The following is a 57,671-nucleotide window of genomic DNA, read 5'->3' as shown; positions in this document are numbered from 1 at the left end:
CGGATAAAGTGTCAGATAAACTTTACATTGTTATGCGCGTTTACTTTGAAAAACCGCGTACGACGGTCGGTTGGAAGGGATTGATTAACGACCCGAATTTAGACGGTTCTTTTGATGTGGTCAAAGGTTTACGTATTGCACGTAAACTTTTATTAGATCTTACCGAACTCGGTTTACCTTTGGCAACGGAAGCGTTGGATCCAATTAGTCCGCAATATTTGGCAGATATGTTCAGCTGGTCTGCAATCGGAGCAAGAACAACCGAATCACAAACTCACCGAGAAATGGCATCGGGCTTATCGATGGCTGTCGGGTTTAAAAACGGTACTGATGGTAATCTAGGCGTAGCGATTAATGCAATGCAGGCTTCAGCCCAAGGTCACAGTTTTATCGGTATTAACCAAGAAGGGCAGGTCACTGTATTAACCACTAAAGGTAATCCGGACGGGCATGTGATTTTACGTGGCGGTAAAGCCCCGAACTTTGAAGCACAGTATGTTGCAGAGTGCGAGCAAGTGCTACGTAAAGCGGGTTTGCCTGAAGCGATCATGATCGACTGTAGTCATGGCAATTCAAATAAAGATTATCGTCGCCAGCCACTGGTGGCCGAAAATGTATTGCAGCAATTGATCGCCGGTAATCAATCAATTATTGGTTTAATGATTGAAAGCCATTTGTTTGCCGGCAATCAATCTTCAGAGCAGCCTTTTGAACAAATGAAATACGGTGTATCGATTACCGACGCTTGTATTGACTGGGAAACCACCGAAACATTATTAACCCGTTTCGCTGAAACATTAAGAAAATAATTTTTATAAAAATAGATGGCGTATGTTTTAGTTTTAGCGCACGCCTATTGAGATGACAGTATGAATCCACTAAGTCCTATTCGAGATCAGATCGACCAAATCGATAAGCAACTGATTCAACTTTTTGCCAAACGTTTAGCCTTGGTTGCCGAAGTCGGCAAAATTAAACAACAACACGGTTTACCGATTTATGATCCGGCGCGCGAAACGGCAATGATCAACGCCCGTCGTCAGGAAGCGGAAAAACAGGGGATTCCTGCGGATTTGGTTGAAGACGTATTGCGTCGGGTTATGCGTGAATCTTACGCCAATGAAAATAAACACGGTTTTAAAGCGACAAATCCGGAGATTAAAAAAATCGTAGTCGTAGGCGGTCGAGGAAAATTAGGTGGGTTATTTGTACGTTATTTTGCTAAATCAGGCTATCAAGCGGTGCCGTTGGGTAGCCAAGACTGGGAAAATGCAGAACATATTCTGGGCGGTGCCGATGTCGTTATTGTCTGTGTACCGATTGATAAAACCCTTGAAACCATTGCGCGTTTACAGCCGTATTTAACTGAAAATATGATTTTGGCGGATCTCACCTCGGTAAAAGTTCAACCGTTGGCAAAAATGTTGGAAGTTCATGAAGGCGCGGTAGTCGGCTTGCACCCCATGTTCGGACCTGATATCGCCAGTATGGCTAAACAGGTAGTCGCTTGTTGTCACGGGCGATTTTCCGAGCGCTATCAATGGTTGTTAGAGCAAATCAGAATTTGGGGCGCAAAAGTGGAGCAAATTGATGCCCATGAACACGATCATTCTATGACCTACATTCAGGCTCTACGCCACTTTTCTACCTTTGCTTACGGGTTACATTTATCTCAACAACCGGTGAAATTGTCACAGCTGTTGGCATTGTCATCTCCGATTTACCGCTTAGAATTGGCGATGATCGGTCGTCTGTTTGCTCAAGACGGGGCGTTATATGCCGATATTATCGCCGATAAACCGGAAAATTTAGATGTGATTGAATCACTGCAACAAAGTTTTACGCAAAGCGTGGCATTTTTCAAAAATCACGATAAGCAGGGCTTTATTGATGCATTTGAAAAGGTTCATCATTGGTTTGGCGATTATTCGGAACAGTTTTTGAAAGAAAGCCGCAATTTATTGCAACAGGCGAATGATTTAAGAACCTAGTGGCAAAACAAAAGAGGCATTGAATGACGCCTCTTTGGGGTTTTGAACAAGCGGTCTGTTTGATGCAGAAATTTGCAAATTAATCGCTGTTTCCGAGCGCTTGTAATGCTTATTCTGCAGAATTCAGCGGTTTATCCAATTTGACTTCGCTCACTAAATTACGTTGGTCAAAGTAAACGAATAGGGTGTGCTGAACCGGCTCTTCATGGCCTTTACGATTGATGAAAACATAATCCCAGCGGTTTTCATTAAAAACATCTTTAAGCACCGGCGCGCCGAGTAAATATTGCACTTGCTCTTTATTCATACCCACTTGCACTTGATCGATTCTGTCTTGTTCCAAGTAGTTACCTTGCGGCACATCAATTCGATACACCACCTTTTCCACCGTGGAACAAGCACTCACGCCAACAGTGAGTAATAAAATTGCAACAAGAGATTTTATTTTCATAGTTATACCTTCAATGTTCGGGAATTACGGCAGATCATACCGAAACCGTTATAAAAATGCCATTATTTATTACGCATGAGTTGATCGCGTAAATTGGTGGGTAACCCTTTGATAGTCAATGTGTCATTTAGTTCATCCCAAATAATGCGTTGGTTTAATAATTCTGCATCAAAACTAAGAGTGACGCCTTTGCCGGAACCGGAATATTTGGTCAGTGTTTTTAGCGCATTACGCATCGGCGGGATGTTGTCCTCCAAACCGTATTCCTGCGCTTGGGCAAATTCAACGAATTGCTGTTCGTTTAAGGTCGGCAAATTATCGGACAAATCGCTTAACGTAATCTCTTCTCCGCTGTTGATTTGCCCTTTGCAATAATCGAACACCTGTTTTTTCACCGCTTGAGTCTGAGTATTGTCTAATTCGCCTTGTTGACAATAATCACTGACAGCTTGCAGGAGAACTTGGTTTTGAACTTGTGGATTTAAGCCTTCTTCTGCACTTAAAAAATCCATAAAAAAGTCAGCGACTTTCCTACCGACTCTCCCTTTGATAAAAGTTAAATAACGGTTAGATTGGGCGTTAATTTTGAGTTCGGTTAAGTTGATTCGACAAGCAATATCATATTGGGTTATGTCCAAATATTCGGTACGTTTTACCTCCAGCTGTTCGTCTACCAACATGGAAGATCGGCTATCGATCAAGGCGATAAACAGATATTCGGTTGTTAAAAAAGTGTAGCGACAGAGAATAAAGGTGCCGCCTGACGCAAAGGGATATTTCACCAATTCGCTCGCCAACATTTTGGCGCAACTGTGGCTGAAGGGCAGAAAATCGGTCTCATTTTCTAACAAACGATTAAGTTGTTGAGCAAATACCGACTCCGATAGAAATACTCCGTAGGCTTTTGCTTTTCCTTGATAAGCCTGATGAAGTTGTAGCATCATTTGCTCCGCTTCGGAGCTAATGGTCAGCAAGTTTTCTCTTAATACGGTTTGGAGTTCGGGGGATTCACTGTTTGTTTGGTGAAGTTGGTGTAGTACGATTTCGGTAACGTTGATACTCATAGATTCTCTTACAAGCGGTTAGATTTGATTAGAATTTTGCAATTATATGCTATTTACAAAAGGTAAAAAACCTTTCAAACTCTCACCACTTATTTCTCCTCCGTTTAAAAGGAAATATTATGACAAAAGTAATTCACACAGAGCATGCGCCAAAAGCGATAGGTCCTTATGTACAAGCCGTTGATTTGGGTAATTTGGTGTTAACTTCGGGTCAGATCCCGCTCGATCCCCAAACTGGTGAAATCCCAAGTGAAATCGAAGAGCAAACCCGTCGGGCGTTGGAAAATGTCAAAGCGATTATTGAACAAGCGGGTTTAACCGTTGCCGATATTGTGAAAACCACGGTATTTATGCAAGATCTGGAAGAATTTGCGGAAATGAACGTAGTATATGAAGCTTTTTTTAAAGAGAACAATCATCCTTCTTTCCCTGCTCGTTCTTGTGTTGAAGTGGCTCGTTTGCCGAAAGATGTCAGCATTGAAATTGAAGCTGTTGCGGTAAGAAAATAATGAAGTTCATCCTACCGACTTGGTCTGTGCCGGAAAATATCCGTGCTTTAACGACCACTCGTTCCGGCGGCGTAAGTGTTGCACCTTTTGATCGTTTGAATTTAGGCAGCCATGTGGGCGACAGTCTTGAAGATGTACAACAAAATCGCGAATTGTTAGCGAAAGAGGCTAAGTTACCGCAATCACCGGTTTATTTGACTCAAACACATAGTACTCGCGTTATTCGTTTGCCTTATCGCGGAACGGATTTGGAAGCGGATGCGGTGTATACCAATCAACCGAATCAAGTCTGTTTAGTGATGACGGCAGATTGCTTACCGATTATCTTTGCTGACCGCGACGGAAAAGAAGTTGCAGCGGCACATGCCGGTTGGCGTGGATTGTGTGACGGTGTGGTTGAAGCGACTGTCGCAGAATTTACCGCTGCGCCAAATGATATTTGTGTTTGGTTAGGGCCGGCAATCGGACCAACGGCATTTCAAGTCGGGCAAGATGTGATCGATCAATTTTGTGTATTTGACCCGCAAGCGGCTGAAGCTTTTGTACCGGACCCGACAACAAGCGGTAAGTTTTTAGGTAATCTTTACCAAATTGCTCGCCAGCGATTAAATAAGCTCGGTATTCAGACAATTACAGGCGGTGATTTTTGCACTTTCTGCGATAGAGAAAACTTTTTTTCTTATCGTCGGGATAAAGTGACAGGGCGAATGGCAACGCTAATTTGGCGCGATATATAAGCCTTTTCATACTAGTGCGTGACATTTTATCAAACTGTTTTTGCAAAATAATGGGCGTATCTCACCGCTTGCAGAGGGGCTGTGACTCCCTGTTTATTTATGCCTTGTACTCACAAAGAGATCTTTCGGCTTAAATAATAAACAAGAATAAACAGCCCTGAAGCAATCTCAATTTTTTCATTCTCTAAGTTGTGATACAATCCGCTCCTATTTTAATCTTAAAAAACCTATATTATGAGTCGCTCAAAAAAAACGCGTAGAATTACCGATATCATGCCTGCCAGAAAGGTAGAAAAGAAACCTTACGAGCAAGATAAAACCAAAATCAGTCCGTCTAAAAACCGTAAACCGACCCGTTATGAGTTGGATTTAGCCGCCCTTGAAGAAAAGAAAAAGCGTAAGCATAAGGGCTTGCCTTCCGGTTCACGCACCAATGATGCGGTAGCACAGAAAAAAGCAGCGGAAAAAACGCCAAAAGATCCGCGTATCGGTAGTCGTAAAAAAGTCCCATTAGTTGTGGAATTTGTGAATCGTCCGGATCAACCGATCAAACCGGTGATTCCAGCAACTGAAATTGCCAAACCACGCTTGGCTCCTGAAATCGAGCTTGAACAGTTAGAAAATAATGAAATTCTTAATGAGTTATTAGATGCGTTGGAAGCCGGCAAGACCTTATCGCCGAAAGATCAGCAATTTGTCGATGAATGTCTGGATCGCGTATACGAATTAATGGCGGAGCTTGGTATTGAAGACGAAGAGGAAGATGAAGACGCATTATTACGCCAGTTTGAAACCATGGATATTAATAAATTCCGTTAATGATGATACGATTTTTTTTAATTATTCTCGCCGTACTGATTATGCTTTCTTTGGCTGGTTATGCCATTACTCTATTGGTGAAGTTGAACAGACAAAAAAAGCAGTTACAGCAGGCAAAAAATGAACGTTATCAAAACATCATTGATAGTATTGATGTGATTGCCCGTGCAATGTTAGCAGACCAATGTGATTTTTCCGAAGGCGTATTACGGCTAAAACCATTGTTGGATATATTGGGCAAAAAACTATCCGTTTTCCCTGCAATGTGGGCGCTTTATCAAGTGGTCGAGTCTATGCCGATTTTGGCAGAACGTAAAAATTTGAAACGCAATGAGCGGATGAAGTTGGATTTGGAACGTGAAGCTAAAGAAGCGGAATTAGAACAACAAATTAAAACAGAACTTCGTCAATTGTTAAAAGACGTAGAACAATTCAAACAAGAGTTGAAGTAGGCAAGTCAATGTCAGAAATTATTTGGGATATCAATCTTATCCAAAAATATAATCAATCAGGACCGCGTTATACCTCTTATCCAACCGCATTAGAGTTTAACGAATCCTATAACGATGATGATTTTAAAGCAGCGGCGGCACGTTATCCGGACAAGCCGCTTTCTCTTTATATTCATATTCCGTTTTGCCACAAGCTATGTTATTTCTGTGCTTGTAATAAAATTATTACTCGTCACCAGCATAAAGTGGATATCTATTTGGATTACCTCGAAAAAGAAATCAAATACCGTGCGGAGTTATTCCGAAACCGTACGGTCACCCAAATACATTGGGGCGGCGGTACTCCGACTTATTTAAATGAAGAGCAGTCTTTACGCCTGATGGCGATGTTGAGAAAACATTTTAATGTCAGTTCGGATGCGGAAATCAGTATCGAAATGGATCCGCGGGAGATCGAATTGGATATGTTGGATCATTTGCGCTCAATCGGATTTAACCGAATCAGTATGGGGATTCAGGATTTCAACAAAGAGGTGCAAAAATTAGTGAATCGCGAACAAGACGAAGATTTTATTTTTGCCTTGATGAAGCGAGCGAAATCACTAGGGTTTGCCTCAACCAATATTGATCTGATCTACGGTTTGCCAAAACAGACGGTTGAAAGTTTTATGTTTACTTTGCAAAAAGTCATTGAATTGAATCCGGACAGAATGAGCGTGTTTAACTATGCGCATTTACCGAGCCGTTTTGCGGCACAGATTAAAATTCGCGATGATATGTTGCCGGCTCCGGAAATAAAATTAGAGATCCTGCAAAAAACTATTGAAACCTTGAATAATGCAGGCTACAAATTTATCGGTATGGATCATTTTGCTAAGCCGAACGATGAACTGGCGATTGCTCAGGAAAAAGGTGAGCTACATCGCAATTTCCAAGGCTATACGACTCAGGAAGATGCGGATTTAGTCGGATTAGGTGTTTCGGCAATCAGCCTGCTTGGCGACAGCTACGCTCAAAATCATAAAGAGCTGAAGCAGTATTATGCCGAAGTGGAAATGCGTGGTATTGCGTTACATAAAGGTTTAAGTATGACAAAAGACGATTGTTTGCGTCGTGATGTGATCAAATCTTTAATTTGTAACTTCAAGTTGGATTATGCACAGGTTGAACAAGCCTACCATATTGATTTTAAAAACTATTTTTCAGAAGATTTATCGTTGTTGGCACCACTTGCTAAAGACGGTTTGCTTGAGATCAATGAGACTGGCATAGTGATTTCACCTCGCGGTCGTTTGTTAGTACGCAATATCTGTATGTGTTTTGATATCTATTCAAGGCAGCAGGCAAAACGCCAACAATTCTCGAGAATTATTTAATTCTGGTTGTGTATCGGCGCAACCGATTTGCAAATTTTCGCGGATAACAGACCGCTTGTAAGAGTCCGTTATACTTAGAACGCAAATTCACACTTCTCCCTCAAATAGTTAAAGGGAAGGGGAAATTTAAAAATAGGACGAATCTATGAAACAACATCATTACAGCCTACTTTCTATTGCCGTGATGGCAGCTTGTTACAGTAATTATGCTGTTGCCGATTTGAAAAGCCAATGTTTGTTGGGTGTTCCGCAGTTTCAAGGGGAAGTGGTACAGGGCGATCAAACCCAATTACCCGTTTATATTGAGGCGGACAATGCAGTGATTAATCAACCGACAGATGCGACCTATAGCGGAGATGTCAGCATTAAGCAAGGCAATCGTTCGGTATATGCGGATCAAGTCCGTGTAGAACAACAAGGCGATGCTGTTCGTCATGCCTATTTAAACGGTAAATTTGATTATCGTGATAATCTGATCAATGCCACCGGGACGGAAGCCAAAATTAATCTGAGCGGTAATGAAGCCCAATTATCCAATGCCGATTATCAATTAGTCGGTCAGCAAGGACGAGGATCGGCCGAAGAAGTTTCAGCCAATTCGGATACTCGCATCATGAAAAATGCGACTTTTACGTCTTGTTTAAGTAATGATAATTCGTGGTCGATTGAAGCCAATGAGATGATCCAACACGTTAAAGAAGAGTATGCAGAGATGTGGCATGCTCGCTTTAAGATTAAAGATGTACCGGTTTTTTATTCTCCGTACTTACAATTTCCGATTGGTGATCGTCGCCGTTCAGGGTTGTTGATTCCGAGTGCCGGTCACTCTAGCCGCGACGGCTATACGTATTCACAACCTTTTTATTGGAATATTGCACCGAATATGGATGCAACCGTTACACCGACTTATTATTCCAAACGCGGTTGGCAAATCAGTCCGGAATTCCGTTATTTAACGGTATTGGGTGAAGGAAAATTCGCTACGGAATATTTAAATAAAGATCGCTTAGACGAATGGACTGAGAAAAACCGCTCGCGTTATCTGTTATTTTGGCAACATCAAGCCAGTTTCTTAAATAACTGGCGTTTTTCTGTCGATTATACTCGCGTAAGCGATAGACGTTACTTTTCTGACTTTGATTCGGAATATGGCAGCAGTACTGATGGTTATGCAACACAGAACTTTAAGTTAGGTTATTTCCAACCGAATTATAATTTCTCGATTGCGGCGAAAAAATTCCAAACATTTGATGAGTCGGGAAGTAAGCCTTATCGTGTTTTTCCACAACTTGAGTTTCATTATTATAAAAATCATCTAGTTAAAAACGGTGATTTCGCTTTCTTTGCTCAGATTTCGCATTTTGAAAATGATGATAATACGATGCCGACAGCGTGGCGTTTCCACGCCGAGCCGGCTATTAATTTTCCGTTTGCCAATCGTTTCGGAAGTATTAATTTAGAAAGTAAACTCTATACAACTTATTATATTCAAAAACAAGGTTCGGCAGAGGATGCAGAACCTGTAAAAAATCGAGTTTCTCGTACTATTCCGCAATTTAAGGTGGATATAAAAACGACATTGGAATCGGATAAACCAATTTTCAGTGGTTTTACCCAAGTGTTGGAGCCAAGGGCACAATATTTATACCGTCCATATCGAAATCAACGTTATATCGGTTCCCGGATGCAGGACAGCTTGGGGTTAGGCTATGATTCGGCATTATTACAACAAGATTATTACTCGTTATTTAATGATCGTCGTTACAGCGGTTTAGACCGTATTGCTTCTGCGAACCAAATTACATTAGGGGGAACCACGCGTTTCTTCAGCGATAAAACCGGTAATGAAGTGTTTAACTTCAGTGCAGGGCAGATTTACTATATTACCCAATCTAAAGTAGACAGTACCTCGGAAAATACCAGAGCGAAGCGTTCTTCATCTTGGTCGCTGGAATCTAACTGGAAATTCCATGAAAAATGGAATTGGCATGGTAGCTATCAATATGACACCCGTTTAAATGAAACGTCATTAGCCAATATGTCGTTGCAATATAAACCTAAAGAAAATCACGTGGTGCAGTTGAATTATCGATATGCAAGTAAAAGCTATATCGACCAAAACTTAAGTAGCAATAGATATGGTCAGGATATCAAGCAGATCGGCGCGGTAGTCGGTTGGGAGTTAACTGATAACGTGTCTATGATGGTAAGTCATTATCATGATTTAGCATTGAGTAAATCGGTAGAAAGTCAGCTTGGTTTGACTTACAACACCTGTTGTTGGAGTACGACTCTTTATACGGCACGTCGTTTAACCGCAACGCCGTCAGGTCAAAGCGATACTGTCAATGATTTCTACTATGACAACCGTTTCGGTATTAATTTTGAATTACGCTTCGGTAATAACTACAGCAGTGGCGTATCGAAGATGTTGAAACGAGGCATTATTCCTTATACGGAAGCATTCAATATCAACTAAGACGACAAAGGGCATCGAATGATGCCCTTTGTTATTTAACGCTATAGCTCATTAAAATATTGGTCACCCCAAGTGCTTTCTGCAAGGCGCAGAAGATTTGCAAAATCTTGGTAAGTTGGAACCGCTTGATCGGCAATTTTATGCCGTTCGTTAATCAGTTTTTGACGCAATTCTTCATACCATTTCAATAATGATAACGGCAACGGTGATTTTGCCCGTCTGCCAAGCCAAAATAACCCTTGAAAAGGAATACTCAACGCGAATAAAGATGTTAGGGTTGCGTTTGCCAATACTGCTTGTTCCGGATCATAAAAAAAGTATTGCCAAATGAGGGCAAAACAGGCGAATGCCGGCATAATGCGAGAGGCAAATTTCACCAATTGAATAAGGCGGTAATCGGGCATAAATAAACTCAATTTTTTTTGATTCGGAAACGTGTTCAAATAACGTTGTCCCGCTTGTAATGTGGTATACATAATAATGATTGATCCAATCTAAAGGAATTGCATTGTAACTGACTGATACAAATCTACAATAGCGAAGAGGACTAACTGTTGCTATACTTTGCAACATTTCTTTATTTTATACTCAATAACTTGAATTAAAGGATTTCGAATGCCGATTAAATTTCCTAATTTGTTACAAGATAGTTGGAATTTTATGCGTAATCAAGCGCAATTTTCCGTTTACGCTATTGTATTATTAATGGTATTACAGATTGTCAGTTTTCATGGGATGCCTAAAATCGACCCGACAAAAGTTAAAGATATTGAGTCTGTTTTACTGGCTCAATTGGTTCCATCCATGATTTCCGCATTGATAAGCATGTTTATTAACGCCATGATTATTCTTAATATTAAATCAATTAATCAAGGTACTTATCAACACTTCTTCCAAAATTTAGGTGAAACATTGAAAGTCTTTTTCCCTCTCATCGGTTTAACTATTTTTATGGTTCTACCGGTTTCAATCGGCGTGTCTTTTGCCGGGACTGTCGGACAAAGCGGAGAGCTATCGATTATGATTTTGCCTTTGATGTTAGCGGGTATCTATATTTTCGTAAAACTCAATCTTGCCGTTTATGCCTATTTAATTGAGGATCCAAGAAAAAGTGTAATAGAAACACTCAAATTCACTTGGGGGTTAAGTCGTGGGAAAATGGCTTTAATGTTCTTATTCTGCATTATTGCTTATATGGTACCTAGCTTGTTAGGTTCGGTTGTGGTGCGTTTTAATGATCCGACGGGTTTAACTCCTGCGATGTTTAGCGGTTTTATCGGTGTATTCGTTGCAGTATTCGGTTTCCGTTTTTACCAAGTTTTTCGCGCGCTTCCACGTTAATTGAGGATCCAATGAAACAATTATTAGAATTTATTCCACTAATTCTTTTTTTTATCGTATATAAAACCTACGGCGTGCAAGAGGCTGCATTAGTGTTGGTTGTCGCGACTGTTGTACAGCTAATCGTATTAAAAGCGTTATATAAAAAAATCGAAAAAAATCAATGGATTTTAGGCGGAGCAGTGGTCTTTTTCGGCTTGTTAACCGCTTATTTTAACGATCTCGATTTTCTAAAATGGAAAGTGACATTGGTTAATGCGCTGTTTGCCGTCGCATTATTAGTCAGCCAATTTGTCTTTAAAAAACCATTAATACAAATGCTGCTTGGTAAAGAACTACAATTACCACAAGCGGTTTGGAGTAAATTAAACTTGGGTTGGGCGGCATTTTTTATTCTCTGTATGATCATCAATATCATCATCAGCGAATTTTTCTCTAATGATGCTTGGGCGAATTTTAAAGTATTCGGTTTAACCGGATTAAGTTTTGCCGCAGTCATTGCCACCGGTTTTTATCTCTATCCTTATTTAAAAGATCAAGAACAAGCAGAGGATAACAATGCAAAATAAACAAGAACGTTTGCCAGACGGAACGCTTATTCTACGCACTCTCGCAATGCCGTCGGATACCAATGCCAACGGTGATATTTTCGGCGGTTGGATTATGTCGCAAATGGATATGGGCGGTGCGATTTTAGCCAAAGAATTAGCCAAAGGGCGTGTTGTTACCGTTTCCGTCGATAAAATGAGTTTTATTAGCCCGGTTTCCGTCGGTGATGTCGTTTGTTGCTACGGGCGTTGCGTTAAAGTCGGTAAAACATCCATGCAGGTAAAAGTGGAAGTTTGGATTAAAAAAGTCTCCGATGGCGCCGGTGACCGCCACTGCGTTACTGAAGCGTTATTTACCTTTGTTGCTATCGATAAAAACGGTAAACCACGGGCGATTCCGCGTGATCATAATCCGGATTTGGATTTTGTTTTAGCTGAAATCGCTCGGGCAGAACAGAATCAATAAACAACCAAAGAGGAAAACAGAATGTACTATGTTATTTTTGCTCAAGATATTCCCGGCACGTTGGCAAAACGTTTAGCAGTGCGTGAAAAGCATTTAGTGCGTTTGCAGCAACTTCAAGCGGAAGATCGTTTGTTAACCGCAGGTCCGAATCCGGCAATTGACGATGAAAATCCGGGCGAAGCGGGCTTTACCGGTTCAACGGTGATTGCCAAATTTGATTCCCTTGAAGCGGCAAAACAGTGGGCAAGTCAAGATCCGTACGTTGAAGCCGGTGTTTACGGTGATGTGATTGTTAAGCCGTTTAAGAAAGTATTTTAATTAAATTTGGTCTCATTCATGGATCTTAAATGAGAATTTGCAAATTTTGAGCTGAAACTGACCGCTTGTATTCTTCGGTTTCGTAAAGCATTGCCGCTTTATTTGTGTTTCGGGCATCGGCAAAGCTGATGCTCAAATAACCGGTATTCGCCTCCTTACGGGGCGGAATTATCCCTTAAAATTGACTATTCAAGTTTTGAATCACTATGGCGTTTATACCGTCGGAGATCCTGCCATGCTTAGCGAACTCTTCTTCCTTTCAATGCAAAAACTCAATGAGCTACTCGTTCAACATCGACTTGCTGCAGATTTGCAAAATTCAGCCCGAATCAGACCGCTTGTAACGGCGATGGCAATGTCCGATTTTGTTACGCAGCAGTTGCAGAAACAGCCGGAATTGTTAGCACAATGGATAGAAAAATATCCTACTATTGAAGATTGTCGTCACTATGCAGAACGCTTAGCTGCCGAGCTGGTTGAGGTTCAAGATGAAGAGCAGCTACAGCGTACTTTGCGCCGTTTCCGCCATCGTGAAATGGCAATATTGAGTTTTGTTCAATCGAATAATCCGCATCAGGTCCAAGTGATATTTGAGGCGTTGTCTGATCTTGCCGAGGCACTGATTTTGGGCGCGCGTGATTGGTTATTTGAACGGCTGTGTGCGGAGTACGGTACGCCGATGAATGAATTGGGAGAAAAGCAGGAATTATTCATTCTTGGCATGGGAAAATTGGGTGGACGAGAGCTGAATTTTTCCTCGGACATCGACTTAATCTTTACTTATCCTGATGTGGGAGAAACTGTCGGCGGTAATAAGTCGCTGGACAACAGTAAGTTTTTTACTCGGCTTGGACAGCGTTTGATCCGAGCATTAGATGAAATTACCCTAGACGGCTTTGTTTACCGTACCGATATGCGCTTGCGTCCGTTCGGCGATAGCGGGGCGTTAGTATTGAGTTTTGCGGCGATGGAAGACTATTACCAAGAACAAGGTCGGGATTGGGAACGTTATGCGATGATCAAAGCCAGAATTTTGGGTGAAGATCCGAATAACATTAACCATAAATATCTCAAACAGATGCTACGTCCCTTTGTCTATCGCCGTTATTTGGATTTCGGCGCAATTCAATCTTTGCGTGATATGAAATATAAAATCAGCCGTGAAGTTTTGCGTCGCGGTTTGGTCGATAATATTAAACTCGGTGCCGGTGGAATTCGTGAAATTGAGTTTATTGTTCAAACTTTCCAAATGATACGCGGCGGACGTGATAAGATTTTGCAACAGCGTAGTTTGCTTGCGGTATTGCCGCAATTGGCATCATTGAATTTATTGACGGAAATACAAGTCGCCCGGCTACAAGATGCTTATCTGTTTTTACGCCATGTAGAAAATGTGTTACAGGCGATTAATGATCAACAAACCCAAACATTACCGAGTAATGAAACGGATCGTTTGCGGATCGCCTATGCGCTTTCTTTACCCGATGAGCCTATTTCTTGGGATAACTTCCTTGCTAAGTTGAATTTCCATCAACAACACGTACGAGCCGTGTTTAACGAATTAATCGGTGAGGAAGATGAAGGGGAAGAATCCGACGATAATCAACAACTGGCGGTGTGGCGAGATATTCTCAACTATCCGATGACAGAAGAGGATTTGACAAGCGGTTTGAAAGATTACACGGTTGATCCGGCAGATTACGCTGAAATTTACCGTCATCTTTCCAATACTTTTCAAGATTGGGTGAAACGCCCGATTGGTGTGCGCGGACGTGAAGTGCTGCAAAAATTGATGCCGATTGTCGTGGACAGTATTTTCAAACAAAGTGATTACTTGATGTTGCTACCGCGTATTTTGAATATCATTGATAAAATTACTACTCGTACAACGTATTTGGAATTATTGTACGAAAAAGAGCAAATTTTGCCGCAACTGCTTACCCTGTGCGGTCAATCGAGTATGATTGCCGAACAGATCGCGCGCTACCCAATGTTATTGGACGAGCTGATTTTACAAAAAAGTTTAACCAATATTATTGAGTTAGACCAATATCCGATGGTGTTGCAGGAATATTTAATGCGTATTCCGGAAGATGATGAAGAAGCGCTATTCGATGCGTTACGCCAATTTAAGCAGAGCCACATTTTACGTATTGCCGCCGCAGATATTTTAGGCGTATTGCCCGTCATGAAAATCAGCGATCACCTGACGTACTTAGCGGAAGCAATTATTCGGGCTGTGGTCAATACGGCATGGCGACAGGTTTCGCAACGGTTCGGTACGCCGGAACATTTACCAAACGGTGAACAGGATTTTGTGGTCATCGGTTACGGTAAATTGGGCGGAATCGAGTTGGGCTATAATTCCGATTTAGATTTAGTTTTTTTACATGATGCGCCGGAAAACAGTGAAACCGTCGGTGGTAAGAAATCGATCTCCAGTCATCAGTTCTATTTAAAACTGGCACAAAAAATTAACGGAATTTTTAATCTGAATACCAGCGCCGGTGTGTTGTATGACGTTGATATGCGGTTACGACCATCTGGTGAAGCGGGGCTTTTAGTCAGTACTTTCAATGCTTATGATGCATATCAAAAGCAGGAAGCTTGGACGTGGGAAACACAAGCTTTAGTTCGTGCTAGAGCAGTTTACGGCACGCCGGCGTTACGCCAAAAATTTGAAGCGATTCGAAAAAGTACGCTGTCGATGGCTCGTACAAGCGGTCAGTTACGCGAAGAAATTTGCAAAATGCGTAAAAAAATGTATCAACATCTGAGTAAAAGTAGCGCGGATCAGTTCCATTTGAAAACGGACCAAGGCGGGATTACCGATATTGAATTTATTGCGCAATATTTGGTGCTTGAATATGCCCATCGCCATCCGCAAATGGCGGTATGGTCGGATAATGTCCGTATTTTTGACAGTGCAACGGAGTGCGGTATTTTGTCTATTGAGCAAGGGGAAAAACTGAAACATTGCTATACCACGCTACGTAATCAGATCCACCATTTGAATTTGTTGAATAAAGCAAGTATTGTCGGTGCAACGGAATTTTGTGAAGAGCGTGCTTTTGTGACAGAAATGTGGCAAAAACTATTTGGCTAGAATGGATAACTTGCTTATTATGATCGATATGGGCAAAACCAAATGGTAGCCAGCGATCTCCCCAAGATCGCAGATATTTTGCAAAAATTAACGAGGTGAAATGATGAACGTCTTAAAAGTCACTTGCCTGATTTCAGGTATTTTATTAACGGCTTGTGCATTAACGCCTGAACAAAAAGCAGAACGTGAGGCAAAGCGGATTCGCGCCGAGCAAGAGTTGCAAGTTCAATTAGCCAAACAGTGTGATCCTGAAACGGCAGAACTGATTCATGAACAGTATAATCCGCCGCTCAGCCGTACTGCTGAAGAAGAGCGGAGATTTAATCAACGCTATGCGGAAAAAGTCAATAATCCGGTATTTCAAGCTTGTTATCATTTAGCGTGGCAAAATCACAAGGCACAAGAAGAGCTTCAATCTATGCGCAATTATTACGATAACGATTTCAGATGGCGTTTCGGTTTCGGTACTTTCTGCTATAGCTGCTGGTAGCGTGAACAAGCGGTCGGTTTTCTGAAAAAATTTACAAATTCGGAACTGCTTGAATCGATTGAGGTTCAAGCAGTTTTTGTATTTTTTACAGCTCTGAAAGCGCTTTTTAGTAAGGAATGTAGTCGATTCTTGTAAAAATTTGTTACAATCGCACCGCTTGTATTAACAGAATGAAAATAATGAAGAAACTTCCATTTATCTACTTTTTCGTGATGATGTTTCTTTCGTTTTTTGCCCGGGCAGAACAATTACAAAATCCGTTGGCGTATCTTAATGAGATGACGAAAGCGCATCAAACACTGAATTACGAACAGTTTTATATTTTACAACATGGGGAAACCACGGAATCTCTACGTTATCGCCATGCTTATTGGAATGGCAAAAAATTCGCACAATTATTGGTGTTGGACGGTTCCCGTGAAGAGATCATTTTACGTGATGATATTGTGAGTTATTTTGGCGATTTTCAACCTTTTAGCTTACCAAGCCGCTATATTTTGGACAATTTGCCTTCGGTGTTGTATAGCAATTTTAATCAGTTAGAGGGCTATCATTTTATCGATGCCGGGCGTGAACGCATTGCGAATCGGATTGCGCGAGTAATTCGTATTGTGGCAGTAGACGATTTTCGCTATCAATATACACTTTGGATTGATGAAGAAAATTATTTGTTGCTGAAAAGCAATTTAACCGATCGGGACAACAATGTGTTGGAGCAGTTCCGAGTGATTCAAAGTACGGTTGACGAGCAACTCTTATATATTGTTGAGCCGATTAGTTCGTTAATTTTACCGGCATTGATCACACATAAAGAGAATGATATGTCAAATCAACTGGAATGGATGCCGACTTGGTTACCAAGAGGGTTTAAGGCATTAGCTTCGGGTAGGCAAAGTTTATCTGAGATGCTAATGAGTAATGAACATATTGAGAGTCAGTTGTATAGCGATGGTCTATTTACTTTCACGGTGTATGTGGTTGAAAACCGTGGAATCGTTTTTAACGAACAGTTTTGGCGGGAAGGAAAAATGAGTATTTATAGTCAAACCATTGATGATAAAGATATTGTTATTGTCGGTGAAATTCCGTTAGTGACTGCGCGTCATATCGTGCAAGAGCTTCGTCATTCTGTTTCTGCAGAGGAGCGCGAACAATGATGATTGAACGAGCGACGGTACTCCGTTATCGAAACGGTTGGGCAACAGTGCAATGTCAAGCTAAAGCAGGTTGCGGAGGTTGTTCCGGTCAAGCGACTTGCGGTACCAAATCATTATCAGCACTTGCCGGTGAAAAAGTGGCACCACAATTTGAATTAGCGGTAGAGCAACCTTTGAGTGAAGGGGATATCGTAGAGATTGGTTTGGCAGAGAAAAGCGTGCTAATCAGTGTATTTTGGCTCTATTGCCTGCCATTGATGGTTGTGATTGCCTCCGCACTTATTTTATCACAGTGGATTGAAAGTGAATTGTGGGTGGCGTTAGGCATTGTTGCCAGTACAGCCTCCGCATTTATGTTAATAAAAAGAAGAATGGATCGGAAAGAACAGACGGCATTCACCCCTGTTTTTTTACGTAAAGTTTAAGGGAGATTTCTATGGAAAAAATTTGGTTTGATAATTATCCTCAAGCTGCCGAGCGGGTTATTAATGTTGAGAAATACGAATCACTGGTTGAAATGTTTGAAAAAGCCGTTAATCACCATCCTGATATCCCCGCCTATATTAATATGGGACAGATTTTAACTTACCGTAAATTGGAAGAACGCAGCCGTGCTTTTGCCGCTTATTTACAAAATGAGTTGCGGATGGAAAAGGGCGAACGTATCGCATTGATGATGCCGAATTTATTACAATATCCGATCGCGTTATTTGGTGCGCTACGCGCCGGTTTGGTCGTGGTGAACGTTAATCCGCTTTATACTCCGCGTGAGCTGGAACATCAATTAAACGATAGCGGTGCAAAAGCGATTGTGGTAGTTTCAAATTTTGCCGCAACGTTAGAAAAAGTCGTGTTTAATACTTCCGTAAAGCACGTTATTTTGACCCGCATGGGGGATCAACTTTCTTTCGGCAAACGGACCTTAGTTAATTTCGTGGTGAAATACGTAAAAAAACTGGTGCCGAAATACAAGCTTCCGCACGCAGTGAGTTTTCGTGAGGCATTGAGTATCGGTAAACAACGCCAATACGTTAAACCGATGATTACCAAAGATGATCTCGCTTTTTTACAATATACCGGCGGTACAACCGGTGTGGCGAAGGGAGCAATGCTGGCACATCGCAATGTAGTAGCGAATATTTTACAGGCGAAATGGGTTGCGGAGCCGCTTGCTAAAGGCAGTGGTGAACGTATTGGCGTGATAGCATTGCCGCTTTATCATATTTTTGCATTAACCACAAACTGTCTGTTATTTATTGAGCTGGGACTAACTGCGTTATTGATCACCAATCCGCGTGATATTCCAAGCTTTATCAAAGAACTGAAAAAATATCCGGTAATGGCGATCACCGGTGTAAATACATTGTTCAATGCGTTACTGAATAATGAAATGCTCAAAGAAGTGGATTTTTCCAGTCTGAAATTATCCATTGGCGGAGGTGCGGCGATTCAGCGATCGGTAGCGGATCGTTGGCATAAAACGACCGGTAATCATATTATCGAAGGTTACGGCATGACCGAATGTTCTCCTCTAATCTCCGCAACTCGTAACGATTCAACCGAATATTCCGGTTCTATCGGCGTACCGGTACCGAATACGGATATTCGAATCGTTGATGATGCCGGTAACGAATTAGGCTTAGATAAACGCGGAGAACTTTGGGTAAAAGGTCCACAAGTCATGCAAGGTTATTGGCAACGTCCTAAAGATACTGCAGATGTGATTAAAGATGGCTGGATGGCGACAGGCGATATTGTGGAGATGGGGAAAGATTTCAATTTACGCATCGTCGATCGTAAAAAGGACATGATTATCGTCTCCGGTTTTAACGTTTATCCGAATGAAATTGAAGATGTTGTCGCCTTACATCCGAAAGTGAATGAAGTGGTGGTAGTCGGGCTTCCGAATGAGGTAACCGGTGAAAGTATTAAAGTGTACGTCACCAAAAAAGATGAAAGTTTGACGCGCGAAGAGCTGCGCAATCATTGTCGCCAGCATTTAACCGGCTATAAAATCCCGCGCGATATTGAATTCCGAGACGAGCTGCCGAAAAGCAATATCGGTAAAATTCTCCGCCGTGTATTACGCGATGAAGAAGTCGCCAGGGTTAAAGCTCAGACTTCGGGCTCTTCGAATAATAAGTGATAAATAGAAAAACCGTTGATTTTCAACGGTTTTTGTTTTTTACAAGCGGTCGGAAACACACAAAAATTTGCAAATTTCGGGCTAAAACCGAGCGCTTGTCGGCTTAAATATTTTTTGCGATTAAATCACCCATTTCACTCGTCGAGAGCGGTGCGGATTGATCGGCAAGATCTGCGGTACGATAACCTTGCGCCAGAACGGCTTGTACGGCATTTTCAATTGCTTTTGCCGCATTTTCTAAGCCGAAGCTATAACGTAGCATCATGGCGGCGGAGAGGATTTGTGCAATCGGATTCGCAATGTTTTTGCCTGCGATATCCGGTGCCGAGCCGCCTGCAGGTTCGTATAAACCGAAACCTTTTTCATTTAAACTTGCAGATGGCAACATCCCCATAGAACCGGTAATCATCGCACATTCGTCAGAAATAATGTCCCCGAAAATATTCGAGCAGAGTAGTACGTCAAAAAAATCAGGTTGTTTGATGAGTTGCATGGTTGCATTATCAATATAGATATGATCGAGCTTCACTTCCGGGTACTGTTTGGCGACTTCATTGACCGTTTCACGCCATAAAATTGAACTCATTAATACATTCGCTTTATCCACGGAGGTTACGTGTTTAGTGCGTTTCATCGCGGTTTCAAATGCAACTTTTGCAATACGCTCAATTTCGTAACGATGATAAACTTCGGTATCAAAGGCTTTTTCATTTGCGCCTTCACCCTCACGACCTTTCGGTTGACCAAAGTAGATGCCGCCGGTTAATTCACGTACGGTTACCATATCAAAACCTCTTGCCGCAATATCTGCACGTAACGGACAGAACTGCTCCAATCCTTTGTAGAGCGTCGCAGGACGAAGATTGCAGAACAGCGCAAAATGTTTACGTAAAGGTAACAATGCACCACGTTCCGGTTGTTCATTCGGTGGCAAATGTTCCCATTTCGGGCCGCCCACCGAGCCGAATAAAATGGCATCGGCGGCTTCACAGCCTTTTAACGTGCTGTCCGGTAGTGCTTTACCGTGGTTATCGATAGCGATACCACCGACATCATGATGGTGGTAATTCAGTTTAAATCCGAATTTTTGTTGCACAACATCAAGCACTCTGATCGCTTGAGCCATAATTTCAGGGCCGATACCGTCGCCGCTTAATACGGCAATGTTGTAAGTTTGCATAGAGATTCCCTTAAGCTGTTATTATTAAAAACAAAGGTTGTAATATAAAACATTTTGTCGAAAAATGGGGGATTTTTTGTAGAAATTCGGTAGAATGTCGCGTAATTTGGAGATTTTTAAATGAAACAGACCGCTTGTAAGCTCGGATTTCTACTTTTTGTACTGCTCAACCTATCCGGTTGCGGTACGATTTTGAGCTTAATGGAAAATGATTATACGGCTTATGCCGGTGTCTCAAAAGATTTTCACGCCATTCAAGACGGCGGTTTTTTCAGTGTATTGGCAGTGGTTGATTTACCTTTAAGTTTTGTGTTGGATACACTTATGCTGCCGGTGACGTTAAGTCAGTAGGCAGCCATCCTCTTTTATAAAATCTGCACCTTTATGATCAGCTATTCGCCCGATTTTTGGGCTGCAAATTAGTCACTCTATTTTAGGTGGATGAGAAAAGCCGTGGTTTATATAAAAACCTTTTGCTCCTTCATTAGCTGTTCGAAAAAGGCAATGGCAACTTTGACTTTCGGAGATAAATAGCGACGATGAGGGTAGAGCAAGCTGATATCCAGCGGCTCTTGATCCAAATGACGCAAAATCGGAACCAATTCACCCGACGATAATTCGTCTTTAATCAGAAATTTCGGAATATTGATCACGCCAAGCCCTGCTTTTGCCATCTGCACCAATGCATAGCCGTTATTACTGTTTACCGTACCTTCCGGTTTAAATTTCACTATTCGTCCGTTTTCATTAAATTGCCATTGTAGAGCAGAAGCATAAAGTAAGCATTGATGTTGCTCTAACTCTAGCGCAGTTTGTGGTGTGCCGTATTTTTCTAAGTAATGCGGTGAGGCGACAACTAAATGGTTTGCTTGCCCGATACGTTTTGCCACAATTGAGCTGTCTTCCAATTTACCGATACGCAGCACTAAATCATAGCCTTCCGATACCACATCAACACGACGATCGTTAAATTCAATGTTCAATTGCAGGTGTGGGTAAGTTTCCATGAATTTCCCTAGATGCGGAGCAATAAAACGGGAGCCGAAATCCATTGGCACAGACATCGTTAATTTGCCTTGCAAAGTGGAAGTAATGTCGGTGACGCAGGCTTCCGCATCTTTGAGTTCATTAAGGATCGGGAGGCAGCGCTGATAGAACATCAAACCGGCTTCGGTCGGTGTGATTTTTCGTGTCGTACGTTGTAATAGACGTACGTTTAGATATTCTTCAAGTTGCGCGACTAATTTACTTGCCATGGCAAGCGACATCTGTTCTTGTTGCGCCGCTTGGGTAAAACTTTGCGTTTCAACGACTCGGCAAAATAGGTTAATTGCGTTTAGTTTGTCCATTTTATCTTTTTATGTATTGTATTTTAGAAAAAGCCTTGCTATTGTCTCCAGCATTTTGTGTGAAAACAAGCTAATTATCAACTTAAAAGAAATAATTTTCATCATATTTTTTACATTATTATTAATCTGGGTAGTTAAATGGGAAAATCATTAGTTATTGTCGAGTCACCAGCCAAAGCTAAAACAATTAATAAATATTTAGGCAGTGATTTTGTAGTGAAATCGAGTGTCGGTCATATTCGTGATTTACCGACAAGCGGTGGAGAGAAAAGTGAAACCGCTGAAAAGGCTAAAATTGTTTCAACCAAAGGCATGACAGCAGAGCAAAAAGCATCGATTAAATCCGAAAAAGAGCGCAATGCGTTGGTTAAACGGATGGGGGTTGATCCTTATCACGATTGGCAAGCCAATTATCAAATTCTACCGGGCAAAGAAAAAGTGGTTTCAGAATTGAAATCCCTTGCCAAAAAAGCCGACCATATTTATCTTGCCACCGACTTGGATAGAGAAGGGGAGGCGATTGCATGGCATTTACGCGAAGTAATTGGCGGAGATGATAAACGTTTCAGCAGGGTGGTATTTAACGAAATTACTAAAAATGCAATTAAAGCAGCATTTGATAAGCCCGAACAACTGAATATGGATAGAGTAAATGCCCAACAAACCCGCCGTTTTTTAGATCGTGTTGTCGGCTTTATGGTTTCGCCGTTATTATGGAAAAAAGTAGCGCGAGGTTTGTCCGCCGGTCGTGTACAGTCCGTTGCAGTAAAATTGTTGGTTGAGCGTGAACGAGAAATCAAAGCCTTTCAACCCGAAGAGTTTTGGCAGATTCTCGCCAAAACCGGTGCAAAACAAGGTGAGCTTAATTTAGAGCTGACTCATGCTAAAGGCAAAAAATTCTCAGCAAAAAATCAAAAACAGGCAGAAAAAGCGGTTAACGAACTACAAAATGCGAGCTTTATCGTTACTGAAGTCGATAAAAAACCGACATCATCAAAAGCGAAACCTCCGTTTATTACTTCAACCTTACAACAATCGGCAAGCACTCGTTTAGGGTTCAGCGTGAAGAAAACAATGATGTTAGCACAGCGTCTGTATGAGGCGGGCTACATTACGTATATGCGTACCGATTCGACGAATTTAAGCCAAGATGCGTTAAATATGGCGCGCAGTTATATTGAAAAGCAGTTCGGGACACCGTATTTACCGAGCAAACCAAACTTCTACGCCAGCAAAGAAAAAGCGCAAGAAGCGCATGAAGCGATTCGCCCTTCGGATATTCAAGTAAAAATGGGCGATTTAAAAGGCATGGAAAAAGATGCCGAACGCTTATATGACTTGATTTGGCGCCAATTTTTGGCATGCCAGATGACGGCGGCAGAGTACGATTCCACGGCTTTAACCGTTACTGCAGGTGATTATGAATTAAAAACCAAAGGGCGTGTGTTACGTTTTGACGGTTGGACTAAAGTATTGCCGATTCAAGGTAAAACTGCAGAAGATCAGGAACTTCCGCAGGTGAGTTTAAATGAAACCTTAACACTTCATGAAATTGTGCCAAGTCAGCACTTCACCAAACCACCGGCACGTTATAGCGAGGCGGCTTTGGTTAAAGAGCTTGAAAAACGAGGTATTGGCAGGCCATCTACCTATGCAGCGATTATTTCAACCATTCAGGAACGCGGTTATGTGCGAGTGGAAAATCGTCGTTTTTATGCGGAAAAAATGGGAGAGATCGTAACCGACCGTTTAAATGAATCTTTTAGCGATCTCATGAACTATGATTTTACCGCCAATATGGAAGATACGCTTGACCAAATAGCATCCGGTAATAGTAATTGGAAGCAGGAGCTTAATCGCTTTTTCGGTGACTTCTCCGAAAAATTAACTCAGGCAGAGCTGGATGAATTAGAAGGCGGTATGCGCCCGAATAATCTGGTCGAAACGGATATTGACTGTCCGACTTGCGGTCGTAAAATGGCAATCCGCACAGCGAGTACCGGTGTTTTTTTAGGCTGTACAGGTTATGCTTTACCTCCGAAAGAGCGTTGCAAAACAACGATTAATCTGATTCCGGAAGCGGAATTATTAAATGTATTGGATGATGACTCGGAAACCAATGCATTATTAAAACGTAAGCGTTGTCCGAAATGTGATACTGCTATGGATAGCTATGTTATCGATCCGCAACGTAAAATCCATATTTGTGGTAATAACCCGAATTGTGACGGTTATGTGATTGAACAAGGGGCATTTAAAATTAAGGGATATGACGGTCCTATTGTTGAATGTGATAAATGCGGTGCGGATATGCATCTCAAACTCGGGCGTTTCGGAAAATATATGGGATGTACCAACTGTGATAATACCCGTAAGATTCTGAAAAGCGGTGAAGTAGCTCCGCCACGTGAAGAACCTGTTGCTTTCCCTGAATTAAAATGCGAAAAATCCGACGCATACTTTGTTCTGCGTGATGGTGCAAGCGGCGTATTTATGTCCGCCCATAATTTCCCGAAATCACGTGAAACCCGTGCGCCGAAAGTGGCGGAATTGGCTCTTTATCGAGATCGCTTGCCGGAAAAATTAAAATATCTTGCAGAGGCACCGCAAAAAGACCCGGACGGTAATGATGCGATTATTCGTTTTAGCCGTAAGGAAAAACGTCAATATGTGACTTCGGAAAAAGACGGCAAAGCGACTAAATGGATTGTAGATTACCAAAATGGGAAATGGATAGAACGTAAGAAATAACACTATCTGGTAACAAAGTAACGGTACGAAATTTCGGTTTCGTACCGTTTTGTTTTTAGAAATTTGCAAATTTTTTGCCAAAACAGACCGCTTGTACCGTTAACGAAGTTGCATTATACGGCAAATCAGCATACCGGAAAGCAGTAGCAGCCATAGCGTATTGATCCAAAATAGCATAATCATAATTCCGACGAAATCATGGAATACGAGTGAATAGGTGTCGTTCCAATAAATTAGGGTATGGAACAGACGGCTGATAGGAAACCAAGCAATCAGACAAAATAATGCCCCGGTCATTGCAGAGAACGCTCCGATAGGAACACGCGGAATAAATTTAAATAAACCGCTGATCATTAAAAAACTGAACAAATAACTGACAATATTTTGTAAAAAGAGAGGAAAGCTTTTAATCGCAAACAACAATGCGGAACAAAGGCAGATAAATAGGAAAAATCCTCCCCAAACTTTTAGGAACCGCCAATCTAAACGAACAGGAACTTGCCAAAGTTTATTTAAGGTGATATCGATTTTATAAACCAAAATAAAAATACTGAAAAAGAAGAAAGCGAGAGTAAATTGGCGGGCAATACCGGCGTGAGTATTATGTACAAAATCAAATAAGGTACTACCGACCGTATCGCCGATTTTACCCATTGGATCAAGAAAACCGTGCATTACCACATGGAAAAGATCATCAATATAAAGAAATTCGAGTAATCCGAGCCAAAATGCCAATAATGGAACGAGGGCAATTAAGCTGTAATAGGTAAGCGACGTTGCATATAATTGGATCGGAAACATTTTCCAAACGGCTAAAAACTTACCTATCATTCATTAACCTCAAATATCGGTTTTTTGTTTATATTCGCACAAATCTTCAATAACACAAGAACCGCAGCGCGGTTTACGTGCGATACAGGTGTAGCGACCATGCAGAATCAGCCAGTGATGTACATCCACTTTAAATTCATCCGGAACAACTTTGAGTAATTTTTCCTCCACTTTCACCACATCTTTACCCGGTGCAAAATTGGTACGGTTAGAAACGCGGAAAATATGCGTATCCACAGCAATAGTCGGTTGACCAAAGGCGGTATTCAATACGACATTGGCTGTTTTACGCCCGACACCGGCTAATGCTTCTAATTCTTCGCGAGTTTGTGGTACTTCGCCGTTATGCTTTTCAATCAAATCACGACAGGTTTTGATGATATTTTCCGCCTTGCTGTTGTATAAACCAATCGTTTTTATGTATTCCTTCAAACCGGCCAAACCCAAATCCAAAATCGCTTGCGGAGTATTGGCTACAGGATAAAGCTTAGCCGTGGCTTTGTTTACCCCGACATCCGTTGTCTGAGCGGATAAAATGACTGCAATTAATAATTCAAATGGTGTGTTGTATTGTAGTTCTGTTGTCGGATGAGGATTTTCATCCCGTAGCCGTGTTAAAATTTCGATACGTTTTTGTTTATTCATAGGTTAACCTAAAAAAGAAAAATAGCCCTGATCCCATAACATTTTTGCCACCATAATAAATGACATCGTCACAATGAGCGGGCGAATAATTTGTTTACCTTTAGTGACGACCATTCTGGCACCCAAGTTACCACCGATAAATTGACCGACCATCATCACAAAACCGATTTTCCATAACACTGCTCCGCCTAAAATAAAAAAGATTAATGAAGCGAAGTTAGACGTAAAATTTAATACTTTTGCGTGGGCAACCCCTTTGGATAAGTTAAAACCAAGGAATAATACGAAGGCGAGGGTTAAAAATGAGCCGGTTGCCGGACCGAACATTCCGTCGTAAAAGCCGATTCCTGCTGCAGCAGTGAAAGCAAACAACGGATAGCTAATTCGTTGACGGCGATCTTCTTCACCGATTGTCGGACTAAATAAAAAATAGATACCAATAATCAATACAAAAAACGGTAATAACGTTTTGAGCGCATTAACATCGATCAGCTGTACAAAAATGGTGCCGAGAGAAGCACCGATAAAGGTGAATAAAATCAGTAACCAAGTCGCTTTTAAATCAACAGCTTTTCTGCGAATGAAGTAGAGCGAAGCCGAAAAAGAGCCTCCGCACGCTTGAAGTTTATTAGTACCGAGCGCCATTGCCGGCGGAATACCGACAGAGAGCAGTGCCGGAATGGTTATTAAGCCACCGCCACCGGCAATCGCATCAATAAAGCCGGCGACAAAAGCAGCAACAAATAAAACGGCTAAAATATGTAACCCGAGTTCAATGTCCATTACGATTCCTATTAGTAGATAACCATTTCATCACGGTGAAGAGCAACAGAACCAAATTCATAACCTAAAATCGCTTCAATCTCACCGGATTTTTTCCCTTTCAATAAATCAAGCGCTTCACTGTTATAGCGGGCAATGCCTAATGCAAGCACTTTACCGTTAAGATTGAAGATTTTAATGACTTCACCTCGTGCAAATTGACCTTCAACACGGCTGATTCCGGCAGGTAATAACGATTTATGTTGAATTAATAACGCATTTTCCGCACCTTGATCGATATAAATTGAACCGGCAGGCGGTGCACCAAATAACCAACGTTTACGTCCTTCTACTTTATCGCTTTGTGCTAAGAAACGGGTACCGATAGGTTCCCCTTGAACAAGTTCGAAAATGACATTTTTGCGATCGCCGGAAGCAATTAATGTTTCTACACCGGAACGCGTTGCAATATCCGCAGCAGTAATTTTGGTACTCATACCGCCGGTCCCGAGCGTTGTGCCGCTGCCTCCTGCCATTTGGCGAATTTCAGGTGTGATTTTTTCCACCACGGTAAGCAAGCGGGCATCTGGATTTGAGCGCGGATCGCTGTCGAATAGACCTTGTTGATCGGTCAGTAATATTAATTGTTCCGCTTGAGCAAGAATCGCGACGAGAGCAGACAAATTGTCATTATCCCCGATACGAAATTCTGCGGTGGCGACTGCATCGTTTTCATTGATGATTGGAATAATTTGTTGGTCAAGCAAGGCATTTAAAGTATCGCGCGCATTCAAAAAGTGATCTTTGTTCTCAATATCCGCACGGGTGAGTAACATTTGCCCGATTTTAATATTGTAAATTGAGAACAAACTTTCCCATACTTGGATCAACTGGCTTTGACCGACCGCCGCCAGCAACTGTTTAGACGCAAGATTTTTGGGTAATTCGCGGTGTCCTAAATAATCACGCCCGGCAGCAACGGCTCCGGATGTGACAATAATCATACGATGACCTTGTTGGTGTAATTGTGCAACCTGTTTGACGATTTCCAACATATGCGGACGGCTCAAACTTTTTGAACCGTGAGTAAGGGTGCTTGTCCCTAATTTGACAACGATAGTTTTTGACATGGCTTTTTACATTAAAATAAACGGAAATTGGCGGCTATTATCTGTTAAAATTCCCCTTATTTCAAAGTAAGAGACGCAGAAGATGAAAATTAGTTTAATTGTAGCGCGAACCTTAAACAAAGTGATTGGAAAAGACAATCAAATGCCGTGGCATTTGCCGGTGGATTTAGCGTGGTTTCGAGAAAATACGTTAGGTAAGCCTGTGATTATGGGGAGAAAAACCTACGAATCCATTGGTCGTTTATTACCGAAACGCCCGAACATTATTTTGTCTCGTCGCGGTTTTGCAGTTGAAGGTGCTTATTCGGCTACAAATTTACAACAAGCGGTCGGTTTGGCGCAAAATTTTGCAAATAGTCATGAACTGATGATTATCGGTGGGGGAGAGCTATTTAAACAAGCGTTACCGATGGCGGATAAACTTTATTTAACGGAAATTCAGGCTGAGATTGAAGGCGATACGTTCTTTGAATTTGATGAAAACCTTTGGAAAATCACATCCGAACATTATTCGGAAATTGACGATAAAAATCCCTACCGTTGTCGGTTTATGGTGTTAACTAAGTAAAAACAGGCATAGCCCATTTTATGGCTATGCTTGTTTTATATACTGTTTTGGAGTAAAAAAAGTCTTTTGTGCTCCATTTTTAGCCGAGTAATTCACATTTGTGTGATAAAGTTCACAAAAATGTAACAATCTGCTGTTTTCTGACAAAAATAAGAATAAAATTCGCTCCTGATTTGGCAATCTTAGTCTTTTATTCTGTTTTTGAGGTGCCTCATGGCTTTATTTCTTAGTATTTTTCCTATTGTTTTACTGATCTATTTAATGGTAAAACGCAATGCACTACCTTCTTACATTGCTCTTCCGCTTATCGCAGCATTAGTCTTGGTTATTCAACTCTTTTATTTCGGTACGGATTTCAATTTAGTCAGCGCGAATATTGTGTCTGCACTGATTTCTGTTTTAACACCGATTACCGTTATTTTCGGCGCCATTTTATTTAATCGTTTTTCGGAAGTTTCCGGTGCAACGAATACGTTACGCAAATGGTTGGGGAACATTAACCCGAATCCGATAGCGCAGTTGATGATTATCGGTTGGGCATTTGCGTTTATGATTGAAGGCGCGAGCGGCTTTGGTACGCCTGCTGCCATTGCTGCCCCGATTTTGGTCGGTTTAGGTTTCAATCCGATTAAAGTCGCAATGCTTGCATTGGTGATGAACTCTGTGCCGGTTTCTTTCGGTGCAGTTGGTACGCCGACTTGGTTTGGTTTAGGACCTCTACAATTGGGTGAAGAACAAATCCTTGAAATCGGTTCAATGACGGCATTAATTCACGCTTTTGCGGCATTTGTCATCCCTGTAATGGCGTTACGTTTTGTCGTAAGCGGTAAAGAGATTCGTCAGAACATTGTCTTTATTTATATCAGTATCTTCTCTTGTGTGTTGCCTTATCTGTTACTTGCACAGGTAAACTATGAATTCCCGTCATTAGTGGGGGGCGCAATGGGTTTATTGCTTTCCATTTTCTTTGCAAATAAAGGTGTAGGCTTGGCAAAAGTTGAAAATACTTTGGATAGCAATGCAGTCACGAAAGCCGAAGTATTGAAAGCGTTATTACCTAGTGGTTTATTAATCGCGATTTTAATTATTACCCGTATACAACAATTACCGTTCAAAGCGATGATGAATAATGCAACTTCTTGGGTTAGCGTAAAATTAGGTGAATTAGGTATTTTTGATATCAGTCATGGTTTAATCTTCAGTTTAAAAGAGATTTTCGGCACGTCGGTTAGCGCAGGTTATAAATTGCTTTATGTTCCGGCACTCATTCCGTTTGTGGTCACCGTATTAATTTGTGTGCCAATCTTTGCGGTATCTGCAGGAAAAGTGAAAACAGTATTCTCAAGCAGTGTACAACAAACCCAAAAGCCGTTCTTTGCCTTAATCGGTGCATTAATTATGGTTAACTTAATGCTTGTCGGCGGTGAGGATTCCATGGTGAAAATTATTGGTAAAAGTTTTGCCGCCGCAACCGGTGAATATTGGACAATCTTTGCTTCGTATTTAGGTGCTGTCGGTGCCTTCTTCTCCGGTTCTAACACTGTATCCAACTTAACTTTCGGTAGTGTTCAATTATCAACAGCTCAAGCAACGGGATTATCCGCAAGCCTGATTCTGGCGTTACAATCTGCCGGTGGCGCAATGGGGAATATGGTTTGTATCAACAATATCGTGGCGGTAAACTCAGTATTGAACATTCAAAATAAAGAAGGTGAAATAATGAAGAAAACGGTGGTGCCGATGATGATTTATGGCATTATTGCGGCCATTGTCGGAATCTTTGTTATTCCAATGTTATACACACTTTAATCTTTTGTAGGAGACAAGCGGTCGGTTTTTGTAAAAAATTTGCAAAATCATACCGCTTGTTTTCATTTCATCTTTATGGATTATTTTTCAAACCATTATTTGAGTTGGAGTTACTATGAATGTGAATTTTTATGTCACCTGTATCGGTGATATTGTCAAATCAGGGGTAGCTAAAAATAGTGTGCTGCTGTTAGAAAAACTCGGCTGCAAGATTACTTTTTTAGAAAAACAGGGGTGCTGCGGGCAGCCGGCGATTAACAGCGGTTATACTAAGCAGGCGCTTGCCGGTATGAAAAATTTAGTGGAAACCTTTGAAGTAAATGATTATCCAATCGTGGCGCCGGCAGGTTCTTGTGTTTATGCGATTAAAACATATCCGGAACATTTTGAGCGTTTCGGAGAAATGCAATGGGCGGAACGTGCGCGTAAAGTAGCTAACCGTTTCCATGATTTAACGGATTTTATTGTTAATAAATTAGGTGTAACCAATGTCGGCGCTCAACTTACCGGCAAGGCAGTCTATCACCCTTCTTGCAGTTTGTTTCGTAAATTGGGCATTGTAAACGAACCGCTCACTCTATTACAGAATGTTAAAGGTTTAGAATTGTTACCGATTCATAATCAGCAAACTTGTTGCGGATTCGGCGGTACTTTCTCCGTTAAAATGGCGGAAATCTCAGGTGAAATGGTCAAAGAGAAAGTACAACATTTAAGTGAAGTCGAGCCGGAATATTTAATCGGCGCGGATGTAAGCTGTTTAATCAATATCGGCGGTCGTTTAAGCCGTGAAGGCAAAAACATCAAAGTGATGCACATTGCCGAAGTTTTGATGCAGGAGGGCAAATAAGATGTCGTTAAAAACCAGTAATCTCGCCTTTAAAGTCCGTGTCGACAATCAGATTCACAATGAAATAATGCGTAAAGCGGTAGTCAAAGCACAAGAAACTATCGGTGCAAATCGTCAAAAAATGGTCGATGAACTTGGACATTGGGAAGAATGGCGCGATTTGGCGAAGCAAATCCGTAATCATGTACTTGCCAATTTGGATGCTTATCTCTATCAACTCAGTGAAAAAGTGAGCCAAAACGGTGGAAAAGTCTATTTTGCCGAAACTGCCGAAGAAGCGACGGATTATATCCGTAAAATTGCTTTAGCAAAGCAGGCGAAGAAGATTGTTAAATCCAAATCGATGGTCACCGAAGAAATCGGTTTAAATGATGTTCTTGAAAAAGAAGGGATTAAAGTCGTTGAAACCGATTTGGGCGAATATTTATTACAAATCGTTGGCGATAAACCATCCCATATTGTTGTGCCGGCGATTCATAAAGATCGTCACCAAATTCGTAAAGAGTTACATGAACAGCTTGGTTACAACGGTTCGGAAACGCCGGAAGAGATGACGGCTTTTGTGCGCAAAGTCATTCGTCAGGATTTCTTAGAAGCGGATATCGGCATCAGCGGCTGTAATTTTGCCGTGGCGGAAACCGGTTCTGTCTGTTTGGTCACTAACGAAGGTAACCTTCGTTTAGCGACAACGGTTCCAAAAACGCATATTGCCGTGATGGGGATGGAGCGCTTGGCACCGACTTTCCAAGAAGTTGATGTGCTAATCACAATGCTTGCACGTAGTGCGGTCGGTGCAAAACTCACAGCTTACAATACTTGGTTAACTGGTCCGCGTTTAGCGGGTGAGACGGATGGTCCTGAAGAATTCCATTTGGTGATTGTGGATAACGGACGTTCAAAAATTTTAGAAAGTGAATTCAAAGACGTTCTACGCTGTATTCGCTGTGGAGCTTGTTTGAACACATGTCCGGCTTATCGTCAAATCGGTGGCCACGGCTATGGCTCTATCTATCCGGGGCCTATTGGTTCAGTGATTTCTCCGTTATTAGGTGGTTACGAAGAATTTAAAGAGCTTCCGTATGCTTGTTCTCTCTGTACCGCTTGTAACTCGGTTTGCCCTGTAAAAATCCCGTTAGCTCAGCTTATTCTCAAACACCGTGAACATATTGCCCAAAACGGTATGACACCAACGGCAGAGCGTTTATCGATTTTTGGTTTTAACTTTGCAAACGCCCATCCGACGGTTTGGAAAGTCGGGGTGAATATCGGGGCGAAGGTTGCCGGTAAGTTTATCAAAAACGGCAAAGCACCGATTCAAGTCGGCGCTATCGCCGAATGGACAAAAGCACGCGATTTACCGAGCGCAGAAGGCGAAAGCTTCCGTGACTGGTTCAGTAAAAGAGGGAAATAAGATGGATGCACAGAACCGCGAAAACTTTTTGAATAAACTGGCAGAACGTATGGGCAAAACGCGTCAAACGGTGCCTGTACCCATGCCACCATTGGTTAATGATTATCCGACAACCCGTTTGACCAATCTTAGCCAAGAGCAGTTGTGCAAGGAATTTATTGATTTCTCACGCATTATGTTGGCGGATGTGGTCATTGCGAAAGAACAAGACTTACCGAAAACAATCATTGAAATTTGTGAAAAATACGGCGGTGGAAACGTGATCGTAAATAACGATCAACGTTTAAGCGATTTCGGCATTACTCAAGCGGTGGCGCAGCAATATCCCGATACGTACATTTGGGATTTTAATGCGGAAGGCAAAACCAATATTGAGAAAGCCGAAAAAGCCAATATCGGTATCGTTTATGCTGAATACGGATTAACGGAATCAGGTGGCATTGTGTTGTTTTCTGATAAAAACTTCGGACGTTCCGTGAGCCTACTTCCTGAAAAATCAGTGGTTGTATTACGTAAAAGCAAGGTGCTTCCGCGCGTTGCACAGCTTGCAAAAGTATTGCATGAGCGAGCGGCTCAAGGTGAACGTATGCCATCCTGTATTAATATTATTTCAGGTCCAAGTTCTACTGCGGATATTGAGTTAATCAAAGTCGTTGGTGTACATGGTCCGATATCGAAAATCTATTTATTGGTTGACGATCTCTAATATGACGGAAACCGATGACCAGCGAATAATTTGCAAAAAAAAGAACCAAAACGGACCGCTTGTAACAAGCGGTCCGTTTGTTTAATTCATTTGCAAAATCAGTGAGTACGTTGATTTTACTCAGGTACTTTTTTCGCTCCGAAAGCACCGCCTTCATAGCCACTATAGAATGTGCCGGCAACTTCTTCCGCGTTTGGACCGTAGAATGCCCCATTAACCACGACATTATCGACGCGAGGTATATAGTTAGGATCGCCGTCTCTTACTAATACTTCATTACCTTCGTCGTCGGATTCATAGCGATAGGAAGAGTTGTCTATCAGGTAAGGGGTGACGGTTTGGGCTTCCGTTGCAAAGCTGCTGCCGCTGATTTTTGCGGTAAATTTACTGGCATCACCGTGACGATTCAGGTAACGCTCTAAACCTAAATCACCTTCCACGACTTTATTATCAAAGTCGGCAGTTAGCCAAACCGAGGCGGCATCCGATTCATAAGGCATGGCATTGATTCGCCCGTAGGTATAGGCGATATGTTGTCCCTCGTAATTAATGACACCCGAAGTCGGAATTTTATCAATCGGGGTTTGTTTACCTTGAACAAATGCTGTCGCGGCATACGTCTCTTCACTTGTTGTTCGAAGTGCTTTGGAAAGTACACCGTAGCGAACATTATCCAATTGTATACCAACGCCTAATTCTTCTTCCCCGCTATCATTTTTGATTTGAACGAAAACATCACCGTTTGCTTCTTGTTTAACCATATAGTTAGGATCTGTTGTCGGTTTGAGGTCGATGATAACTCCGTCAATATTTAAACTATCGATATTGTCCGTTTCGCTGAGATCGGCAATATTGAGTTTTACCGGGTTATTGATTTCTTCCGTATCCGAATGATTGTAGCTATTCGTTTCTAGCTGGGTAAATTCGGCATAATGCCCGGTGATTGGTATGGCAGAACCTGTTATATCTATCGCCGGAATAGGATTATCGGTTGAATCGTCACTGTCGGTAGTTGAAGTAGAACTGTCAATAGTTGAGGTAGAACTATCGGTAGTTGAGGTAGAACTGTCGGTAGTTGAGGTAGAACTGTCGGTAGTTGAGGTAGAACTGTCGGTAGTTGAGGTAGAACTGTCGGTAGTTGAGGTAGAACCGTCCGATGTTGTAGAACCGCCGTCGGAGATAATAACAGAATCTGTCGGTGAAGTCGTACTCGACGAGTTTCTTCCGTCACTGCTTCCACAAGATGTTAAAGCAAAGATAAGCGAGATAGGAACAGAAATAGCTAGGCGTTTCATAAATCCTCCTATTAATAAATTTAAAATACATTAACGTCTATCACCAAACGGTAATGCGTTTCCGAATAAAAATAGCACCGTAATGAGTATAAGAAAAATTGAATAATATTTAAATCTGCGTTGAGTGAAAAATTATCTTTTTAGTAAAAATTTTATGATTTGACTCAAATGATCGCCGAATTATGGAGACAAATGTGCTTGACTAAATAGGCGTACAACAAAGAAACAAGCGGTCAGTTTCGACCGCTTTTTTGCAAAAAAGTGTTGAATTTGCGAGATGTCAGACTTTAATGTCCGCGATTAAATCTCGGATGAGTTTTGGGCCCTGATAAACCATTGCGGAATAGATTTGTAATAAGCTTGCACCGGCATCTATTTTCTCTTGTCCGCTGGCAACGGAATGGATTCCGCCGCAGCCGATAATCGGAATTTGCCCTTTTAATTCTTGTGCTAATTGGCGAATCACTTTCGTGCTGAGATCATTTAACGGCTTGCCGCTTAATCCGCCTTGCTGATCGCAGTGGGGCAGTCCTGCTACCGTATCTCGTGAAAGGGTCGTATTACCCGCAATCACACCGTCAATATTATGACGAATCAAGCTGTCTGCTACCGAAGCAATTTCGTTTGCACTGAGATCAGGTGCAATTTTCAATACAAGCGGCTTGTAAACGCCTTGTCTTTGCGCCAGCTGCGCGTGTTCTGCTTTCAATGCTTTTAATAAATCATCCAAGGCTTCGCCGTATTGTAACGAGCGCAAGTTTTTCGTATTCGGAGAAGAGATATTCACCGTAATATAACCGGCGTGCTGATAGACTTTGCGTAAACAGATTTGATAGTCGTCAAAACTCCGTTCAATAGGCGTGGTGGCGTTTTTTCCGATATTAATTCCCAGTACACCGTTATATTTAGCATTTTTCACATTTTCAATCAGTACATCAACGCCTAAGTTGTTGAAACCGTTACGATTAATAATACCTTCTGCTTCAAGTAAACGAAATTGGCGGGGGCGAGGGTTACCGTCTTGCGCGACAGGGGTCACGGTGCCGACTTCAATAAAGCCAAAGCCTAATTTGGCAAAACCGTCAATCGCCTCACCGTTTTTATCCGCACCGGCTGCCAAACCAATCGGATTTTTGAAGCGTAACCCTATTACATTCACGGGATTTTCAGGGATAAAACAGCTTGGTGAAATCGGTAAATGACCGAGAATTTTGAGCGCTTGAACGGAAAATTGATGCGCATTTTCCGCATCCATTGAGAACAGAAATTTTCGAATAAGTGAGTACATAAAACGAGTTACAGGGTGTATTGTTACGCATTAATATCGGTGAATAACAAAAAGCCCGAATATTTTCGGGCTTTAAATAATTAATGGCTGAACATAGCAGAAATTGATTCTTCATTACTGATTCGGCGAATCGCTTCAGCAAGCATACCGGATAATGTCAGTACGCGAACTTTATTCAATGCACGAATTTCAGCGGAAAGAGGGATAGTGTCAGTAACAACGACTTCATCTAACGCTTCATTTGCTAAGTTTTTCGCTGCAGTACCGGAGAATACGGCGTGAGTTGCATACGCAAAGACACGACGCGCACCACGTTCTTTTAATGCTTCCGCCGCTTTCACTAACGTACCGCCGGTGTCGATCATATCGTCAACTAAAATGCAGTCACGGTCGGCGACATCACCGATAATATGCATTACTTGAGAAACGTTCGCTTTCGGACGGCGTTTGTCGATAATCGCCATATCTGCATCATTGAGTAATTTGGCAACGGCTCTGGCACGAACGACACCGCCGATATCCGGTGAAACAACAATAGGATTCACTAAATCGGATTTTTTCAGAATGTCATCAAGTAATACCGGTGAACCGAATACGTTATCAACCGGTACATCGAAGAAGCCTTGAATTTGTTCTGCGTGAAGGTCACAGGTTAAAACGCGGTCAACACCTACGCTGGAGAGGAAATCGGCAACCACTTTTGCCGTGATGGGTACACGAGCAGAACGGACACGGCGATCTTGACGAGCGTAGCCGAAATAAGGAATCACTGCGGTAATACGACCGGCTGAAGCGCGACGTAATGCGTCGACCATAACGATTAATTCCATTAAATTGTCATTTGTCGGTGCGCAGGTAGATTGCACAATAAAAATGTCCCCACCACGTACATTTTCATTGATTTGTACTTGGATTTCACCATCGCTGAAACGACCTACTGTTGCGTCACCAAGGGAGATGTAAAGACGTTCAGCAATTCGCTTTGCCAATTCGGGAGTAGCGTTTCCTGCGAAGAGTTTAATATCAGGCATTGTAAGGTAACCTCTGGGTTAAATTTAGGAAAATAAATTGAGTTTTTGGTGTAAAGGTGAAACATTTTGGCCTTGAGCAACAAAGCCTTTTATATGCTCAGGCTTTAGGGAAAAGATACGGCGTGCTTCTTCTTCCGTTTCAAATTCGGCAAATACACAGGATCCTGTACCTGTTAACCGAGACGGCGCATATTGTAACAACCACGTGAGCAATTCATCAACCTCTGAATAGTGATCTCGGACAATTTTTTCGCAATCGTTTGTCCATTTTTCGTTTAAAAGTTGTTCTAATTTTCGCTTCGGCGTATTACGCGGTAAATCGGGATGTTGAAAAACCAGTGCGGTAGAAATGGATACTTCGGGCTTTAACACCAAATACCATTTCTCTTTAGGTCGGCAAGGTGTAAGTTTTTCACCGACACCTTCGGCAAAAGCGGCAAAGCCGCGTACAAAAATCGGCACATCCGCTCCTAAACTCAACCCCATTTCCGCTAAAGTTTCAAGGGATAATCCGGTTTTCCATAAATGATTGAGAGCGACTAATACCGTTGCCGCATTTGACGAGCCGCCACCGACACCGCCTCCCATCGGAAGGCGTTTAGTCACACCGATTTTGGCTCCGAGTTTACAAGCGGTCTGTTTTTGCAAAAGTTTTGCAGATCGGTAAATCAGATTTTGCTCAGGTTCAACACCCTCTAAATTATTTGTGAGAACAATGTTCGGATCTTCGGTGATCTCAATTTCAATTTCATCACCAAAGGTTAAAAATTGAAATAATGTTTGCAATTCGTGATAACCGTCAGCCCTTTTGCCGGTGATATATAAAAATAGATTCAGTTTCGCAGGGCTGGGAAAAGTAAAGCGTTCGTTCATTAGTAAGTCCATTGATCGATACGGATTTTTAAAGTTTGTGCCCCGTTTTCCAACACGATTAATTTCGGTAGATTCGGTGTGCGATCTTGGTGGTATTCGATAAAACCGGCTTTCCAAACCGAACCTCGAATCGGGTAGTCGAATTGCGCTAATTGGCGTTTTTCGTTAACAATATAGCGGCTGCCGTTTTCGGGTTGACCTTTTACCCAATAAGCAAACTGATCGATTGGGAAAGAAACGCCGATAATTTCTTCCATTAAGGCATTAACGTCCGCTTCCGTACGTGAATTTCCTTCGCTATCGGAAATGGTCATTCCATAGCGGTTACGTTGCAGTTTGAGTGATTTACTTGATAAGTTGGAAGAGAGCGTTAAGCCGAAATCCGTAGGCGTTTTATATTGCCAATCGAAATGGGACGAGAAGCGTTCCTGTGGGGAAATATAACCAAACTGACCTTTAGCCGCATAGGCTTTAATTTGCGATAACTGTGCTAAGTGTTGCTGCCATTGCGGGTCATTGTGAGCGATTTCCACGGCGGGTTTTTCTACGGTCGTCGGTGCGTCTAAAATGGACTGACAGCCGGCTAAAGCCAGTAGCGTCGTGAGTGAAATGAGTTTAATCAACTTGTTCATTTGGTTCCTTATCTTTAAAAATATCGATAAATCGGGCGCAAGTATAGCTTAAAGCGGTCTGATTTGCCGAAGAATTTGCAAATTACTCATTCGAGAGTTCTTGCAAAATATGTGATTTTAATATCTTTTTCTCTTGTTCGTTTAATGCGAGATTTTCTTTAGTCGTTACGACAAAAAAGTCTTCGACCCGTTCGCCGATTGTGGTGATTTTGGCGTTAACTAAATTCAAATCCAACTGACTAAAAATAAAACCGATTTGTGCCAATAAACCTTCTCGATCAAGGGTAAAAAGTTCAAAACCGGTATGGTTAGGATGAGAATGAGTCAAAAAGCGAACTTTGGTTTTTCGTTTAAAAGATTGATGTTTCACCGGTTGTTTGGTTAATTTAAATGCCGTTTTTTTCGATGAACTTAAGGTGGCGACTAAGGCGTTATAAATAAACAGGATGCGTTCATCACTTAAAGGTTGTCCGTTAGTTTCGGTAACAATAAAACTATCCAACACTAAGCCGTTATCGGAGGTAATAATTTGTGCATCGTGAATACTGATTTTCTTTTGGCTAAGCGTTTGAGCGATACGTGCGAACAGTTGCGGTTGGTCTTCACAATAGACAAAAATTTCCGTTGCTCCGCGGGCATACTCGTTGCTGACCAACACCATCGGTAAGCTGTGATTTTGTACAACACCCAACGCATGCCAAATCAGTTGTGTTTCACTGTTTCGAACAAAGTAGCTTTCAGGGCAACTATGCCAAAATGTCGTGACCAGATTTTGTTGAATATGGGTGAGCTGCTTACTGAGTTCGGTTAATGCTTTGGCTTTATTCATTGCCGCTATTTGCAAATAATCGATGGATTTATCATCTCCCAGTTTCAGTTGTTGTACGGTGAACCGGTACAAATTTTGGAAGAGCGTGCTTTTCCAATCATTCCATAAGGTTTCGTTAGTCGCACAAATATCGGCAATGGTTAAGCACACCAGTGCTGACAGTGCATTGCGGTTGCCGACAATTTTGGCAAATTCTTTCACCACATCCGGGTCGTGAATATCTCGGCGTTGTGCTGTGGTTGACATTGTTAAATGCTCAGCGACCAACCATACCATAAAATCGGTTTCCGTTTGATTAAAACCGTGTTTTTCGGCAAATTCGCGCATATCAACGGCACCGACTTTGGCATGATCGCCTTCTCGTCCTTTGGCAATATCGTGGAACAGTGCGGCAAGATAGATCAGCCGGCGATCGAGGAGCCTTGGAAACAGCTCGCAACATAGCGGATAGTGTTCATGATTCTGAGGATCCAGAAAACTCTCCAATTTCAACATGACCCGAACGCTATGTTCGTCCACTGTATAAATATGAAACAGGTCGAACTGCATTAAGCCTTCAATGCCTTGCCATTGTGGTAAATAGGCACTGAGTACGCCAAGTTGGTGCATCGGTACGATCGCTTTTTTGATCACATTCGGCTGTTCAAACAGCTGAATGAAACGTTGGCGAGCCTTCGCTGATTCGCTTAATGGCTGCGGTAATTTCTGTAATGTTAAACGCAAGTTGCGTAATGTAGTGGCAGAAACCGTGGCATTCGGATGTTGGGTCAAGTGGAAAAACAGATCAAGAATACTGTGCGGTTCTTTCTGAAAAATAATCGGATTGACGGCGAAAATGGTGTTATCGCGTAGGAAAAAAGACGCATCAAGCGGTTGGTTTGCGCCGATTTTTTGCAAATCCTGAAAAACGGTTTGTTCAAAACTGTTCAGTACCAATTGGGTAAGTTGTGAGATGGATTGCGTTGCTTGAAAGAAATGTTTCATCATCATTTCTACCGGTTGATTGCCTTCACCGCGGTAGCCAAGTTGTTCACTGAGTTGTAATTGGCGATCGAAGCGCAGGCGGTTGTCGTAGCGTTTTAATTGTAAATGCAAGCCGAAACGCATACGAAAAAGCAGCGATTCCGCCTGTTTTAGCTCTTGATATTCTTCCGGAAAAAGAATGCCTTTGGCGTGCATTTGTTCAATCGAATAGACACCATAATGGCGCAGCATAATCCATGACAATAAATGCAGATCTCGCAAACCGCCCGGGCTATGTTTGAGATCGGGCTCGAGGTTGTAGCTTGTGTTGTTGTAGCGGGCGTAACGTTCTTCTTTTTCGGCTATTTTGGCTTGGAAAAAGTCCTCTAATTTCCAGAAATCCGAATGGTATAAATTTTCCATCAAGGTTTGCCATAGTTTTTCATTACCAAAAATACAGCGGCTTTCAAACATATTGGTGGCAACGGAAATCTCTTTTTTGCCGATGTCGATACATTCTTCGATAGTTCGGATTGATGCGCCGACTTGAAGTTTACTGTCCCATAACAAATTAAACATTTCATTTAAGCGGCTACGGTCGTTTTCAGTAATAGGGTTTGCCGTGAGTACCAAAATATCCAAATCCGATAGCGGGAACATCTCTTTTCTGCCGTAACCGCCTACGGCAAGCAGAGCGAGATCGGCTCGATCGGCAAAGCCGTATTGACGCCAAAGCAGTTGCAATAAGTCGTCGTAAAACCGACTGCGTTGATGTAATAGCGGAATCACCTCACTCGTGGCAAAGTCGGTTTTTTGACGCAGATTGAAATCCGCAAGAAGGGTTTTGAGATATTGATTGTTCATATCCATAGCATTTCTTTATTCAAGGTAATTTGCAAAATAATAGGCGAAAGTGACCGCTTGTATGCTCATTTTAATGGTTTGCGGACGATATGGCTATTTTGGCGATAAAATAATGGCACGCATAACAGCGTGCCATGGAGGAGTTACAAGCGGTCGAATTGGTAAAACAATTTGCAAATCAGACCGCTTGTCAAAGATTATTTGAAAATAATATCGTTTTTCGGATCGTATTTCGATGCATCGATCGGTGAGTTTTCTTCAAAGTATTTTTTCAACATTTCCGCATCAATAAAGCCAGTGTTGACATAGCTCGGATGTTTTTTCAACAATGGATAACCGTCACCGCCGTTTGCGCAATAGTCAGGGAGAGAAACTTTATATTTTTTGGCTAAATCAAGCGGTTGTCCGCCGACTTTTACATCGGAAACTTGTTTCGCCGTGCGGTCAACAATCATAGACAGACCGGCAAATTGCGGATAAGCACCGGTGTCAGGCTCTTTTAATGCAACGACATTTAACAAATCAAGTAATTCTTGACCGGTTAAATCTACGGTAGAGATCATGTTACCGAACGGTTGAACGGTTAATAAATCTTTATAGGTTGTCGGTCCTTCGTTAATAGATGCGCGAATACCGCCTGAGTTCATGATACCGACATCCGCTTTTACACGTTCCATTTGTGATTGTGCGATTAAACGACCTAAGTTGGTTTGGTGGAAGCGAATCGCTTTACGGTCGCCTTCTAAGGCGCCTTTTACATCACCTACTTTTACACCAAGCAATTTGTCGCCTTCATCTTGGTATTTTTTCAAGTGTACTAATACTGCAGGATCTTCGGCTATTTCTGATTGGTAAAGTTTATAATCGGATTTACCGTCTTCCAGTTTAATGCGTTGTTTAAGGTTAATTGGGATTAATTCATATTTGACTAATTTGGTTTCGCCGTTTTTGAATTCAAAGTCCGCACGACCTAAATATTTACCCCATTCGCCGGCTTGAACGATCCACGTGCCGTTTTGGAAATCCGGTTTACACTCTTCTCCCGGAGTATATTTGGTTTTGAATGCACCTTTTTCATCGACACAAACGGTATCGTGTGTGTGGCCACCGATAATTAAATCAAATGCGCCTTTGTTAAGTTGGCGGGCGAGAGTCACGTCACCCGGTGCGTTTGAACCGTGCTGTTCGTCAGGGTAATAACCCATATGGGTTAACGCAATACGTACATCCGGTTTTTCTTTTTTGTTGACTTTTGCAAGCGTATCTTTTGCCGTTTCAATCGGGTTATGGAAAACGACATTATCGGTGACATCCGGATTGCCTAATTTAGCTGTATCTTCCGTAGTTAAACCGATTACCGCTATTTTTAAACCGTTTTTATCTAAAATAACATAAGGTTGCACTAATGGCTTGCCGGTTTTTTTATTAATGATATTTGCAGAGAGGAAAGGGAAATTCGCCCATTTTTCTTGCATTTCTAACACTTGAAGAGGGTAGTCGAATTCATGGTTACCGAGTGTGGCGGCTTCGTAGCCTAACATATTCATCCCTTCGATATCCGGTTTTGCGTTTTGCATATCGGATTCAGGTACACCGGTATTGAAATCGCCCGCGTTAAGTAAAATTACCGAACCGCCTTGTCCTTCAACTTCTTTACGGACATTATCAATGGCAGTTTTTTGTGCAGAAAATCCATATTCACTTTTATCGTTTTTCCAGAAGTGACCGTGGGTATCGTTAGTATGTAGAACGGTAAAACGGTAAGTTTTATCCGCTTCGTACGCCATTGCTGTTGTGGCGGTAAGTAGAGAAACAGAGAGCAGGGTTTTAGTAAATTTCATAAGAGTACCTTTTTATGAATATGATTGATAAAACTATCTGTGTTAAGGACGAATATCTATCTCAGCATTATGTTTTACGCGTTGATAAAGTTCGTCAATTTCTTCATTGGTGACGGCAATACAGCCATGAGTCCAATCTTTTAATAAATGGAGCCGTCCGATTGAGCCGCTTCCATTGCGTAGCCCGTGAATCTTGATCAATCCGCCGGGTGACTTTCCTTGTGATTCGGCATATTCTTTATCGATTTTATTCGGATAGGATACGCCTAAATTTTTATGATAAGCGCTATTTGGATTTCGCTCATTAATTCGGTAAATACCTTCCGGCGTTTTACCATCGCCTTCAAACTGCTTGTGTCCGATAGGGTTGAAACCAAGAGCAATCGGATAAATTTTAATTAACTTTTCACCTTGATATGCCCACATTTGACGCTTGCCTTTTAAGACAAGCAAACGATCAATCGTAACATTCGGTAACGGTTGGTCTTGTGATACCAGCGGTTTGGCAAGTTTCTCTTCTTCTGTAATGATTTCAATAATATCTTTCTTTTGTGTGTATACGTAGCCCATGGCACCACCAACAATCAATAACAGCAGACAGAATAGTTTGATCATTTTATACATATCAGAAAAATAGGATTAATCCCCAAGTCATGCCAGTAATCACCATCGCGACAAATACAGCTGCCGAGCCAATATCTTTGGCTCTACCGGATAATTCATGATACTCCGGACCGATTCGATCGACCACTGACTCTACTGCGCTATTTAACAGCTCTGCCATTAGAACAAGTAAGACCGAGCCGACTAACAGTACTTTTTCGATGGCGCCGTTACCCAAGTATAAACCGAGAGGAATAATAACTAGAGATAGCCAAACTTCTTGGCGAAATGCGGCTTCATGAATATAAGCACTTTTTAATCCTTTAATTGAGTAGCCTGTTGCGCGGACAATACGCTTGAAATTAGCTTTGTTTTCAGGTTTCATCGAGTCCCTTTAATAAATATAAAAACTTGTCAATATTTTACCTTAAACAAGAGAAAGCGAAAATAGCTATAAGCGTTGTTTTAGACGAATGTTAAAAAAAGACTTTAAAAATTAAAGTTATTTTAAAAAATCAAAAATAGTTTAAATAAATGGTGGGAAACTATTCACTTATGCCACTTTTTCCGTTAATCTCATCCGCCTAAATTGGGTGGATGGACGGCCAGCCGTTCATTCTTTTTTTGTTCTAGTAGGAAGCTTTATGAGCAACTCTTCTTTATCTTCTAAAATCCTAGGCGGTAACCTTGTGTTACGCATTGCCATTGGTCTTGTGTTAGGTGTAGTGCTTGCACTCGTTATGCCTGAATGGGCGAAAAATGTTGGCGTATTAGGTCAATTTTTCGTGAAATCATTACGTGCAATTGCCCCGATCTTGGTTTTCTCTCTTGTACTTGCCGCAATAGCGAATAAGGAAATTGGTACGGATGGTCGTTTAAAACCGGTTCTTCTCCTTTATTTAATCGGTACTTTTGGTGCGGCTTTAATTGCCGTGGTGTTAAGTGTGCTATTCCCAACGACATTAAAGTTAGTTGCAAGTCCTGAAAGCTTGGCTCCGCCACAAGGTGTGGGTGAAGTGCTTAAAGGCGTTATTTTTAACTTGGTGGATAATCCGTTGGGAGCAATTACGAACGGTAATTTTATCGGTATTTTGGTTTGGTCAATCGGTCTCGGTATCGCTTTACGTCACGGTGCACCAAGTACAAAAGTATTACTAAACGATCTTTCCAATGCAGTCTCTTTCGTAGTAAAAATAGTGATCGCATTTGCACCGATCGGCGTATTCGGTCTAGTATCGGAAACTATCGCCGTAAACGGTTTAGAGGCTTTTGAAGATTATGCTAAATTACTTGCGGTATTGTTAAGTGCAATGGCTATCGTGGCATTTGTTTTAAATCCGCTTTTGGTTTATTGGAAAATCCGTCGTAATCCGTATCCGCTTACTTTCACTTGCTTGCGTGAAAGCGGTGTAACAGCCTTCTTTACTCGTAGTTCTGCGGCAAATATTCCGGTGAATATGGCGTTGGCAAAACGTTTAGGCTTGAAAGAAGAAATTTATTCCGTTTCTATTCCGTTAGGTGCAACCATTAATATGGCAGGGGCAGCCGTTACCATCACGGTATTAACCTTAGCGGCGGCTTATACCCAAGGTATTCAACCTGATTTCTTAACAGCATTATTATTAAGTGTTGTTGCGTCAATCTGTGCTTGTGGTGCCTCGGGCGTTGCGGGCGGTTCATTATTATTGATTCCGTTGGCGTGTAGCTTATTTCATATTCCGAATGATGTAGCTGCTCAAGTTATCGGTGTTGGTTTTATTATCGGTGTTATCCAAGATTCGGCTGAAACGGCAATCAACTCTTCAACCGATGTATTATTTACAGCGGCAGTCAGTATGGCGGATGATCAAAAATAATCGTCTTTTCAAATTATAAACGGGGCAGTCGCCCCGTTTTTTTTGTGAACCTCATCGACAAATTTTCCTTCCTCTCTTTTCTATTTTCGGTTAAACGGCATACTGCGATTATTTATCCTTTTTGTATGAAAGATGAATTTAGATCGATTCTGCCAATATTTTGTTCTACTCCTATTGCCGATTTTATGGCTGCCGCAAGCGTGGTTGAGTTGGGGGATGATGATTGCAATGTTGATCTGTTTGTGGTCGCTATTTTGCCGTTCTCTACTGCTTGGCGGATTGGGCTTGATACTCGCCATGAGTTATGGACAAATTGTTGACATTGCAGAGCGAGCAAACCGTGTGAAAGCAGAAAATGTGACCGAAATGATTCTTATCAGGCAAATTCTTCGTCAACAAGATTATCAGACCGCCATCGCGCAACGGGAAAATGGTGAACAGATTTATTTGATTTGGCAAAGCGAACAACCTTTGATTCTACATGAGAAATATCGTGCAGAACTCAATTTACGCCCAATTTCAGGGCGACTGAATCACGGTAATTTTGATCGCCAAAAGTGGCTTTTTGCACAAGATATTCGACAAACCGGTTCGGTCAAAAAAGTTGAACGCATAGCACAAAACGCCGGCAAACCGATACGAACAGCATGGCTGTATCGGGTCAAACAGCAAACGGAAAAATTACCGTCTCAAGGGTTGTTATTGGCTTTAGCTTTTGGTGAGAGAGCTTGGATGAGTCAACAGGATTGGCAAGTTTTCCAACAAACAACCACCGCCCACCTGATTGCAATTTCCGGTTTACATATTGGTTTGACGTTTGTTTTCGGCTTTGGATTGGCAAGAGCGGTGTATTGGTTAGGACTTCGATTTTCGTTATTACAAGCGGTCGGTTCCGGCTATTTTTTTGCAAAAATTATCGGTTGGTTATCGGCATTCGGTTACTGTTTTTTAGCCGGGTTTGCCATTCCAACCGTCAGAACGTTAATTGCCATTTCACTGGTTTTATGTTGTCGGTTTTTTCGTCGACATTACACGCCTTGGCAGTTGTGGTGGCGTGGGGTTGCGCTCCTATTGCTGTTAGATCCGCTTGCCTTGCTGTCGGGCAGTTTTTGGCTGTCTGTGTTAGCTGTCGCCAGTTTGATTTTTTGGTATCAATGCTTTCCTTTTTACCAATGGCAATCTTTATTTTTTTGCAAAAAATTCGGCAAAACGTACCGCTTGTTTGCTTCATTGCTCCATCTTCAAATCGGTATTTGGCTGGTTTTTTCACCGGTACAATTTCTGTTTTTCGACGGTTCGTCAGTACTCGCGTTGCCTGCAAATTTGCTGATTGTACCGTTATACAGCTTTATTTTGGTGCCATTGATTTTATTCAGCTTGGTGACGGATAATCTATGGTCTACTTGGCAATTGGCGGATTGGGTTGGGCAAGGGAGTTTGGCGTTACTTACGCCCATGGCATCTTATTGGTTTCCGCTCTCTTACACACAGCAGTGGCTGTTTATTTCGCTGAATTTGCTATTGTTACTGTTGCTCTATGTATGGCTAAATCCATCTCCTAAACGTTATCGGGTTTATGCCGTAGTTGTGGTATTGCTGTTTAATCGAGCTTATGCGTTGCCGAAATGGATTTTTCCCGAACCGCAGGTTCAATGGATCAATTTTGATGTCGGACAAGGCTTGGCAATGGCGTTGATTTTTCAAACAAGCGGTCGGAAACAAGCAATAATTTACGATTCCGGTGCAAGTTGGTCGGATGGCTCGATGGCTGAAACGGAAATTCTGCCTTATTTGCGTAGACAAGGGATTGAGGTAGAGGCGATTATTATCAGCCATGACGATAACGATCATGCCGGCGGTTTAAAAGCATTAACCGCAGAATACCCGCAGGCAAAAGTGATTTTGTCCGGTAAAAATAATGCGATACAAACGGTTTTTGAGCCTTGTGTTGCCGGACAACAGTGGCAATTCGGCGCGGTGAAAATGGAAGCTGTTTATCCGCTTACTATTGCAGAACGGGCAAAAAATGAAGATTCCTGTGTACTGCTTGTGAAAATCGGGCAATATAAAATTCTGTGGACCGGGGATAGTGGAATAGAACAAGAGCGTTACTATGCTCAACAGATCGGTAAAATCAATTTTCTGCAAGTCGGGCATCATGGTAGCAGAAGCAGTACCAGCCAGACTTTGCTTGCTCATACACAGCCTGATGTTGCCATCATTTCGGCGGGGCGTTGGAACCCGTGGAAACATCCGAACCAACAAGTTGTTGAACGTTTGGCTCACTATCGAACAACAGTGTTAAATACGGCAAAGGTAGGTATGATTAAGGTGGATTTTTTTTCGCAACGCTATGATATTGACACCGCAAGAAGCCGTTGGAGCCCGTGGTATAGCAGCTATTTAGGAGAATAATCAGAGCGTTTTTCGGATGGGTAAGGAAACCCATCCTAAGATAAAATTACGGAATATCGTGTTCAGCATTCGGATTTTTAGTGATAAACATGGCATCGCCGTAGCTGAAAAAACGATATTTGGCTTCAACCGCGTGCTGATATGCTGCCATACAGTGATGATAACCAGCAAAAGCAGAAACCAGCATGATTAATGTGGATTCCGGTAAATGGAAGTTTGTCACTAATGCATCAACAATGCGGAATGGTTTGCCCGGATAGAGAAAAATAGCCGTATCCGAATAAAACGGTGCGATTGCTTTTCCCTCTTTTTCAGCTGCCTGCGCCGCGCTTTCAATGGAGCGGACGGAAGTGGTTCCAACGCAAATCACGCGTTTCCCGTTTGCTTTGGTTGCCAAAATTTTATCGACAACATCTTGGCTGACTTCAGCATATTCGGAATGCATTTTATGATCTTCGATAGTTTTTACTCGAACCGGCTGGAAAGTCCCCGCCCCAACGTGTAGTGTCACAAATGCGGTATTCACACCTTTTTGGTGTAATTGTTGTAACGTCGCGTGGTCAAAATGTAGCCCGGCAGTCGGAGCGGCAACAGCGCCTAAGACTTGGCTGTAAACCGTTTGATAACGTTCTTGGTCGCTTTCTTCATCGGGTCTGTCAATATAAGGCGGAAGCGGCATATGTCCTGCTTGTTGCAGCAAGTCGAATAAAGGTTGCTCTTCCTCGAAATGCAGTTCAAATAACGCCTCGTGGCGTGCCGTCATTATTGCTTTAAATCCGTTTCCTTCACCTAATTTATCTTCGCCTAAGACTATCTCGGTGCCTACTTTTGGCGCTTTTGAGGCACGGATATGAGCCAGACAACGGTGAGCGTCCAAAACACGTTCCACCAACACTTCTAATTTACCACCACTGGCTTTGCGTCCGTAAAGACGTGCGGGAATTACGCGGGTATTGTTGAAAATAAGCAGATCTCCCGGATGGATGTGAGAGAGTAAATCATTAAATTGTTGGTCTTGATATTCACCGCTTGTGCCGTTGAGATAAAGCAAACGGCTGGCGGTGCGCTCTGTGGTAGGATAACGGGCGATAAGTTCGTCCGGTAAGTCAAAATGAAAGTCGGTTACAAGCACACAATGTCCTTAAAAGGGGCTGAAATTAAAAATTTGCAAATTTATACGTAAAACAGACCGCTTGCAAGCCTAAAATAATTCTAAAATGTCGTTGATCGCTTTGCTGAGTAGGTGGCGATCATGCCGGTAGGAAACATCATCCGCGTGTAAATCTTGGCGGAATACCGTGATATGGTCCGGTAAAATCGAGGGCTCTTCCGGTACTGTAATCACACCGTCTAAACGTCCAAATCCAATGGCTCGCTCCAACCAAATTATGCGATGATTGAGTGAAAGTGTACCCGCAATACCTCGTTCTCTACCGATGTTGTCAATAAAGATAACTTTAGCATGACATTGCTGAATGGCTTCGGCAATCTCTGAAATTAAAAGACTAGGCATAATACTGGTTAAGAAACTACCCGGGCCAAGTAAAATCAGATCGGCTTTTTTGATTTCATCCAAGACTTCAGGGGTTGCAGCTACATTGGGTTCTAAGAAAAGTTGCTGCGGAAGTTCGGTTAATGCATCAATTGAAACTTCGCCGACAATGGTTTTACCTGAAACTAAATGGCTGGCGAGGTGAACCGGTTGTTCGGACATCGGCATTAATCCGACTCGAACGTGTAGTAAATCTCTCACTAAGTCGAGACCGGTAAGCGGTCGAATTTTCATATCTTCTAACGCTTTTAGAATCAGATTACCTAAATTATGTCCGGATAATTCGCCTTCGCCGCCAAAACGGTATTCAAACAAGGCGGAAGCAACGGTTGGTTTAACGGTGATTTGGGTAAGACAATTTCGTAGATCTCCCCACGCGATGCCACCGTGTTGGACACGAATTCTGCCGGTAGAACCACCATTGTCTGTTGTTGCTACAACCCCGACAAGACGACTACGTAAAAAGGATAGAGCAGATAATACACGACCTAAGCCGTGGCCTCCGCCAATCGCAATCACTTTATTTAATTTCTTTAAATTAGGATGACGAGGTGTACGCTCTTTTTTTGTCGACATAGGTAATCTTTCCCGAAAATTTATCGCTGTGACATTAATTTATTGGTTTAGTTCTTCTTCATTGTTGGTTGACGGTAAAGCATTCCATACTGCTTTTACTAAGGTTGCTAATGGGATAGCGAAAAAGACACCCCAGAATCCCCAAAGTCCGCCAAATATAATTACTGCGACAATAATGGTGAGAGGATGTAAATTGACTGCTTCAGAGAATAAAAATGGCACAACTAAGTTACCGTCTAATAATTGGCTGATAACAAAGGCGAGCAATAAATAGTAGAAATCAGGCGATAAACCGAATTGGAATAAAGCAACTAAAGCAACCGGAATCGTTACCAACACCGCACCGATATAAGGCACTAAAACCGAAAGTCCTACAGCCACGGAGAGTAGTAGCGGATAGCGTAAATCGAAAAACAGGAAAATAATGTAGGTCGCGATACCGACAATTAAAATTTCTAAGAATTTACCGCGAATATAATTGGCGATTTGTTGTTGCATTTCTCCCCAAACACGGGTTGCAAGACGGCGATTTTTCGGCATAAATTTGACTGTCGAGCGAATAAACAGGGTTTTATCTTTGAGCAAAAAAAACACCATTAACGGTACTAAAAAAGCATAAACCCCCAAACCAACCAAACTGACTAAGGAGTTAAGAGAGAATGCCAATAACGGGTCGCCAAAACCGACAATTTTACTTTTTAAAGTCGACATAATAGAGTCGAGCATCGCATAGTCGATTAGCTCCGGGTAGTGTTCCGGTAATGCTTCTAACCAAGCATTCAATAAATTGAACATAGAAGGCAAATCTTTTAAAAACGTCATTGCCTGATTCCACAACATGGGTAGCATCACAACAAAAAGGAAAATGGAAAGTGATATAAAACCGCCCAGCACAATAATGAGGCTTAGCATCCGTGGAAATTTTAGCTTAAAGCTGAGAAAGCGGATCGGCCATTCTAATAAATAAGCGAAAACAATTGCCACCAATAGCGGCATGATGAGGCTACTGAAAAAATAAATAATACCAAAACCGACGAATACAATAGCTAAAAGTGCAGCTGTTTGCGGATCACCGAATTTTTGCTTATACCAGTTTTGGAACAATTCGAACATTATTATTATCCTGTAATATTAAAAATACCCCCTCTTTCACAACCCGAAGAGGGGGAAAGAAAATGACGACTATTTTTGGCTACAAACAGCAATGAAACCTAATTTATTATTAGGATCATTTAAGGTTTGGAACATTTTTTTGAATGTGTCACGATTTTCCGGTTTCAGTGCATTCCCGACGATTTTCATTGCGCCTAGTACACCTTCATCATGAATAAGACCTTTAGGCGAAAGTAAACTCATTTCGCCGGTAAATGTCTCAACATTGCGGAAACCGCTATTTAAGAATGTTTCTTTCCATTCTTGTTTTGATAATGGGGAAACGGTTGTATTGATCGCTTCACGCAACTTTTCAAGAACCGCATCGTTTTCATCTGAGTCAAGCAGTAAATCGTGAGTCAGTAAAAAACCGTTCGGTTTAAGTACGCGCAGATATTCGCGAATCGCTTTTTCTTTGGCTTCTTTCGGTAACATTGTCAGCATGGCTTCATTAATAACAATATCAAAACTGTTATCATCAAAAGGGAGCTTCATTGCGTTAGCACGTTGAACTTGTATCAGTTCCTCTACCTGGTTGTCTTTAATATTTTGGCGGGCTTTTTCTAAAACGTCTTCATCAATATCCACTCCGACAATTTGGCAGCCAAACTGTTTTGCGATTTCAATGGCGGTTGTAGCATTGTTACAAGCAACTTCTAATACTTTTTTTTCTTTTCTAAAGTCACCGTTTGCAATCAGCCAATCTGTGGCGACTTTTCCACCCGGACGTAAACGTGTTTTACCTAAACGAGCCAAAAAATGATGTCCGATTTCTTCTTTTTTCATAACGATTTCTCTCTTTTTACAAAATGTCTGCTCACATAACGCGTCTTTTTTGAATGTTGATTTTGTCAACAGTTCATAAGGAGTGAATAATTAAGTCGTGCGAAATTGCAAGTAAAAACCACCGCTTGATCTTGATTATTCTGAATGCGATGAAATTAACGCGGATTATACTGTTTTTTCTACTGTTCTTATAGGACTGTTTTTCGTTATTTATATACAAATTTTTTATGGTTAAGCATTAAAAACAAACCGCCTGAGAAGCAGGCGGTTTGTTCATCGGGGGTTATTGCTTTTTCAGCAACCTTTGTAGTTCAATAAATTCTAATGCCAGTTTTTGAGCACCATAAGGATTAAAATGATCATAATCGCGATAAACCGGCAGGTTATCACTCATAAAATCATTCGGAATGAATTCTGAAAGATCCACCCAATGAACTTCGGGATATTTATCCACAATCTGTTTAATTATGACATTGGCCTTGTGATTATTCTCAATCTCTTGCTTACGAGATTCAGTGAGATAATCAATGAAAATACCTCGTTGTTCTAAATGGTATTTTCTCAATACCGGATAATGCGAAAGAGGGTTGTCCTTAAAGACATAAATCTCTTTTCCTTGTTTGATCAAATCCTGCAAGGTTTGTTCGAAAAGAGGTAAAAAGTCTTTGTATTGCAAATAAATCATCCAACGCTCCATGAACATAACAGTTTGGTATTTATTGATATTGTTTTCGATATATTGTACGTAGGCATTACAACGTTCAGCTCGGCGATTATCCGGCGGAAGTCTGAAACCTATAGCCACGGCACAAGTGTTTGAAGAAATGAGATCGGCAGACCAACCTTCTTTTTTACCGACTTCGTTAATAAACATATTATATTGCCCGGCATGAGAATCTCCGGCAATTAAGATGTTGGGGGGGAGTCGGGTATCTCCCTTCGCACAGCCGCTATCTAAAACGGTATCATGACAAATCCCCGTTAGTTCCCAAGTCAGATGGCTTTGTTCATCCGCAGCTTTATCCGTGTAGTAAATTAGTCCGCCGACAGGAACGATCAATAAAAAATAAGCGAGCATTCCACCTGCAAATTGTTTGTTAGTTATCCCTTTCATTCTGCGTATCGGATTTTCTACTAAGCGAAAAGAGGCATAAGCTAAAGCGAACATGGCTATAACGGCAGTGATAATAATATGGGGCGGTAAAACGTTGTCCATATAAACATAACGCAGTAAAGATAAAATGACCCAATGCCATAAATACAACGAATAAGATATTAAACCAATACTGACCATCATCTTGGAACTGAGCAATCGATAGACCCAATCACTGTTATCTTGAGCTCGATAATAACCAAACAAAATCAGTAAACCGGTAATAAAACAGATTGCCAAACGTTCGATATATCCATTAGCCGGTAAAGTATCTTTGGGTAGAAACATGATGGCAATAAGGGTAAGAAATAAAATCAGTGGTACTCGTTTTTGAGTATGGCGAGGTTTGACAAAAACAAATAAGGCACCAATTAATAATTCATAAGCGCGGATTTGTAACAGATAATATTTTTCCATTCCGAATGCCGGTAAAAATTGTGAAAGAATACTTAACACAATAAGAACGGATATCATCAACGGTACTTTATTTCTGAAATATTTAATGCATAGAAGCAAAAAAATAGGAAAGAAAAAGTAAAATTGTTCTTCTACGGAAAGGGACCAAATATGCAATAACGGTCTTTCTGATGAAGATGAATCAAAATAATCGCCACGACGAGCGAAAAAAATATTTGCAACGAAGAACAGAGATGCAGTAGCTGATTTCAAATACTGAAAAAAATCATGCTTAAGTAGTAAGAAGGCTGCAGCAATGGTGGTAGCAGATAGAACTAATACGAATACAGGCAAAATTCTTTTCGCTCTTCTTTTATAAAATTCGATAAATGAAAATGTGCCGGAACACATTTCATCATTAATGATTTTAGTGATGAGATAACCTGACAGAACAAAAAAAATATCGACGCCGAGAAAACCATTGGGTAGCCAAGAAGGATTAATATGAAATAAGATTACGGATAAAACAGCAATAGCCCTTAAACCGTCAATATCGGCACGGTAACGTATGGTGCTCATAATAGATTTTCTCTCGATGAAATAACAAAGAATAAAAAATAGAAAAGAAAAATTAATAAAGATAAACTATAAGTTTAAGGAGCGAATACTAAGTATTTGATAACCATAACTCAATCAAATAATATTAAATGTAATTAAAATATATTAAAGTTTAGCTTTTTATGTGTATGAAGTGTATTTAGCCTTTATTTACAACTGTTTGTATAGTTTATCGAATATCTAATTTTGCTAAATATTTTAGTTTGAGGTGTACAAATCCTATTAATTCAGGCAAACTATGCAAAGTTTTGACTTGAATTGACAATTAAAATGTAACGAAAATAGGAGTTTAAATGACTAAATCAAATTATTACGCCCATCAACGCGGCGAAATTCATGAAAGTGCAGTAAAAGCATTAGTTACGGATAAGCTATTCAGAAGCCGAGTAGAACGAAACCGAAAAGGGAAAGGTAGTTATCAACGTAACGCCAAACACCGAAAAGGTTATGACAGAAGTGAAAGCCCATTTAAAAATGTTCTGACGAATGGTTTTAAATGGGCTTTTTAGTCGGTAAAACACGGATATGCCCGGCACTATTTTTTCATGATACGGAAGTGACGTAATAGAAAAATGAGTACACAAGCGCCCAATACACCGAAAAGTAAGCCGGATACGTTAAAACGTCCGGCAGCATGAGCGGAACCGATATCCAGCAGATCGCCAAACAACCAACGCCCTAATGAAGAACCGATGATACCGATGAGGACATTCATACATAACCCCATCTCACTTTTCATGACTTTTTCGGCAATCCAGCCGATGACGGCACCGACAATAATCGCTGAAATCCATCCCATACAGCCTCCTATTTGTTTACAAGCGGTCTGATTCTAGCATTATTTTGCAAATATGAGTTTAAAGAAAAATTAAATAAATGGTATCTAAAAGGTTTATCCGTACCTGTCGGATAAAAAATAATTAAAAAGTGAACATGATGTTTACTCAGATTGCTGACAAACCTTGATATTCTTGAAATAGCGGGGTTGTCAAAATGCCAAATAAACAAAGTGATTGTAGGGGCAAATTACATTTGCCCTTATGTTCCTTAGATTGTTTGGGGCAAATATGATTTGCCCCTACAACTTATTTGATTCCTGTTGATGTTTGTCAACGGTCTAAGTGAACATCATGTTCACTTTTTTGCTGCTGATTTTTGATAACTTTAATGGTGAATAATATATTTGGGTTTACTCCCACTCAATCGTCGCCGGCGGTTTGCCACTGACGTCGTACACCACTCGGGAAATGCCGTCTACTTCATTGATAATGCGGTTGGAGATTTTACCGAGTAAATCGTACGGCAGGTGCGCCCAATGTGCGGTCATAAAGTCGATGGTTTCGACGGCGCGCAGGCTGACCACCCAGTCGTATTTGCGTCCGTCTCCCATTACGCCTACAGATTTGACTGGTAGGAATACGGTAAAGGCTTGGCTGACTTTGTAATACCAGCCGGATTTATAGAGTTCCTCTATAAAAATGGCGTCCGCTTTGCGTAATAGATCGCAGTATTCTTTTTTGATTTCACCTAACACACGCACGCCTAAGCCTGGGCCCGGGAATGGGTGGCGGTTGAGCATTTCTGCCGGTAAGCCTAATGCCAAGCCGATTTTACGCACTTCGTCTTTGAACAATTCACGTAATGGCTCAACTAAGCCTAATTTCATATAATCTGGTAAGCCACCGACGTTGTGGTGTGATTTGATAACGTGTGCTTTGCCTGTTTTGCTGGCGGCGGATTCGATTACATCTGGGTAAATCGTGCCTTGTGCCAACCATTTTACTGATGTCAGTTTTTTCGATTCATCATCAAACACATCGACGAACACTTTGCCGATGGTTTTGCGTTTCGCTTCAGGTTCATCAATGCCTTTGAGTGCGTCTAAGAAGCGATTTTCCGCGTTCACTCGAATGATGTTCAAACCGAATTTATCGCCGAACATTTCCATCACTTGATCGCCTTCGTTTAAGCGTAATAAGCCGTTATCCACGAAGACGCAGTGCAAGTTTTTGCCGATAGCGCGGTGTAACAGCAGTGCGGTGACGGAGGAATCTACACCGCCGGATAGGCCTAAAATCACTTCGTCATCGCCGACCTGCGCTTTAATGCGGGCAACGGCATCTTCAATGATATTCTCCGGTGTCCAGTTGGTCGCGCAGCCGCAAATGCCGATCACAAAGTTTTTTAATAGCTCTAAACCGCTTTTAGTGTGGGTCACTTCCGGATGGAATTGCACACCATAGAAACGACGGCGTTCGTCGGACATCGCTGCAATCGGGCAAGTCGAGGTTACTGCCGTGGTTTGGAAGTCGTGTGGCAATCGAGTGACTTTATCGCCGTGGCTCATCCATACGTCGAGTTTCGGGCTACAAGCGGTCGGATCATCGTTCAATTTTGCAAATAACGCATCTTGCACTTGTAAATCAACGGAAGCGTAGCCGAATTCACGATGGCTGGACGGTTCGGTCAGTCCGCCGAGCTGCATCGCCATGGTTTGCATACCGTAGCAAATGCCCAGCACCGGCACGCCGGCGTTAAACACATATTCAGGCGCACGTGGGCTGTTTTCTTCGGTGGTACTTTCAGGACCGCCCGAAAGAATAATCCCCGTCGGGTTAAATTCACGGATCTGTTCTTCCGTCACGTCCCAAGCCCACAGCTCACAGTAAACCCCGATTTCACGCACACGACGTGCGATCAGTTGGGTATATTGTGAACCGAAGTCAAGGATTAAGATTTTGTGGTTGTGGATGTTGTTCATTGTGTTTCTCTGTTTTTGTAAGAATTTGCTTAAAGTTGATTGCTTATTCTAAGCCTAATGTTGCTAAAAATTCTTTCTCCGTTAATTTAGGAACAGCATTGCCTAAATAGTAAAAAGACGGTTTCCGATCAATATAAATTTCCTGATCTAAGGTAAATTCGTTTTCCGCACTAAATAAACCGGCGGACAGTTCATAATTATCCGTACCTAATAAATGATAATATAAATGCGTGCCGCATTTCTTACAAAAAGCACGTTCCGCCCATTCGGAAGATTGATAACATTGGATGAAATCTTCACCTAAAATATCTAATTTTTGTTGATAACTTAAAGAAAATAACGGACTGCCGTTCCAACGGACACAAGTCCCGCAATGGCAGGCATGAACGTTTTTATTCTCGGGTGCAGTGATTGTCACTGAACCGCATAAGCATTGACCTTTCATTTTTTACTCCTTAGTCATTTATAGTGGAGACAAGCGGTGCGATTTGCATAAAACTTTGCAAAATCCGACCGCACTTTATTCGGCATGGAGCCGTTTAATCACCGCCAAAATTTCCGACATGTCTTTGCCCATGTAATCTGCCGGGGATTGATCGATGATCATGCGTTTTTCTTCGTAGCCGATAACGGTGAGCCCTGCGCCTTTGGCGGAAATCATACCATAATAGGAATCTTCTATGGCAACGGCGTGTTCGGCACAAACGCCTAAGGTGTCTAAGGTGTAGCGATAAATCGCCGGATCGGG

At 41.7% G+C, this 57,671-nt stretch carries 54 protein-coding genes (1 of these 54 running past the window's edge); 27 read left to right on the top strand and 27 right to left on the bottom strand.

Annotation, left to right across the window (positions count from 1 at the left end; all coding sequences use genetic code 11):
- Both ACEYJ7_RS07250 and tyrA read left to right on the top strand, forming a co-directional pair.
- Positions 1–809 carry the 3' portion of a 3-deoxy-7-phosphoheptulonate synthase gene (locus ACEYJ7_RS07250; protein WP_373778405.1) on the top strand. 253 nt of this gene lie to the left of the window's left edge, so only the last 809 of its 1,062 coding nucleotides appear in the window; its start codon lies beyond the left edge, outside the window; the stop codon is at positions 807–809.
- A gap of 60 nt (positions 810–869) precedes the next feature.
- Positions 870–1,991, top strand: coding sequence for a bifunctional chorismate mutase/prephenate dehydrogenase (tyrA, locus tag ACEYJ7_RS07245; RefSeq protein ID WP_373778404.1), 1,122 nt, complete (start codon positions 870–872; stop codon positions 1,989–1,991).
- A 109-nt stretch (positions 1,992–2,100) separates the two neighbouring features.
- Here the strand turns inward: tyrA and bamE are convergent, their stop codons facing one another.
- On the bottom strand, positions 2,101–2,442 hold the full coding sequence (bamE, locus tag ACEYJ7_RS07240; protein ID WP_373778403.1) for an outer membrane protein assembly factor BamE: 342 nt from the start codon (positions 2,440–2,442) through the stop codon (positions 2,101–2,103).
- A gap of 62 nt (positions 2,443–2,504) precedes the next feature.
- Entirely contained in the window at positions 2,505–3,506 is a 1,002-nt protein-coding gene (gene yejK / locus ACEYJ7_RS07235) for a nucleoid-associated protein YejK (protein ID WP_373778402.1), read from the bottom strand.
- Between the two features lie 119 nt (positions 3,507–3,625).
- Between yejK and ACEYJ7_RS07230 the strand changes: the two genes are divergently transcribed.
- From ACEYJ7_RS07230 to lptD, 6 genes are all read left to right on the top strand, one after another.
- Positions 3,626–4,015: a RidA family protein gene (locus tag ACEYJ7_RS07230; RefSeq protein WP_373778401.1), complete on the top strand. Its 390-nt coding sequence runs from the start codon at positions 3,626–3,628 to the stop codon at positions 4,013–4,015.
- Positions 4,015–4,752, top strand: coding sequence for a peptidoglycan editing factor PgeF (gene pgeF, locus ACEYJ7_RS07225; RefSeq protein WP_373778400.1), 738 nt, complete (start codon positions 4,015–4,017; stop codon positions 4,750–4,752). The genes ACEYJ7_RS07230 and pgeF overlap by 1 nt, the downstream gene beginning before the upstream one ends.
- 234 nt (positions 4,753–4,986) lie before the next feature.
- Complete coding sequence (gene yihI / locus ACEYJ7_RS07220; RefSeq protein WP_373778399.1) at positions 4,987–5,571, top strand: Der GTPase-activating protein YihI; 585 nt, start codon at positions 4,987–4,989, stop codon at positions 5,569–5,571.
- A 2-nt stretch (positions 5,572–5,573) separates the two neighbouring features.
- Entirely contained in the window at positions 5,574–6,023 is a 450-nt protein-coding gene (locus tag ACEYJ7_RS07215; protein WP_373778413.1) for a DUF2489 domain-containing protein, read from the top strand.
- 8 nt (positions 6,024–6,031) lie between these two features.
- Positions 6,032–7,399, top strand: coding sequence for an oxygen-independent coproporphyrinogen III oxidase (gene hemN, locus ACEYJ7_RS07210; RefSeq protein ID WP_373778398.1), 1,368 nt, complete (start codon positions 6,032–6,034; stop codon positions 7,397–7,399).
- Positions 7,400–7,544: 145 nt separating this feature from the next.
- The gene (lptD, locus tag ACEYJ7_RS07205) at positions 7,545–9,878 is read left to right on the top strand and encodes an LPS assembly protein LptD (protein WP_373778397.1); all 2,334 of its coding nucleotides are present in this window, start codon (positions 7,545–7,547) and stop codon (positions 9,876–9,878) included.
- A 41-nt stretch (positions 9,879–9,919) separates the two neighbouring features.
- Here lptD and yfbV read toward each other — a convergent pair whose 3' ends face one another.
- Entirely contained in the window at positions 9,920–10,354 is a 435-nt protein-coding gene (yfbV, locus tag ACEYJ7_RS07200) for a terminus macrodomain insulation protein YfbV (protein ID WP_373778396.1), read from the bottom strand.
- 139 nt (positions 10,355–10,493) lie between these two features.
- Here yfbV and ACEYJ7_RS07195 point away from each other — a divergent pair, with 139 nt between their 5' ends.
- The 9 genes from ACEYJ7_RS07195 (at position 10,494) to fadD (ending at position 19,450) form a co-directional block, all read left to right on the top strand.
- Positions 10,494–11,219: a hypothetical protein gene (locus ACEYJ7_RS07195; RefSeq protein ID WP_373778395.1), complete on the top strand. Its 726-nt coding sequence runs from the start codon at positions 10,494–10,496 to the stop codon at positions 11,217–11,219.
- Positions 11,220–11,230: 11 nt separating this feature from the next.
- Positions 11,231–11,788 carry a septation protein A gene (locus ACEYJ7_RS07190; RefSeq protein ID WP_373778394.1) on the top strand — a complete coding sequence of 186 codons (558 nt, stop codon included), beginning with the start codon at positions 11,231–11,233 and terminating at the stop codon, positions 11,786–11,788.
- Positions 11,778–12,233, top strand: coding sequence for an acyl-CoA thioester hydrolase YciA (yciA, locus tag ACEYJ7_RS07185; protein ID WP_373778393.1), 456 nt, complete (start codon positions 11,778–11,780; stop codon positions 12,231–12,233). Before ACEYJ7_RS07190 ends, yciA begins: the two co-directional genes overlap by 11 nt.
- A gap of 21 nt (positions 12,234–12,254) precedes the next feature.
- The gene (locus ACEYJ7_RS07180; protein WP_373778392.1) at positions 12,255–12,551 is read left to right on the top strand and encodes a YciI family protein; all 297 of its coding nucleotides are present in this window, start codon (positions 12,255–12,257) and stop codon (positions 12,549–12,551) included.
- Between the two features lie 262 nt (positions 12,552–12,813).
- The gene (gene glnE / locus ACEYJ7_RS07175; RefSeq protein ID WP_373778412.1) at positions 12,814–15,657 is read left to right on the top strand and encodes a bifunctional [glutamate--ammonia ligase]-adenylyl-L-tyrosine phosphorylase/[glutamate--ammonia-ligase] adenylyltransferase; all 2,844 of its coding nucleotides are present in this window, start codon (positions 12,814–12,816) and stop codon (positions 15,655–15,657) included.
- Positions 15,658–15,760: 103 nt separating this feature from the next.
- On the top strand, positions 15,761–16,147 hold the full coding sequence (locus ACEYJ7_RS07170; RefSeq protein WP_373778411.1) for a hypothetical protein: 387 nt from the start codon (positions 15,761–15,763) through the stop codon (positions 16,145–16,147).
- A 179-nt stretch (positions 16,148–16,326) separates the two neighbouring features.
- Positions 16,327–17,304: a MucB/RseB C-terminal domain-containing protein gene (locus ACEYJ7_RS07165; RefSeq protein WP_373778391.1), complete on the top strand. Its 978-nt coding sequence runs from the start codon at positions 16,327–16,329 to the stop codon at positions 17,302–17,304.
- Positions 17,301–17,729 carry a SoxR reducing system RseC family protein gene (locus tag ACEYJ7_RS07160; protein WP_373778390.1) on the top strand — a complete coding sequence of 143 codons (429 nt, stop codon included), beginning with the start codon at positions 17,301–17,303 and terminating at the stop codon, positions 17,727–17,729. Before ACEYJ7_RS07165 ends, ACEYJ7_RS07160 begins: the two co-directional genes overlap by 4 nt.
- A gap of 11 nt (positions 17,730–17,740) precedes the next feature.
- On the top strand, positions 17,741–19,450 hold the full coding sequence (gene fadD, locus ACEYJ7_RS07155; RefSeq protein WP_373778389.1) for a long-chain-fatty-acid--CoA ligase FadD: 1,710 nt from the start codon (positions 17,741–17,743) through the stop codon (positions 19,448–19,450).
- Between the two features lie 103 nt (positions 19,451–19,553).
- Here the strand turns inward: fadD and leuB are convergent, their stop codons facing one another.
- Positions 19,554–20,630: a 3-isopropylmalate dehydrogenase gene (gene leuB, locus ACEYJ7_RS07150; protein ID WP_373778388.1), complete on the bottom strand. Its 1,077-nt coding sequence runs from the start codon at positions 20,628–20,630 to the stop codon at positions 19,554–19,556.
- Between the two features lie 120 nt (positions 20,631–20,750).
- Here leuB and ACEYJ7_RS07145 point away from each other — a divergent pair, with 120 nt between their 5' ends.
- A complete protein-coding gene (locus tag ACEYJ7_RS07145) occupies positions 20,751–20,981 on the top strand; it encodes a YceK/YidQ family lipoprotein (protein WP_373778387.1) in 231 nt (76 codons plus the stop codon).
- Positions 20,982–21,088: 107 nt separating this feature from the next.
- On the opposite strand, the gene ACEYJ7_RS07140 is transcribed toward ACEYJ7_RS07145, so the two are convergent.
- A complete protein-coding gene (locus tag ACEYJ7_RS07140) occupies positions 21,089–21,979 on the bottom strand; it encodes a LysR family transcriptional regulator (protein ID WP_373778386.1) in 891 nt (296 codons plus the stop codon).
- Positions 21,980–22,117: 138 nt separating this feature from the next.
- Here ACEYJ7_RS07140 and topA point away from each other — a divergent pair, with 138 nt between their 5' ends.
- Complete coding sequence (gene topA, locus ACEYJ7_RS07135) at positions 22,118–24,730, top strand: type I DNA topoisomerase (RefSeq protein ID WP_373778385.1); 2,613 nt, start codon at positions 22,118–22,120, stop codon at positions 24,728–24,730.
- A 99-nt stretch (positions 24,731–24,829) separates the two neighbouring features.
- Here topA and ACEYJ7_RS07130 read toward each other — a convergent pair whose 3' ends face one another.
- Genes ACEYJ7_RS07130 through proB form a run of 4 tightly spaced genes read right to left on the bottom strand, consistent with a single transcriptional unit; the run spans position 24,830 to position 28,098 of the window.
- Entirely contained in the window at positions 24,830–25,561 is a 732-nt protein-coding gene (locus tag ACEYJ7_RS07130) for a YhjD/YihY/BrkB family envelope integrity protein (RefSeq protein WP_373778384.1), read from the bottom strand.
- 9 nt (positions 25,562–25,570) lie between these two features.
- On the bottom strand, positions 25,571–26,206 hold the full coding sequence (nth, locus tag ACEYJ7_RS07125; RefSeq protein ID WP_373778383.1) for an endonuclease III: 636 nt from the start codon (positions 26,204–26,206) through the stop codon (positions 25,571–25,573).
- Between the two features lie 3 nt (positions 26,207–26,209).
- On the bottom strand, positions 26,210–26,989 hold the full coding sequence (locus ACEYJ7_RS07120; protein WP_373778382.1) for a TSUP family transporter: 780 nt from the start codon (positions 26,987–26,989) through the stop codon (positions 26,210–26,212).
- An 11-nt stretch (positions 26,990–27,000) separates the two neighbouring features.
- Positions 27,001–28,098, bottom strand: a complete 1,098-nt coding sequence (gene proB, locus ACEYJ7_RS07115) for a glutamate 5-kinase (RefSeq protein WP_373778381.1) — start codon at positions 28,096–28,098, stop codon at positions 27,001–27,003.
- 82 nt (positions 28,099–28,180) lie between these two features.
- Between proB and ACEYJ7_RS07110 the strand changes: the two genes are divergently transcribed.
- The 5 genes from ACEYJ7_RS07110 to ACEYJ7_RS07090 all read left to right on the top strand — a co-directional run bounded on the left by ACEYJ7_RS07110 (position 28,181) and on the right by ACEYJ7_RS07090 (position 33,439).
- Positions 28,181–28,666 carry a dihydrofolate reductase gene (locus ACEYJ7_RS07110; protein WP_373778380.1) on the top strand — a complete coding sequence of 162 codons (486 nt, stop codon included), beginning with the start codon at positions 28,181–28,183 and terminating at the stop codon, positions 28,664–28,666.
- Between the two features lie 213 nt (positions 28,667–28,879).
- A complete protein-coding gene (locus tag ACEYJ7_RS07105) occupies positions 28,880–30,475 on the top strand; it encodes an L-lactate permease (RefSeq protein ID WP_373778379.1) in 1,596 nt (531 codons plus the stop codon).
- 115 nt (positions 30,476–30,590) lie between these two features.
- Complete coding sequence (locus ACEYJ7_RS07100) at positions 30,591–31,322, top strand: (Fe-S)-binding protein (protein ID WP_373778378.1); 732 nt, start codon at positions 30,591–30,593, stop codon at positions 31,320–31,322.
- A gap of 1 nt (position 31,323) precedes the next feature.
- Positions 31,324–32,733, top strand: coding sequence for a LutB/LldF family L-lactate oxidation iron-sulfur protein (locus ACEYJ7_RS07095; protein ID WP_373778377.1), 1,410 nt, complete (start codon positions 31,324–31,326; stop codon positions 32,731–32,733).
- Position 32,734: 1 nt separating this feature from the next.
- Positions 32,735–33,439 (top strand): lactate utilization protein C, encoded by a 705-nt coding sequence (locus ACEYJ7_RS07090; RefSeq protein WP_373778376.1) that lies wholly within the window; start codon positions 32,735–32,737, stop codon positions 33,437–33,439.
- Positions 33,440–33,555: 116 nt separating this feature from the next.
- Here the strand turns inward: ACEYJ7_RS07090 and ACEYJ7_RS07085 are convergent, their stop codons facing one another.
- From ACEYJ7_RS07085 to ACEYJ7_RS07045, 9 genes are all read right to left on the bottom strand, one after another.
- Positions 33,556–34,734 (bottom strand): transferrin-binding protein-like solute binding protein, encoded by a 1,179-nt coding sequence (locus tag ACEYJ7_RS07085; protein ID WP_373778375.1) that lies wholly within the window; start codon positions 34,732–34,734, stop codon positions 33,556–33,558.
- Positions 34,735–35,014: 280 nt separating this feature from the next.
- Complete coding sequence (pyrD, locus tag ACEYJ7_RS07080) at positions 35,015–36,022, bottom strand: quinone-dependent dihydroorotate dehydrogenase (RefSeq protein WP_373778374.1); 1,008 nt, start codon at positions 36,020–36,022, stop codon at positions 35,015–35,017.
- Between the two features lie 80 nt (positions 36,023–36,102).
- Positions 36,103–37,053 (bottom strand): ribose-phosphate pyrophosphokinase, encoded by a 951-nt coding sequence (locus ACEYJ7_RS07075; protein WP_373778373.1) that lies wholly within the window; start codon positions 37,051–37,053, stop codon positions 36,103–36,105.
- 24 nt (positions 37,054–37,077) lie between these two features.
- Positions 37,078–37,938, bottom strand: a complete 861-nt coding sequence (gene ispE / locus ACEYJ7_RS07070; RefSeq protein ID WP_373778372.1) for a 4-(cytidine 5'-diphospho)-2-C-methyl-D-erythritol kinase — start codon at positions 37,936–37,938, stop codon at positions 37,078–37,080.
- Positions 37,926–38,558 (bottom strand): lipoprotein insertase outer membrane protein LolB, encoded by a 633-nt coding sequence (lolB, locus tag ACEYJ7_RS07065; RefSeq protein ID WP_373778371.1) that lies wholly within the window; start codon positions 38,556–38,558, stop codon positions 37,926–37,928. The genes ispE and lolB overlap by 13 nt, the downstream gene beginning before the upstream one ends.
- 82 nt (positions 38,559–38,640) lie before the next feature.
- A complete protein-coding gene (gene glnD / locus ACEYJ7_RS07060; RefSeq protein WP_373778410.1) occupies positions 38,641–41,214 on the bottom strand; it encodes a bifunctional uridylyltransferase/uridylyl-removing protein GlnD in 2,574 nt (857 codons plus the stop codon).
- A 197-nt stretch (positions 41,215–41,411) separates the two neighbouring features.
- A complete protein-coding gene (gene ushA, locus ACEYJ7_RS07055; protein ID WP_373778370.1) occupies positions 41,412–43,055 on the bottom strand; it encodes a bifunctional UDP-sugar hydrolase/5'-nucleotidase UshA in 1,644 nt (547 codons plus the stop codon).
- A 42-nt stretch (positions 43,056–43,097) separates the two neighbouring features.
- Positions 43,098–43,670, bottom strand: a complete 573-nt coding sequence (locus ACEYJ7_RS07050; protein WP_373778369.1) for a murein L,D-transpeptidase family protein — start codon at positions 43,668–43,670, stop codon at positions 43,098–43,100.
- Between the two features lie 10 nt (positions 43,671–43,680).
- Entirely contained in the window at positions 43,681–44,043 is a 363-nt protein-coding gene (locus ACEYJ7_RS07045) for a diacylglycerol kinase (RefSeq protein WP_373778368.1), read from the bottom strand.
- A 259-nt stretch (positions 44,044–44,302) separates the two neighbouring features.
- Here ACEYJ7_RS07045 and sstT point away from each other — a divergent pair, with 259 nt between their 5' ends.
- A complete protein-coding gene (gene sstT, locus ACEYJ7_RS07040; RefSeq protein WP_373778367.1) occupies positions 44,303–45,514 on the top strand; it encodes a serine/threonine transporter SstT in 1,212 nt (403 codons plus the stop codon).
- Positions 45,515–45,646: 132 nt separating this feature from the next.
- Entirely contained in the window at positions 45,647–47,929 is a 2,283-nt protein-coding gene (locus tag ACEYJ7_RS07035) for a DNA internalization-related competence protein ComEC/Rec2 (protein WP_373778366.1), read from the top strand.
- 46 nt (positions 47,930–47,975) lie between these two features.
- On the opposite strand, the gene queA is transcribed toward ACEYJ7_RS07035, so the two are convergent.
- From queA to ACEYJ7_RS07010, 5 genes are all read right to left on the bottom strand, one after another.
- Positions 47,976–49,061, bottom strand: coding sequence for a tRNA preQ1(34) S-adenosylmethionine ribosyltransferase-isomerase QueA (gene queA / locus ACEYJ7_RS07030; protein WP_373778365.1), 1,086 nt, complete (start codon positions 49,059–49,061; stop codon positions 47,976–47,978).
- Between the two features lie 69 nt (positions 49,062–49,130).
- Positions 49,131–50,057 carry a uridine diphosphate-N-acetylglucosamine-binding protein YvcK gene (gene yvcK, locus ACEYJ7_RS07025; RefSeq protein WP_373778364.1) on the bottom strand — a complete coding sequence of 309 codons (927 nt, stop codon included), beginning with the start codon at positions 50,055–50,057 and terminating at the stop codon, positions 49,131–49,133.
- A gap of 39 nt (positions 50,058–50,096) precedes the next feature.
- The gene (locus ACEYJ7_RS07020; RefSeq protein ID WP_373778363.1) at positions 50,097–51,170 is read right to left on the bottom strand and encodes an AI-2E family transporter; all 1,074 of its coding nucleotides are present in this window, start codon (positions 51,168–51,170) and stop codon (positions 50,097–50,099) included.
- Positions 51,171–51,239: 69 nt separating this feature from the next.
- Positions 51,240–51,995 (bottom strand): class I SAM-dependent methyltransferase, encoded by a 756-nt coding sequence (locus tag ACEYJ7_RS07015; protein WP_373778362.1) that lies wholly within the window; start codon positions 51,993–51,995, stop codon positions 51,240–51,242.
- 283 nt (positions 51,996–52,278) lie between these two features.
- Positions 52,279–54,123 (bottom strand): acyltransferase family protein, encoded by a 1,845-nt coding sequence (locus ACEYJ7_RS07010; protein ID WP_373778361.1) that lies wholly within the window; start codon positions 54,121–54,123, stop codon positions 52,279–52,281.
- 332 nt (positions 54,124–54,455) lie between these two features.
- Here ACEYJ7_RS07010 and ACEYJ7_RS07005 point away from each other — a divergent pair, with 332 nt between their 5' ends.
- A complete protein-coding gene (locus ACEYJ7_RS07005; RefSeq protein WP_373778360.1) occupies positions 54,456–54,671 on the top strand; it encodes an alternative ribosome-rescue factor A in 216 nt (71 codons plus the stop codon).
- Between the two features lie 26 nt (positions 54,672–54,697).
- On the opposite strand, the gene ACEYJ7_RS07000 is transcribed toward ACEYJ7_RS07005, so the two are convergent.
- From ACEYJ7_RS07000 to ACEYJ7_RS06985, 4 genes are all read right to left on the bottom strand, one after another.
- Positions 54,698–54,961 carry a GlsB/YeaQ/YmgE family stress response membrane protein gene (locus tag ACEYJ7_RS07000; RefSeq protein ID WP_373766481.1) on the bottom strand — a complete coding sequence of 88 codons (264 nt, stop codon included), beginning with the start codon at positions 54,959–54,961 and terminating at the stop codon, positions 54,698–54,700.
- A gap of 390 nt (positions 54,962–55,351) precedes the next feature.
- On the bottom strand, positions 55,352–56,923 hold the full coding sequence (gene guaA, locus ACEYJ7_RS06995; protein ID WP_373778359.1) for a glutamine-hydrolyzing GMP synthase: 1,572 nt from the start codon (positions 56,921–56,923) through the stop codon (positions 55,352–55,354).
- A gap of 43 nt (positions 56,924–56,966) precedes the next feature.
- Positions 56,967–57,368: a GFA family protein gene (locus ACEYJ7_RS06990; RefSeq protein ID WP_373778358.1), complete on the bottom strand. Its 402-nt coding sequence runs from the start codon at positions 57,366–57,368 to the stop codon at positions 56,967–56,969.
- Positions 57,369–57,443: 75 nt separating this feature from the next.
- Positions 57,444–57,671 (bottom strand): HAD-IA family hydrolase (locus ACEYJ7_RS06985; protein WP_373778357.1); only part of this gene is annotated, 228 nt, incomplete at its 5' end.

It is taken from the genome of Glaesserella sp. (assembly GCF_041814905.1).
GTDB lineage: Bacteria > Pseudomonadota > Gammaproteobacteria > Enterobacterales > Pasteurellaceae > Glaesserella.
This window is presented reverse-complemented; position numbering and strand designations above follow the sequence as displayed.

Excerpts from the sequence above, each read along its gene's own strand:
- tyrA (WP_373778404.1), top strand. The coding sequence starts at position 870 with ATGAATCCACTAAGTCCTATTCGAGATCAGATCGACCAAATCGATAAG.
- bamE (WP_373778403.1), bottom strand. The coding sequence starts at position 2,442 with ATGAAAATAAAATCTCTTGTTGCAATTTTATTACTCACTGTTGGCGTG.
- yejK (WP_373778402.1), bottom strand. The coding sequence starts at position 3,506 with ATGAGTATCAACGTTACCGAAATCGTACTACACCAACTTCACCAAACA.
- ACEYJ7_RS07230 (WP_373778401.1), top strand. The coding sequence starts at position 3,626 with ATGACAAAAGTAATTCACACAGAGCATGCGCCAAAAGCGATAGGTCCT.
- pgeF (WP_373778400.1), top strand. The coding sequence starts at position 4,015 with ATGAAGTTCATCCTACCGACTTGGTCTGTGCCGGAAAATATCCGTGCT.
- yihI (WP_373778399.1), top strand. The coding sequence starts at position 4,987 with ATGAGTCGCTCAAAAAAAACGCGTAGAATTACCGATATCATGCCTGCC.
- ACEYJ7_RS07215 (WP_373778413.1), top strand. The coding sequence starts at position 5,574 with ATGATACGATTTTTTTTAATTATTCTCGCCGTACTGATTATGCTTTCT.
- hemN (WP_373778398.1), top strand. The coding sequence starts at position 6,032 with ATGTCAGAAATTATTTGGGATATCAATCTTATCCAAAAATATAATCAA.
- lptD (WP_373778397.1), top strand. The coding sequence starts at position 7,545 with ATGAAACAACATCATTACAGCCTACTTTCTATTGCCGTGATGGCAGCT.
- yfbV (WP_373778396.1), bottom strand. The coding sequence starts at position 10,354 with ATGTATACCACATTACAAGCGGGACAACGTTATTTGAACACGTTTCCG.
- ACEYJ7_RS07195 (WP_373778395.1), top strand. The coding sequence starts at position 10,494 with ATGCCGATTAAATTTCCTAATTTGTTACAAGATAGTTGGAATTTTATG.
- ACEYJ7_RS07190 (WP_373778394.1), top strand. The coding sequence starts at position 11,231 with ATGAAACAATTATTAGAATTTATTCCACTAATTCTTTTTTTTATCGTA.
- yciA (WP_373778393.1), top strand. The coding sequence starts at position 11,778 with ATGCAAAATAAACAAGAACGTTTGCCAGACGGAACGCTTATTCTACGC.
- ACEYJ7_RS07180 (WP_373778392.1), top strand. The coding sequence starts at position 12,255 with ATGTACTATGTTATTTTTGCTCAAGATATTCCCGGCACGTTGGCAAAA.
- glnE (WP_373778412.1), top strand. The coding sequence starts at position 12,814 with ATGCAAAAACTCAATGAGCTACTCGTTCAACATCGACTTGCTGCAGAT.
- ACEYJ7_RS07170 (WP_373778411.1), top strand. The coding sequence starts at position 15,761 with ATGAACGTCTTAAAAGTCACTTGCCTGATTTCAGGTATTTTATTAACG.
- ACEYJ7_RS07165 (WP_373778391.1), top strand. The coding sequence starts at position 16,327 with ATGAAGAAACTTCCATTTATCTACTTTTTCGTGATGATGTTTCTTTCG.
- ACEYJ7_RS07160 (WP_373778390.1), top strand. The coding sequence starts at position 17,301 with ATGATGATTGAACGAGCGACGGTACTCCGTTATCGAAACGGTTGGGCA.
- fadD (WP_373778389.1), top strand. The coding sequence starts at position 17,741 with ATGGAAAAAATTTGGTTTGATAATTATCCTCAAGCTGCCGAGCGGGTT.
- leuB (WP_373778388.1), bottom strand. The coding sequence starts at position 20,630 with ATGCAAACTTACAACATTGCCGTATTAAGCGGCGACGGTATCGGCCCT.
- ACEYJ7_RS07145 (WP_373778387.1), top strand. The coding sequence starts at position 20,751 with ATGAAACAGACCGCTTGTAAGCTCGGATTTCTACTTTTTGTACTGCTC.
- ACEYJ7_RS07140 (WP_373778386.1), bottom strand. The coding sequence starts at position 21,979 with ATGGACAAACTAAACGCAATTAACCTATTTTGCCGAGTCGTTGAAACG.
- topA (WP_373778385.1), top strand. The coding sequence starts at position 22,118 with ATGGGAAAATCATTAGTTATTGTCGAGTCACCAGCCAAAGCTAAAACA.
- ACEYJ7_RS07130 (WP_373778384.1), bottom strand. The coding sequence starts at position 25,561 with ATGATAGGTAAGTTTTTAGCCGTTTGGAAAATGTTTCCGATCCAATTA.
- nth (WP_373778383.1), bottom strand. The coding sequence starts at position 26,206 with ATGAATAAACAAAAACGTATCGAAATTTTAACACGGCTACGGGATGAA.
- ACEYJ7_RS07120 (WP_373778382.1), bottom strand. The coding sequence starts at position 26,989 with ATGGACATTGAACTCGGGTTACATATTTTAGCCGTTTTATTTGTTGCT.
- proB (WP_373778381.1), bottom strand. The coding sequence starts at position 28,098 with ATGTCAAAAACTATCGTTGTCAAATTAGGGACAAGCACCCTTACTCAC.
- ACEYJ7_RS07110 (WP_373778380.1), top strand. The coding sequence starts at position 28,181 with ATGAAAATTAGTTTAATTGTAGCGCGAACCTTAAACAAAGTGATTGGA.
- ACEYJ7_RS07105 (WP_373778379.1), top strand. The coding sequence starts at position 28,880 with ATGGCTTTATTTCTTAGTATTTTTCCTATTGTTTTACTGATCTATTTA.
- ACEYJ7_RS07100 (WP_373778378.1), top strand. The coding sequence starts at position 30,591 with ATGAATGTGAATTTTTATGTCACCTGTATCGGTGATATTGTCAAATCA.
- ACEYJ7_RS07095 (WP_373778377.1), top strand. The coding sequence starts at position 31,324 with ATGTCGTTAAAAACCAGTAATCTCGCCTTTAAAGTCCGTGTCGACAAT.
- ACEYJ7_RS07090 (WP_373778376.1), top strand. The coding sequence starts at position 32,735 with ATGGATGCACAGAACCGCGAAAACTTTTTGAATAAACTGGCAGAACGT.
- ACEYJ7_RS07085 (WP_373778375.1), bottom strand. The coding sequence starts at position 34,734 with ATGAAACGCCTAGCTATTTCTGTTCCTATCTCGCTTATCTTTGCTTTA.
- pyrD (WP_373778374.1), bottom strand. The coding sequence starts at position 36,022 with ATGTACTCACTTATTCGAAAATTTCTGTTCTCAATGGATGCGGAAAAT.
- ACEYJ7_RS07075 (WP_373778373.1), bottom strand. The coding sequence starts at position 37,053 with ATGCCTGATATTAAACTCTTCGCAGGAAACGCTACTCCCGAATTGGCA.
- ispE (WP_373778372.1), bottom strand. The coding sequence starts at position 37,938 with ATGGACTTACTAATGAACGAACGCTTTACTTTTCCCAGCCCTGCGAAA.
- lolB (WP_373778371.1), bottom strand. The coding sequence starts at position 38,558 with ATGAACAAGTTGATTAAACTCATTTCACTCACGACGCTACTGGCTTTA.
- glnD (WP_373778410.1), bottom strand. The coding sequence starts at position 41,214 with ATGAACAATCAATATCTCAAAACCCTTCTTGCGGATTTCAATCTGCGT.
- ushA (WP_373778370.1), bottom strand. The coding sequence starts at position 43,055 with ATGAAATTTACTAAAACCCTGCTCTCTGTTTCTCTACTTACCGCCACA.
- ACEYJ7_RS07050 (WP_373778369.1), bottom strand. The coding sequence starts at position 43,670 with ATGATCAAACTATTCTGTCTGCTGTTATTGATTGTTGGTGGTGCCATG.
- ACEYJ7_RS07045 (WP_373778368.1), bottom strand. The coding sequence starts at position 44,043 with ATGAAACCTGAAAACAAAGCTAATTTCAAGCGTATTGTCCGCGCAACA.
- sstT (WP_373778367.1), top strand. The coding sequence starts at position 44,303 with ATGAGCAACTCTTCTTTATCTTCTAAAATCCTAGGCGGTAACCTTGTG.
- ACEYJ7_RS07035 (WP_373778366.1), top strand. The coding sequence starts at position 45,647 with ATGAATTTAGATCGATTCTGCCAATATTTTGTTCTACTCCTATTGCCG.
- yvcK (WP_373778364.1), bottom strand. The coding sequence starts at position 50,057 with ATGTCGACAAAAAAAGAGCGTACACCTCGTCATCCTAATTTAAAGAAA.
- ACEYJ7_RS07020 (WP_373778363.1), bottom strand. The coding sequence starts at position 51,170 with ATGTTCGAATTGTTCCAAAACTGGTATAAGCAAAAATTCGGTGATCCG.
- ACEYJ7_RS07015 (WP_373778362.1), bottom strand. The coding sequence starts at position 51,995 with ATGAAAAAAGAAGAAATCGGACATCATTTTTTGGCTCGTTTAGGTAAA.
- ACEYJ7_RS07010 (WP_373778361.1), bottom strand. The coding sequence starts at position 54,123 with ATGAGCACCATACGTTACCGTGCCGATATTGACGGTTTAAGGGCTATT.
- ACEYJ7_RS07005 (WP_373778360.1), top strand. The coding sequence starts at position 54,456 with ATGACTAAATCAAATTATTACGCCCATCAACGCGGCGAAATTCATGAA.
- ACEYJ7_RS07000 (WP_373766481.1), bottom strand. The coding sequence starts at position 54,961 with ATGGGATGGATTTCAGCGATTATTGTCGGTGCCGTCATCGGCTGGATT.
- guaA (WP_373778359.1), bottom strand. The coding sequence starts at position 56,923 with ATGAACAACATCCACAACCACAAAATCTTAATCCTTGACTTCGGTTCA.
- ACEYJ7_RS06990 (WP_373778358.1), bottom strand. The coding sequence starts at position 57,368 with ATGAAAGGTCAATGCTTATGCGGTTCAGTGACAATCACTGCACCCGAG.